General features: G+C 44.4%; 57 protein-coding genes, 1 tRNA gene and 2 pseudogenes (2 of these 60 running past the window's edge). 20 read left to right on the forward strand and 40 right to left on the reverse strand.

What is annotated here, in order from left to right; genetic code table 11:
• The 4 genes from MHH57_RS15675 to MHH57_RS15690 form a co-directional block, all read left to right on the forward strand.
• Positions 1–353: the 3' end of a nitrate/nitrite transporter gene (locus MHH57_RS15675; protein ID WP_340887096.1), read on the forward strand. The gene continues 889 nt to the left of window position 1, outside the view; the window shows 353 of its 1,242 coding nt (coding positions 890–1,242); the start codon falls outside the window, past its left edge; the stop codon is at positions 351–353.
• Positions 354–732: 379 nt separating this feature from the next.
• On the forward strand, positions 733–2,451 hold the full coding sequence (locus MHH57_RS15680; RefSeq protein ID WP_029517675.1) for an NAD-dependent malic enzyme: 1,719 nt from the start codon (positions 733–735) through the stop codon (positions 2,449–2,451).
• Positions 2,452–2,550: 99 nt separating this feature from the next.
• On the forward strand, positions 2,551–3,510 hold the full coding sequence (locus MHH57_RS15685; RefSeq protein WP_029517676.1) for an AEC family transporter: 960 nt from the start codon (positions 2,551–2,553) through the stop codon (positions 3,508–3,510).
• 328 nt (positions 3,511–3,838) lie between these two features.
• Positions 3,839–5,602 (forward strand): HAMP domain-containing methyl-accepting chemotaxis protein, encoded by a 1,764-nt coding sequence (locus MHH57_RS15690; RefSeq protein WP_341070982.1) that lies wholly within the window; start codon positions 3,839–3,841, stop codon positions 5,600–5,602.
• A 96-nt stretch (positions 5,603–5,698) separates the two neighbouring features.
• Here MHH57_RS15690 and MHH57_RS15695 read toward each other — a convergent pair whose 3' ends face one another.
• The 7 genes from MHH57_RS15695 to MHH57_RS15725 form a co-directional block, all read right to left on the reverse strand.
• Positions 5,699–6,751, reverse strand: a complete 1,053-nt coding sequence (locus MHH57_RS15695; protein WP_341070983.1) for a glycosyl hydrolase 53 family protein — start codon at positions 6,749–6,751, stop codon at positions 5,699–5,701.
• 101 nt (positions 6,752–6,852) lie between these two features.
• A complete protein-coding gene (locus MHH57_RS15700) occupies positions 6,853–8,940 on the reverse strand; it encodes a beta-galactosidase (protein WP_318627886.1) in 2,088 nt (695 codons plus the stop codon).
• Between the two features lie 26 nt (positions 8,941–8,966).
• Positions 8,967–9,845: a carbohydrate ABC transporter permease gene (locus MHH57_RS15705; protein WP_029517680.1), complete on the reverse strand. Its 879-nt coding sequence runs from the start codon at positions 9,843–9,845 to the stop codon at positions 8,967–8,969.
• 27 nt (positions 9,846–9,872) lie between these two features.
• Complete coding sequence (locus MHH57_RS15710) at positions 9,873–10,763, reverse strand: ABC transporter permease subunit (protein WP_165150309.1); 891 nt, start codon at positions 10,761–10,763, stop codon at positions 9,873–9,875.
• Between the two features lie 251 nt (positions 10,764–11,014).
• On the reverse strand, positions 11,015–12,691 hold the full coding sequence (locus tag MHH57_RS15715; protein WP_342434285.1) for a sugar ABC transporter: 1,677 nt from the start codon (positions 12,689–12,691) through the stop codon (positions 11,015–11,017).
• A 136-nt stretch (positions 12,692–12,827) separates the two neighbouring features.
• Positions 12,828–14,453: a response regulator gene (locus MHH57_RS15720; protein WP_342434286.1), complete on the reverse strand. Its 1,626-nt coding sequence runs from the start codon at positions 14,451–14,453 to the stop codon at positions 12,828–12,830.
• A complete protein-coding gene (locus MHH57_RS15725; RefSeq protein ID WP_029517684.1) occupies positions 14,428–16,248 on the reverse strand; it encodes a sensor histidine kinase in 1,821 nt (606 codons plus the stop codon). The genes MHH57_RS15720 and MHH57_RS15725 overlap by 26 nt, the downstream gene beginning before the upstream one ends.
• A gap of 114 nt (positions 16,249–16,362) precedes the next feature.
• Here MHH57_RS15725 and MHH57_RS15730 point away from each other — a divergent pair, with 114 nt between their 5' ends.
• Positions 16,363–16,515 carry a hypothetical protein gene (locus MHH57_RS15730; RefSeq protein WP_165150326.1) on the forward strand — a complete coding sequence of 51 codons (153 nt, stop codon included), beginning with the start codon at positions 16,363–16,365 and terminating at the stop codon, positions 16,513–16,515.
• Positions 16,516–16,531: 16 nt separating this feature from the next.
• Here the strand turns inward: MHH57_RS15730 and MHH57_RS15735 are convergent, their stop codons facing one another.
• Entirely contained in the window at positions 16,532–16,972 is a 441-nt protein-coding gene (locus tag MHH57_RS15735; RefSeq protein WP_209949551.1) for a NucA/NucB deoxyribonuclease domain-containing protein, read from the reverse strand.
• Positions 16,973–17,112: 140 nt separating this feature from the next.
• Between MHH57_RS15735 and MHH57_RS15740 the strand changes: the two genes are divergently transcribed.
• Both MHH57_RS15740 and MHH57_RS15745 read left to right on the forward strand, forming a co-directional pair.
• Positions 17,113–17,307, forward strand: a complete 195-nt coding sequence (locus MHH57_RS15740; protein ID WP_029517686.1) for a hypothetical protein — start codon at positions 17,113–17,115, stop codon at positions 17,305–17,307.
• A 385-nt stretch (positions 17,308–17,692) separates the two neighbouring features.
• The gene (locus MHH57_RS15745; protein WP_013310964.1) at positions 17,693–17,995 is read left to right on the forward strand and encodes a hypothetical protein; all 303 of its coding nucleotides are present in this window, start codon (positions 17,693–17,695) and stop codon (positions 17,993–17,995) included.
• A 68-nt stretch (positions 17,996–18,063) separates the two neighbouring features.
• Here MHH57_RS15745 and MHH57_RS15750 read toward each other — a convergent pair whose 3' ends face one another.
• The 5 genes from MHH57_RS15750 to MHH57_RS15770 form a co-directional block, all read right to left on the reverse strand.
• Entirely contained in the window at positions 18,064–19,950 is a 1,887-nt protein-coding gene (locus MHH57_RS15750; protein WP_341070987.1) for an Ig-like domain-containing protein, read from the reverse strand.
• 120 nt (positions 19,951–20,070) lie between these two features.
• The gene (locus MHH57_RS15755; protein ID WP_318627885.1) at positions 20,071–20,493 is read right to left on the reverse strand and encodes a hypothetical protein; all 423 of its coding nucleotides are present in this window, start codon (positions 20,491–20,493) and stop codon (positions 20,071–20,073) included.
• Positions 20,494–20,509: 16 nt separating this feature from the next.
• Entirely contained in the window at positions 20,510–21,178 is a 669-nt protein-coding gene (locus MHH57_RS15760; RefSeq protein ID WP_209949548.1) for a uracil-DNA glycosylase, read from the reverse strand.
• Positions 21,179–21,437: 259 nt separating this feature from the next.
• The gene (locus tag MHH57_RS15765) at positions 21,438–22,100 is read right to left on the reverse strand and encodes an S-layer homology domain-containing protein (RefSeq protein ID WP_341070988.1); all 663 of its coding nucleotides are present in this window, start codon (positions 22,098–22,100) and stop codon (positions 21,438–21,440) included.
• Positions 22,101–22,219: 119 nt separating this feature from the next.
• Positions 22,220–24,280, reverse strand: coding sequence for a glycosyl hydrolase 115 family protein (locus MHH57_RS15770; RefSeq protein ID WP_342434287.1), 2,061 nt, complete (start codon positions 24,278–24,280; stop codon positions 22,220–22,222).
• Positions 24,281–24,537: 257 nt separating this feature from the next.
• Between MHH57_RS15770 and MHH57_RS15775 the strand changes: the two genes are divergently transcribed.
• From MHH57_RS15775 to cysK, 3 genes are all read left to right on the forward strand, one after another.
• Positions 24,538–26,481, forward strand: a complete 1,944-nt coding sequence (locus tag MHH57_RS15775) for a serine hydrolase domain-containing protein (RefSeq protein ID WP_341070990.1) — start codon at positions 24,538–24,540, stop codon at positions 26,479–26,481.
• A gap of 181 nt (positions 26,482–26,662) precedes the next feature.
• Positions 26,663–26,836, forward strand: a complete 174-nt coding sequence (locus MHH57_RS15780) for a hypothetical protein (RefSeq protein ID WP_341070992.1) — start codon at positions 26,663–26,665, stop codon at positions 26,834–26,836.
• A gap of 406 nt (positions 26,837–27,242) precedes the next feature.
• Positions 27,243–28,181, forward strand: a complete 939-nt coding sequence (gene cysK, locus MHH57_RS15785; RefSeq protein ID WP_029517693.1) for a cysteine synthase A — start codon at positions 27,243–27,245, stop codon at positions 28,179–28,181.
• A 79-nt stretch (positions 28,182–28,260) separates the two neighbouring features.
• Here cysK and MHH57_RS15790 read toward each other — a convergent pair whose 3' ends face one another.
• The 4 genes and pseudogenes from MHH57_RS15790 to MHH57_RS15805 form a co-directional block, all read right to left on the reverse strand.
• The gene (locus tag MHH57_RS15790) at positions 28,261–28,467 is read right to left on the reverse strand and encodes a hypothetical protein (protein WP_152526724.1); all 207 of its coding nucleotides are present in this window, start codon (positions 28,465–28,467) and stop codon (positions 28,261–28,263) included.
• Positions 28,468–28,620: 153 nt separating this feature from the next.
• Positions 28,621–28,968 (reverse strand): YolD-like family protein, encoded by a 348-nt coding sequence (locus MHH57_RS15795; RefSeq protein WP_029517694.1) that lies wholly within the window; start codon positions 28,966–28,968, stop codon positions 28,621–28,623.
• Positions 28,969–29,827: 859 nt separating this feature from the next.
• Entirely contained in the window at positions 29,828–30,988 is a 1,161-nt protein-coding gene (locus MHH57_RS15800) for a serine hydrolase domain-containing protein (protein ID WP_241113306.1), read from the reverse strand.
• Positions 30,989–31,206: 218 nt separating this feature from the next.
• Positions 31,207–32,370 (reverse strand): annotated as a pseudogene (locus MHH57_RS15805) (serine hydrolase domain-containing protein); the annotation flags it as partial.
• 300 nt (positions 32,371–32,670) lie between these two features.
• Between MHH57_RS15805 and MHH57_RS15810 the strand changes: the two are divergent.
• Positions 32,671–34,464, forward strand: a complete 1,794-nt coding sequence (locus MHH57_RS15810; RefSeq protein WP_341070994.1) for a hybrid sensor histidine kinase/response regulator transcription factor — start codon at positions 32,671–32,673, stop codon at positions 34,462–34,464.
• 22 nt (positions 34,465–34,486) lie between these two features.
• Here the strand turns inward: MHH57_RS15810 and MHH57_RS15815 are convergent, their stop codons facing one another.
• A complete protein-coding gene (locus MHH57_RS15815; protein WP_341070995.1) occupies positions 34,487–34,786 on the reverse strand; it encodes a transposase in 300 nt (99 codons plus the stop codon).
• Positions 34,787–35,436: 650 nt separating this feature from the next.
• On the opposite strand from MHH57_RS15815, the gene MHH57_RS15820 reads away from it, so the two are divergent.
• Positions 35,437–35,649 (forward strand): hypothetical protein, encoded by a 213-nt coding sequence (locus tag MHH57_RS15820; RefSeq protein WP_342434288.1) that lies wholly within the window; start codon positions 35,437–35,439, stop codon positions 35,647–35,649.
• Positions 35,650–36,430: 781 nt separating this feature from the next.
• Here MHH57_RS15820 and MHH57_RS15825 read toward each other — a convergent pair.
• The 9 genes and pseudogenes from MHH57_RS15825 to MHH57_RS15865 all read right to left on the reverse strand — a co-directional run.
• A pseudogene (locus MHH57_RS15825) lies at positions 36,431–36,505 on the reverse strand (DedA family protein); the annotation flags it as partial.
• Between the two features lie 4 nt (positions 36,506–36,509).
• Positions 36,510–37,736, reverse strand: a complete 1,227-nt coding sequence (locus MHH57_RS15830; RefSeq protein ID WP_342434289.1) for an MFS transporter — start codon at positions 37,734–37,736, stop codon at positions 36,510–36,512.
• Entirely contained in the window at positions 37,733–38,866 is a 1,134-nt protein-coding gene (locus MHH57_RS15835; protein ID WP_342434290.1) for a glycosyltransferase, read from the reverse strand. The genes MHH57_RS15830 and MHH57_RS15835 overlap by 4 nt, the downstream gene beginning before the upstream one ends.
• 22 nt (positions 38,867–38,888) lie before the next feature.
• Positions 38,889–39,590 (reverse strand): polysaccharide deacetylase family protein, encoded by a 702-nt coding sequence (locus tag MHH57_RS15840; RefSeq protein ID WP_342434291.1) that lies wholly within the window; start codon positions 39,588–39,590, stop codon positions 38,889–38,891.
• Positions 39,591–39,620: 30 nt separating this feature from the next.
• Positions 39,621–40,787 (reverse strand): glycosyltransferase, encoded by a 1,167-nt coding sequence (locus MHH57_RS15845; protein WP_342434292.1) that lies wholly within the window; start codon positions 40,785–40,787, stop codon positions 39,621–39,623.
• A 24-nt stretch (positions 40,788–40,811) separates the two neighbouring features.
• Positions 40,812–41,333, reverse strand: a complete 522-nt coding sequence (locus MHH57_RS15850; protein ID WP_342434293.1) for a phosphatase PAP2 family protein — start codon at positions 41,331–41,333, stop codon at positions 40,812–40,814.
• A complete protein-coding gene (locus MHH57_RS15855; protein ID WP_342435181.1) occupies positions 41,311–41,937 on the reverse strand; it encodes a VTT domain-containing protein in 627 nt (208 codons plus the stop codon). Before MHH57_RS15855 ends, MHH57_RS15850 begins: the two co-directional genes overlap by 23 nt.
• A gap of 153 nt (positions 41,938–42,090) precedes the next feature.
• A complete protein-coding gene (locus MHH57_RS15860) occupies positions 42,091–42,720 on the reverse strand; it encodes a polysaccharide deacetylase (protein WP_342434294.1) in 630 nt (209 codons plus the stop codon).
• Positions 42,721–43,654: 934 nt separating this feature from the next.
• The gene (locus MHH57_RS15865) at positions 43,655–43,918 is read right to left on the reverse strand and encodes a hypothetical protein (RefSeq protein WP_342434295.1); all 264 of its coding nucleotides are present in this window, start codon (positions 43,916–43,918) and stop codon (positions 43,655–43,657) included.
• Between the two features lie 242 nt (positions 43,919–44,160).
• Here MHH57_RS15865 and MHH57_RS15870 point away from each other — a divergent pair, with 242 nt between their 5' ends.
• Complete coding sequence (locus tag MHH57_RS15870; protein ID WP_340955924.1) at positions 44,161–44,409, forward strand: hypothetical protein; 249 nt, start codon at positions 44,161–44,163, stop codon at positions 44,407–44,409.
• Positions 44,410–44,675: 266 nt separating this feature from the next.
• Here the strand turns inward: MHH57_RS15870 and MHH57_RS15875 are convergent.
• Positions 44,676–44,761: transfer RNA gene (locus tag MHH57_RS15875), tRNA-Leu, on the reverse strand.
• Positions 44,762–44,997: 236 nt separating this feature from the next.
• Here MHH57_RS15875 and MHH57_RS15880 point away from each other — a divergent pair.
• Both MHH57_RS15880 and MHH57_RS15885 read left to right on the forward strand, forming a co-directional pair.
• Positions 44,998–45,156, forward strand: a complete 159-nt coding sequence (locus MHH57_RS15880) for a hypothetical protein (protein ID WP_013311032.1) — start codon at positions 44,998–45,000, stop codon at positions 45,154–45,156.
• 129 nt (positions 45,157–45,285) lie between these two features.
• The gene (locus MHH57_RS15885) at positions 45,286–45,474 is read left to right on the forward strand and encodes a hypothetical protein (RefSeq protein ID WP_023989396.1); all 189 of its coding nucleotides are present in this window, start codon (positions 45,286–45,288) and stop codon (positions 45,472–45,474) included.
• A gap of 75 nt (positions 45,475–45,549) precedes the next feature.
• Here MHH57_RS15885 and MHH57_RS15890 read toward each other — a convergent pair whose 3' ends face one another.
• The 3 genes from MHH57_RS15890 to MHH57_RS15900 form a co-directional block, all read right to left on the reverse strand.
• Positions 45,550–45,702, reverse strand: a complete 153-nt coding sequence (locus MHH57_RS15890; protein ID WP_165149143.1) for a hypothetical protein — start codon at positions 45,700–45,702, stop codon at positions 45,550–45,552.
• 96 nt (positions 45,703–45,798) lie between these two features.
• Positions 45,799–46,125 carry a YnfA family protein gene (locus tag MHH57_RS15895; protein WP_029517707.1) on the reverse strand — a complete coding sequence of 109 codons (327 nt, stop codon included), beginning with the start codon at positions 46,123–46,125 and terminating at the stop codon, positions 45,799–45,801.
• A 53-nt stretch (positions 46,126–46,178) separates the two neighbouring features.
• Positions 46,179–46,361: a hypothetical protein gene (locus MHH57_RS15900; RefSeq protein ID WP_029517708.1), complete on the reverse strand. Its 183-nt coding sequence runs from the start codon at positions 46,359–46,361 to the stop codon at positions 46,179–46,181.
• A 353-nt stretch (positions 46,362–46,714) separates the two neighbouring features.
• On the opposite strand from MHH57_RS15900, the gene MHH57_RS15905 reads away from it, so the two are divergent.
• A complete protein-coding gene (locus tag MHH57_RS15905) occupies positions 46,715–46,993 on the forward strand; it encodes a hypothetical protein (RefSeq protein ID WP_029517709.1) in 279 nt (92 codons plus the stop codon).
• A 31-nt stretch (positions 46,994–47,024) separates the two neighbouring features.
• Positions 47,025–48,056 (forward strand): glycosyl hydrolase, encoded by a 1,032-nt coding sequence (locus MHH57_RS15910; RefSeq protein ID WP_029517710.1) that lies wholly within the window; start codon positions 47,025–47,027, stop codon positions 48,054–48,056.
• A gap of 72 nt (positions 48,057–48,128) precedes the next feature.
• Here the strand turns inward: MHH57_RS15910 and MHH57_RS15915 are convergent, their stop codons facing one another.
• The 6 genes from MHH57_RS15915 to MHH57_RS15940 form a co-directional block, all read right to left on the reverse strand.
• Positions 48,129–48,344 (reverse strand): hypothetical protein, encoded by a 216-nt coding sequence (locus MHH57_RS15915; protein ID WP_013311038.1) that lies wholly within the window; start codon positions 48,342–48,344, stop codon positions 48,129–48,131.
• 186 nt (positions 48,345–48,530) lie between these two features.
• Positions 48,531–49,634: a glycerol dehydrogenase gene (locus MHH57_RS15920; protein WP_029517711.1), complete on the reverse strand. Its 1,104-nt coding sequence runs from the start codon at positions 49,632–49,634 to the stop codon at positions 48,531–48,533.
• 133 nt (positions 49,635–49,767) lie between these two features.
• The gene (locus MHH57_RS15925; RefSeq protein WP_029517712.1) at positions 49,768–50,316 is read right to left on the reverse strand and encodes a GNAT family protein; all 549 of its coding nucleotides are present in this window, start codon (positions 50,314–50,316) and stop codon (positions 49,768–49,770) included.
• 201 nt (positions 50,317–50,517) lie between these two features.
• On the reverse strand, positions 50,518–51,504 hold the full coding sequence (locus tag MHH57_RS15930; protein WP_340955927.1) for a ketoacyl-ACP synthase III: 987 nt from the start codon (positions 51,502–51,504) through the stop codon (positions 50,518–50,520).
• 31 nt (positions 51,505–51,535) lie between these two features.
• The gene (locus MHH57_RS15935; RefSeq protein WP_029517714.1) at positions 51,536–51,886 is read right to left on the reverse strand and encodes a hypothetical protein; all 351 of its coding nucleotides are present in this window, start codon (positions 51,884–51,886) and stop codon (positions 51,536–51,538) included.
• Between the two features lie 183 nt (positions 51,887–52,069).
• Positions 52,070–52,723: a cell wall hydrolase gene (locus tag MHH57_RS15940; protein ID WP_340932626.1), complete on the reverse strand. Its 654-nt coding sequence runs from the start codon at positions 52,721–52,723 to the stop codon at positions 52,070–52,072.
• Positions 52,724–53,180: 457 nt separating this feature from the next.
• On the opposite strand from MHH57_RS15940, the gene MHH57_RS15945 reads away from it, so the two are divergent.
• Together MHH57_RS15945 and MHH57_RS15950 are read left to right on the forward strand one after the other, a co-directional pair.
• On the forward strand, positions 53,181–53,846 hold the full coding sequence (locus MHH57_RS15945; RefSeq protein ID WP_165149139.1) for a cupin domain-containing protein: 666 nt from the start codon (positions 53,181–53,183) through the stop codon (positions 53,844–53,846).
• A gap of 112 nt (positions 53,847–53,958) precedes the next feature.
• Complete coding sequence (locus tag MHH57_RS15950; RefSeq protein ID WP_029517718.1) at positions 53,959–54,189, forward strand: hypothetical protein; 231 nt, start codon at positions 53,959–53,961, stop codon at positions 54,187–54,189.
• A gap of 189 nt (positions 54,190–54,378) precedes the next feature.
• On the opposite strand, the gene MHH57_RS15955 is transcribed toward MHH57_RS15950, so the two are convergent.
• Complete coding sequence (locus MHH57_RS15955; protein ID WP_013371969.1) at positions 54,379–54,507, reverse strand: hypothetical protein; 129 nt, start codon at positions 54,505–54,507, stop codon at positions 54,379–54,381.
• A 168-nt stretch (positions 54,508–54,675) separates the two neighbouring features.
• Here MHH57_RS15955 and MHH57_RS15960 point away from each other — a divergent pair, with 168 nt between their 5' ends.
• Positions 54,676–54,942: a DUF2642 domain-containing protein gene (locus tag MHH57_RS15960; protein ID WP_025719729.1), complete on the forward strand. Its 267-nt coding sequence runs from the start codon at positions 54,676–54,678 to the stop codon at positions 54,940–54,942.
• 71 nt (positions 54,943–55,013) lie between these two features.
• On the opposite strand, the gene MHH57_RS15965 is transcribed toward MHH57_RS15960, so the two are convergent.
• Positions 55,014–56,558: a GH25 family lysozyme gene (locus MHH57_RS15965; RefSeq protein WP_029517719.1), complete on the reverse strand. Its 1,545-nt coding sequence runs from the start codon at positions 56,556–56,558 to the stop codon at positions 55,014–55,016.
• A 239-nt stretch (positions 56,559–56,797) separates the two neighbouring features.
• A protein-coding gene (locus MHH57_RS15970) for a putative sulfate exporter family transporter (RefSeq protein WP_069010298.1) crosses the window boundary here: on the reverse strand, positions 56,798–57,671 show its 3' portion. 152 nt of this gene lie beyond the right edge of the window; only the last 874 of its 1,026 coding nucleotides appear in the window; its start codon lies off the right edge, out of view — the gene reads right to left on this strand; its stop codon occupies positions 56,798–56,800.

Raw genomic sequence — 57,671 nt, forward strand, 5'->3', positions numbered from 1 at the left:
CGCCACTTACCGTGGTAGTTGTGCTGCTGTTCGTAGGCATGATGTGCCTTGGCGCTGGCAACGGCTCTGTATTCCAGCTCGTGCCGCAGCGCTTCGGCAACGAAATCGGGCTCATGACCGGCATCGTCGGCGCTGCTGGTGGCATAGGCGGGTACTTTCTCCCTCTTATACTGGGTCATCTGTACAAATCAACGGGTTCCTATATGCCGGGCTTCATCTGTCTGAGCCTACTTACGTTCTGTGCCTTTACCCTCGTCATCATAATGCAATTGAAATGGCGTAACAGCTGGATGCGACGCTCTGCTACAGCTACTGATGAAGCCGTCAATCGCATTGGAGAATTAAATGCCTGATATTCATTAAATATAAAGCTGCGAAGCATTGAATTGTTCCTCAAACATCCCTATAGCCCAAAAAATGGCTTAACTTCGTTTATATAAAATGAAGTTAAGCTATTTTTTATGCACACTCAATCGAATCACACCTATAAAAACTATGATAAACATCACATTAGATCAATATTTTCCGAAAATATTATGAAAATTAAATGAAATTTTCATTTAAAAAACATTGAAAATCGCTTTCATTTTCATAATTTCTCTTATGTAAACACTTATATAACCATTTTTCACACAACATACTTGTTCACTTGGTTTAAAATAAGGCGTATACTTGTTCACGAATTGTTCAAGGATGAACTAAATGTAATTTTCTAGAAAGAAGGAATTAAAAATGCGTGCTTTTCATTTTACGGAAGACGGATCTATCGAAACCAAATTAACCGGAAAAGATCTACTTGCCAACCCACTGCTGAATAAAGGAGTGGCTTTTACCTTGGAAGAACGGAAACAACTTGGACTTGACGGTCTCCTTCCTCCTACGATATTAACTATTGAGGAGCAGGTTCAACGGGTTTACGAGCAATTTCAGAGCCAACCGGATAATTTGCGTAAAAATGTTGCGTTAAATGATCTTTTTAATCGCAATACGGTCCTTTATTATCGTTTGCTCTCTGAGCACCTAAGCGAAATGCTCCCGATTGTTTATACACCAACAGTAGGCCAGGCTATACAGGAATACAGTCATGAATATCACAAGCCTGGTGGTATGTATTTATCTATTGATAATCTGGCGGGTATTGGAGAGGCTTTTAAGAATTTGAACCTGGACCCTGATGATATCGACCTGATCGTAGCCACAGATTCCGAGAGTATTTTGGGAATCGGGGACTGGGGAGTCGGAGGTATTAATATCTCTATTGGTAAGCTTGCTGTGTATACAGCTGCTGCTGGTATAGATCCTAGCCGGGTGCTGGCAGTTGTTCTTGATGCAGGTACAAACAACGAGAAGCTATTGGAAGATCCTTTATATATGGGGAATCGTCACAAACGTGTACGTGGAGAACAATATGATCAATTTATTGACACTTATGTTCAGGCTGCACTTTCCTTTTTCCCGAATGCTCTGCTGCACTGGGAAGATTTGGGCAATGTCAATGCACGGAACATTATCAATAAATACGGAAATAGTATTTTGACTTTTAATGACGACATTCAGGGTACTGGAGCGGTTACACTCGCAGGTGTGATGTCCGGTGTTCAATTGTCCGGAATCCCACTGAGCAAGCATCGGGTTCTAGTCTTTGGTCCAGGAGCTGCCGGAATCGGCAATGCAGACCAAATTAGCGCCGCCATGATGCTGGAAGGACTGTCAGAAGCAGAAGCAAGACGTAACTTCTGGGCTTATGATTACCGTGGCCTGCTTACCAACGAAACAGAAGGACTTTTTCCATTTCAGGTTCCTTATGCGCGTGATGCTGCAGAATGCCGTGACTGGGAACATGCTGAAGATGGAAAAATCCCTCTGCTTGAAGTCATTCGCCGCGTGAAACCGACGATTATGATTGGTACTTCCGGTGTTAGTGGGGCATTTAGTGAGGAAATCGTTAAAGAAATGGCCAAACATACAGAACGTCCTATAATTATGCCTATGTCCAACCCGACTCCACTTGCAGAAGCAACTCCGCAAGATTTGATCCACTGGACCGAAGGAAAAGCCCTGATTGCAACAGGAAGTCCTTTTGAGCCGGTGATCTATAACAATATTAAGTTTGAAATTGGGCAATCCAACAATGCTTTCGTGTTCCCGGGTCTTGGTCTTGGCGCAATCGTGGTAAAATCCAAAATCATAACAGATAGCATGTTTGCTGCAGCTGCCCATGCAGTAGCTCAAATGGTGGATTTGTCGCAGCCTGGTGCTTCCCTGCTGCCAAAAATCAATGAATTACGCGAAGTATCTGAAGCGGTAGCCGTGGCTGTGGCCAAGGCAGCAGTTCAGGATGGAGTAGCGCGTCATCAACCGGACGATATCGCACAAGCAGTTCGAGATGCGATGTGGGACTGTAAATATAAACCCATCAAACAATATGGTCAGGAAGCGGTCCTGGTTTAAAAAATAGCGAACAACATCAAATTTATACTTGCATACGCAAAGTGATTATTTAACTGATGTCCGCCATTTTTGGCGGACATCTTCATTGGAGGCGACATCATGGCTACAGGTCATATTTTTATTATCTTAATTCCTATTTTCTTTGTCATTTTAATTGGTTATTTCGCAGGATTGTTTAAAGCTTTTAACCCCGCTTCTTCTAAGGGATTAAATACACTCGTGACGAAGTTTGCTCTACCCGCACATTTGTTTATTGGGATTACGACGACACCAAGAGAGACGTTGATTCAAAAGTGGCCCTTTCTTGTGGCTTTGCTACTTGGTGTAATCGGCTTTTATATTGTATTGCTCATTGTTTATCGCTTAATTGCCAAAAAAGGCCTGACTGAATCCTCTATGTTCGCATTGAATTCAACACAGCCTTCTTTTGCATTCATGGGAATTCCGGTTCTGGGCAGCTTGTTCGGAAGTGCGGCAGTCGCCATCCCGATTGCAATTACCGGGATCGTCGTTAATGCCATTCTTGATCCGCTTGCAAGTATTTTGGGAACGGTCGGCCAGCGCAAAACAACAGAATCCGACGGCACTAAAGGCAACTTATTTAAAGTCACTATGAAATCAGTCCTTCATGGACTCAGCGAGCCACTTGCCTGCGTACCTTTGTTTGGTGTCATATTGACTCTATGTGGATTCCACGCTCCGAAACTTTTACAATCCATGTTTGATCAAATCGGCAATGTTACCGCCGGTACAGCCCTATTTGCCATCGGGGTAACCATTGGTATCAAGAAGATTACGTTCAGTCCAAAAGCACTTAGCATTGCTGTGCTGAAAGCCATCGTAATGCCTATTGTTATGCTCGGTATTGCTGTTCTGATAGGACTATCCCATGAAGATGTAAGCAAAGCCGTACTGCTTGTCGCTTTTCCCGGCTCGGCTGTGGCCGCTATGATTGCTACCCGTTATGAAACACTGGAAACGGAAGCTGCATCTGCATTTGTTATTAGTTCAGTCTTATCGCTCATTTCACTACCCTTGCTCATTTCACTTCTTTTATAAGGGACAGAAAAGTTAAGAACCCTCAATTCAATCCAGGTATTTATTGGTGTAAAGCATACCCGTCTGTTCTTTTTTATCTTATTTTTTAAATATTGTTCAAACAATAAAGTGATTTAGTAAGAATTGAGTTGGAAAAACAACATAAAATCCAGTTTTGCCGACAAGCGGCGGTCCCATCGTTTCATTCACTAGGGGGCCGCCGTTCTTTTTGAATAACCTTCTACTCTCCCTTTTAATAAATACCTAACATTTAGAAAGCAAATTGTCGAAATATATATGGGGTAGGTTGTATATGAAACTAAATTGCTAATTCAAAGGAGAAGAAAACGTGAAAAACTTGAAGTGGAGAACTATGTCCTTTTTTGGTAAAAATCTATTAATCTCTTTTCTTAACATCGTATTAATAGGAGCTATTCTCATCACATCCAGCTATATACTTCAAAAGAACATTCTCACCACGCAGCTGCAAGATCAAGTTAAGGTATTGACTAAAAAATGGGCAGAAGATGTTGATAAAACAAAAGTACAACAAGCATTGAATGAAAAAGATTATAACGGCTCTGCTCAACAAGATCTACGCAAATTTCTCGATTCTATTCACGCCTTTTATCCGAATGTTGCCCAAGCTTACATATTTGGTACAGAGCTAACAGAAGGTAATCAGACCTCCATTATTGGCGTTCCCACAAATTTAGTCCAAGCTTTCCAAGACTTAAAGATGAACATTGGGGACATGTACACTCTTCCTGACGAAAATGCACAAGCCGTAAATAAAATGCTTCAATCTAATGAATCAGCATTAAGCAGCTTTTACACGGACGAATATGGCACATGGACTACCATTGTTTACCCGATTACAGATGCAAGCGGGAAAGTCACAAGTGCGATTTACTTTGACGTAGATGCGAGCTCTGTACCTACCGGCCTTCATAAATTGCTTGTATACGGTGTTTCACTGCTCATTCTGTTTCTTGCCATCTTCTTAACGATTCAATATTTACTGGTAAAGCGCACCCTCTCCCCGATTCGTAGCCTGATGAAGGGCATTGAAGAAGTCAGCGAGGGTAATCTGAATGTAAAAATCAAGACAGGTGAGGACGACCTTGGCATTATCAATCAAAAATTTAATTCTATGATCAAACGCCTTAACGATACAATGGTGAAAGTACAGGATACGACACAAGAAGTTACGGGATCTGCCCAGGAATTGTTAAGTATTAGCGAGAAAAACAGTACGAATACGAACGTCATTAACAGCAATATTCAGGAAATAACCCAGGGGCTTGAAGCTCAGGATCACGCAGCACATGAAAGCTCCAGAGCTATGAATGAAATGTCGACAGTTATCCAAACGATTGCCGAAAGCTCCTCTTCCGTAGCCGATCAAGCTTATTCTATGGAAAAACGCTCCGTTGAAGGCAATCAGGTAGCCCAAAAGCTTTCCTCTCAAATGGACTCCATCTCCACTACAATGGAAAGTACAGCTGATTCCGTTAATGCGCTGCAGAACCGTTCTAACGAAATCAGCAATATCGTCAGCATCATTACAGGCATTGCCAGTCAAACGAATCTGCTTGCACTGAACGCTTCTATTGAAGCTGCCAGAGTCGGTGAAGAAGGCAAAGGTTTTGCAGTCGTAGCAGGAGAAGTGCGTAATTTGGCTGAACAGTCTCAAGAGTCTGCCAAACAAATTGCAGAGCTTATTGAAGAAATCCAAAAAGAAATTGAACAGACTGTAAAAGGCATCAGCCTTGGTACAAAAGAAGTTCAGATTGGGCTAGAAGTTACGAAGCAAACAGGCGAAATGTTCTCTGAAATTTTAGATGCGTCTAATAAAGTGTCGTCACAAATTCAAGAGGTATCCAGCGCAACGGAGCAGATTTCAGCCAGCACGCAGGAAATGTCAGCTACCTCTGACGAGCTGTCTTCCACAGTTAGCAGAACAGTCGACAGCAGCAAACAAATTCAGCATACTATTGGAGAACAGGCTGAGTCTATGGCTTCTATTGTCCAAGCTTCTGACAAGCTTACATTGATGTCTGGCGAGCTGGAAGAGCTTATTTCTTTCTTCAAGGTAAACCGAGAAGCCTAATTTTATAACTTCTAAATAGCCATAGATAACAGTAAAGAACCTCTAATCTGCATATAATGCGCATCAGAGGTTCTTTGATATACTCTTACGTACTTCTTAATTTATAAATCCTTCCAAAGCTGAAGTTGGCTTACCGTCAGCCTGCCAAGCACCTTTGTTATAACCCTGATTGTAACCTGGAGTTGCAGCAGGCTCCCAATAAAATACCCCTGTACCTTTACCGCCTCCGATGTTCCGAACCTTCGTTTTGATTGCAAATATAAATGACTTGGAAGCCGCAGGTTCATTATATTCCATCCCGATTTCACTGATGACAATACCTTTGCCGTATTTTGCAATGAGGTTATTGGCATTGGTAATCGTCTGATCCACCTTGCCCTGCCAGTCCGAAGGAGACGGATACAGAGACAGCCCGATGAGATCAAACTGAGCTCCATTATCAATCAGCCCGCCGATATTCCAGTTCAACACGGAATCATTATCTCCATTGGCTAAATGTACGATCGTTTTAGTACTACTGCTTACCGATTTTACAGCATTATTACCTGTATTGACGAGCCAGGCATAGTTTTTCATGTTCACCGAAGCTTTGCCATCTTCCCAGAGCATTCCATTGTTCGTCTCATTACCGATCTGCACCCAGTCCGGTGTTACCCCCTTGCTTTTCATCGTGTCCATAACATAGACCGTATGGGACCAGACTGCATCCATAAGTTGTGTAAATGTGAAATTGCGCCACGCATAAGGTTTGTTCTGTTGCCCTGGATCTGCCCAAGAATCACTATAATGTAGAGTCAGCATAACGCTCATACCTAACTTTTTAGCTCGTTGCGCCAGTTCTGCTGCCTTTTCGGCATTCATGTATCCGCTTGCATAATCTTTCATGTCAGGGTTTACCCACACACGGATACGCACCGAGTTGATCTGATAGTCATCTCGCAAAATTTGCAGTATATCTCGACGAACACCCTTCTTATCCTTCCAACTCATACCTTGCGCTTCCATTCCTGCTACCCAGCTTATATCTGCTCCTTTGGCGAAAGCAGGGGCGGCCGAAGCCGCACCCAACCCTACAGAACCGAACGGATACAATAAGCTGGATAACAAGATCAACATCGCAAATACCATCGTGCGGTTACCTGTTTTCATAAGTCATCTCCCATCCGAATTGTATACTTCTCATTGCCTCTGACCAATCTACCAGCTCCCACTCGGGAAAACGATAGAGATCACACTTAAAATATCATGTTCTATTTATTGCGCTCTGTCTTTAAAACCTTAACAGCGTAGGCATCCAATTGAATGCTACCATCTTCTATCACATGATTTTCAAGCATATCCGCATAAGTTCGCCCATCCAACATAATCTTTTGCGGCTCATGCGTGAAATTCAATATGAAAATATAATCATGAACTCCATCGGTACGAATCGCCGTATTCACTCCATGAGGCAACTTCACATTGAGCGCTTTACTGATTCCTGCATCATCAATTAAACTTCTGTAAAAATGACTGTGGAATAGTCCGATGTTGCGTGATGCGATGTAATAAGCCTTTCCTTGTCCCAAACGGTTCACCGTCAAAGCTGGGCGTCCTGCATAAAAGTCTGAACCGTACACAGCCAGTACCTCTGCACCCTCTGTATGAATGAGATCACACAATTCTACAGCTTCATACTCCCCTTGCAGATCCAGCTCATTGCCTTCAACCGGCAAAATGTGATTACGGTCATGATCATGCAATCCGTCAATCTCTTCCGACCAGATCCCCAGCGTCTTACGAAGCGGGCCCGGAAAGCCTCCAAGGAAGCACAAATCATGTTCATCTACGATACCAGACCAATAGGTTGCTACGAAAATACCACCGTTTTCAACAAACTTCTGTATACGCTCCCCCACACCGCTGCGGACCATATATAACATCGGAGCTACCAAAAGTTTGTATTTGGAGAAATCTGCATCCATATGAATGACATCTACAGGCACACCCTGCTCCCACAGCGCCAAATAATGCGCTTCAGCTGTCTCTTCATATTTCACACCTTTGTTCCGCGGTCCCTGTGAATCGTTGATTCCCCAACGGTTCTCCCAGTCAAAAATGACTGCGGCCTCCGCCGGTACAGATGTACCGATAACCTCCTCCAATTTTTCCAGCGTATTACCGACATGGGTCACATCCCCGAATACCCGAGTGTGCTCATGTCCGACATGATCGACAACCGCACCATGCAGCTTTTCACTCGAACCGCGGCTTTTCCGCCACTGAAAATATTGAACGGTGTCTGACCCGTGTGCCACAGCCTGTAAAGACGAGAGCAGATGCATTCCCGGCCGCTTCAGCTTGCTAACGTCTTGCCAGTTCGTCAAACTTGGTGTACTCTCCATGAGCATCCAAGGCTTACCTCCCTTGATTGAACGAATAATATCATGCATCATGGCCACTTTAGCAGCCTGACGGCTATCATCTCCCTCACGATCATGCCATGTTGGGTAACTATCCCAGGATATAACATCGAGCAGATCAGCAAACTTCCAGTAGTTCAATCCTTCAAAAAACTCCATCAAATTGGTTGTGACCGGAATTGCTGGATTTGCAGCCTTGAGCGGCACAATCTCATGCTTGATAAAATCTGCGGTCTGATCGGTCACAAACCGTCTCCAGTCCAAATTCATGGCATGAACCTGTGTTTCACCGTGAGGTGCCGGGGACTCAACTTGGCTCCAGTCCGTAATCGTATGACTCCAAAAGGTCGTCCACCATGCGTGATTTAGCTTGTCCAGCGTACCGTATTTATCCTGGACCCAAGCGCGAAATGCCTCCTGACAATAATCACAGTGGCAATCTCCACCAAATTCATTGGAAATATGCCAGCCAATCACAGCCGGATGGTTAGCATAACGCTCGGCTAGCTTCGTATTCATGATACGTACTTTTTCCCGGTAAACAGGCGATGTAGCACAGTGATTATGGCGAAACCCGTGCAGATTACGGACACGGTTAGCCTCCACACGCAGCACCTCAGGATATTTTTGTGACATCCAGGCTGGTCTTGCTCCACTAGGAGTAGCCAAAAATGCATAGATTCCGTTCTCAGCAAACGAATCCAGAATACGATCCAGCCACTCAAACGTAAATACACCTTCCTCAGGCTCCAATGATACCCATGAGAAAATGCCAACAGACATCACGTTACATTTGGCTAGTTTCATTAGACGAATATCCTCCGCTAACACCTCAGGGTAATGCTGCCATTGCTCCGGGTTATAGTCCGCTCCATGCAGCATACGTGGAATTCGCTCACTAATCGGGGGGTACTTAGTTATGTTTTGATACGTCACTGTAAATCATCTCCTTATTATTTCTATTACTCTTTGACGGAACCTAGCGTCATACCTTTAACAAAATACTTTTGTAAAAATGGATATACAATGAGAATAGGCGCTGCACCAATGAAAATTTGCGCTGCATTAACCGTCGTTTGAGAAAGTAATTCCATCTCCTTTGGACTCATGCTCATGGAACTCATGTCCTTCTGAATAATTACAGTTTGCAGGAACGTCGCGAGCGGATAGTCCTTTGCATTGCTCAAATAGAGTAGACCGTCAAACCAGGAGTTCCAATGAAATACCATACTAAACAGCGCAATCGTCGCAATGGAAGGCATGGATATCGGTAAAAAGATACTAAACAATGTCCGAAAATGTCCTGCTCCGTCGATCAATGCGGCCTCTTCCATCTCTTTGGGAATTCCTCTAAAAAAGTTCAACATAAGGATGACCAGAAATGTGTTGACCGCTCCTGGCAAAACAAGTACCCAGAAGCTATCCATGAGATGGATCTTTTGAATAACCATATAGAATGGAACCAGACCACCGTTAAAAATCATGCTGAACACGAACAACCATGAATATACGTTTCGGCTACGGAACACAGATGTTTCCTTTGAAAGTGGATAAGCAGCTAAAAAGGTAATCAGCAGTGTCAAGCCGGTTCCCAATACAGTCCGACAGACAGAAATCCAGATGGAGTGCAGAAAAATCGGGTTATTCATTGTCTTCTTATAGGCTTCTAATGAAAACTGCACTGGCCACAGTCCAACCAGATTGGCATCTGCTGCTGATTTAGCACTAAATGATACCGCCAACACATGAATCAGTGGAACGATACACATGATAGACAACATCACTAGTAAGCAAATATTAAACACATTGAAGATGCGGTATGGCGTTGTTTTATGATACATGACTCTCCCTCTTTCAGCCTCGTGGAATCAGAATATGCGGTAACCTGCCCATTTGTAAGCAAGTCGATAAGATATCAGAATGAGAATCATACTGATAACGGATTTGAACAAGCCGATAGCGGTGGCAAAGCCCATTTCCCCATTGATTAACGCTGTCCGGTAGACGAATGTATCAATAATATCGCCTTTTTGGTAAACCAGTGGATTATAAAGGTTGAAAATCTGGTCAAAACCGGCATTCAGTACATTGCCAAGTGCAAGCGTTCCAACAACGACTACCATCGGAATTAACGAAGGTACAGTGATGTGTAGCGTCTGTCTCCAGCGGCTCGCTCCATCCATTTCAGAAGCCTCATACAACGAAGGATTAATACCCGCCAGTGCAGCGAGAAATACGATGGTGTTGTAGCCGAACTCCTTCCATATATCTGAAACAATGACAGTAAATCGAAACCAGTTATTATCTCCCAGAAAAAAGATAGGCTGGATCCCCAAACTACCGAGAATACGGTTCATAAATCCATCTGTAGCCAACAGGTCAATCAGAATTCCGCCCAAGATGACCCACGACAGAAAGTGTGGTAGATAAACCAGTGTCTGAATGGATCGCTGAAGTCCGACCTTGCGAATTTCATTCAGCAGTATAGCAAAAACAAACGGAACCACCAGATTGAAAAACATCTTTAACACAGCAATAATTAGTGTATTCCAGACAACTTGAAGACTGTCCTCCCGTTGAAACAAAAAGCGGAAGTTATCCAGTCCAACCCACTCGGAACCCGTTATGCCTAGCCAAGGCTTGTAATTTTGAAAGGCCATCACGATGCCGCCCATCGGAATGTAGCTGAATACAATTAAGAAAATGATGGCTGGCAGCAGCATGATATGAAATGGCCACGTACGTTGCAGACTTCTCATTGCAGTTCCTCCTGTAACTTTCATTCATGGTATACTTCAATTATAAAAGCGTTTTCGCAGTCCCGACAGTTCAAAAAACCAACATACATGGCACAAAAGCAATCATTTTTTTAAGCTCGCCAAACGAATAAAACTTTTTTTCAAATACACCATGATAGCGCATTCATTTCCACTCGATACGGGTGAAACTGTAGTAAAAAGGCTGCCCACCTCGGGACAGCCTTCCTACTCTGTTACAACATCATTGGTTTTTACTTTTCGACGCTTTTATACCATTCGTTTACTTCATTTGTAATTTGTTCGCCACCCGCTGTTTTCCACGTCTGCACAAAGGTATCAAAAGCAGAGATCGGCTGCTTGCCATAAATAATTTCATTGAAGGTCTGACTTTCAATTTTATCCAGATAGTCCTTTTTAGCCTTCATGGTTGGCGTAGTTGGACCTGTGAACTGATCTTTCATGGAGATATCCTTCTGTTCCATAAGCACTTTGGCAGCTGCAGGAGTACCTTTCCCGTAGTTCACCATTACATCTTTCTCCAGACGGGTCTTCGGTTCTGCGCCGTTAGCCAAACTTAGCAAAGCCTTCATTTGGGCATCAGGTATACGCGCACCATCACGAACCAGCAAATAACGAATAGAGTTTACATAACCGCCTGGTATTTTATCGATAGACATTAGCTTTCCGTCCGCATCCAAATCATAATCGTAGCCCTTAAACAGCCCATTCGACAAATCGCTATCCGGTTTGGCATTAGCATAATGGTCAAACAAATAGTTTTGATAAGTGAAAAAAGCTTCAGGATGCTGCATTTGTTTGTTGATTAGTACAACACCATTGGTGTATTGCGTACCGTGACGCATGGCTTTGTTGTCAGGACCTGCTGGAATCTTAATCGGCTTCCATATGGCACCCGGCGCATTTTTGACTGTATCCTGAAGCGGCCAGCCGCTCATCCAATATGGTCCAGGAATCATACCGGCTGTTCCTGCGACTGTAGGTTCTGCCGTTTTATTTTCATCCCACAATGCTGCTTCCTGAGGAATATATCCCTTTTTGAGCCACTCGCTCAGCTTTTGCAAACCCGGCTTCATGCCAGGCTGCACGGAGCCATATTCCAAACTGCCATTTGTACCTTTGTTCCACTGCTGAGGTAGTGTGCCATATGCCCCGAAAATCCAGGACGGGTCACCCATCCAAGTGTTCATGGATGTTTTAAAACCGATACTGAGCGGAACCACTTTGTCCAGTCCGTCCGGATTTTTATTTTTAAAGGCATCCATCACTTTTTCCAGATCATCCATCGTCTCAGGAGCCTTCATACCCAGCTTATCCAACCAATCTTGTCGTACCCACAATACATAATCATGGTTATAGGCGAAATCAAGCACAGGAATACCCATTTTCTTACCATCTCGGCTATACTGATTCCATACATTCGTATCCTGATTCATCGCCTGCTTCCATGAATCCGAAGCGTACTTGTCAAACAACGGACCAGCCTCTGCAAACATACCGGAATCGATCATGTCCTGTGCCAGTTGCTCATTTTCCGTCCCCAGTACAACGACGTCCGGCATCTCCTGACCGGAGGACATAGCCAAACGCAGCTTCGTAGCAAATGCACCATTCGTATCCGTGACGGACCAGAGTGATTTGATATTAATACCGAATTTCTCTTTAGCCCATTTGGTCGCAATGTTATTTTCGATAGATTCACCATTTTTAAATTTTAAGGCGGGATCTACACCCCATACCGTGGAAATTGTGACTTCTGGATTGTATTTTTCTTTGTATACGTTTTCAGTTTTAGCTGTGCCGTCCGCATTCCCATCATTTTCCGCACCTGAGCAGCCCACAAGGCCAACTCCTAATACCATAGTTGCGGCGAGCAACGACAACAGCTTTTTCTTCGAATGAACTCGCATATTGTTCCCCCTCTAGAAATCATTTTCTACTCTTTTATTATAGAAGGGCTTTTCTTCACAGCCTATGTCACAAAATAAATATTTCTGCACCTTTCCCAACTGATCTTTACTGATTTCGTCTTTACTGGTCCCATCTCTACTGATCTCGAAATTCGTGCGGAGTCATTCCGTAATGCTTTTTGAACATTTTACTGAAATATTGGGGATTCTGGTAGCCTAGTTCCGTCGTAATTTCGTATATTTTTTTGTTGGAATATTTGAGCAAATAAAGAGCCCGCTCCATTCTCATTCGGATAATATAGTCACCCAGACCTTCTCCGGTTTCAGCTTTATAAATTTTAGACAGATAGACTGGATGAAGATAAACCTGATCAGCAATCGTCTTAACAGACAGCTCCTGGCCTTTATCCTGGGAGATGAGCTCCTGAACCTGCTTGACCACATAACTTTTAGCGCTTTGTTCGCTTGCGGACCATTCAGATTTAAGTTTGTTCATCATGGAAAATATCCACTCTTTGAGGTGGGGGAACGAATGAACCATTTTCTGCGCATGTAACGGATCGAAGCCTACTTGATCCATCTGTGTAATGAAACGTCCTTGTTTGTGCGCTGTATACATAAAGGCGCTCGTCACCGAAATAAACAGCTCATATAAATGCTCGCGTGTATATCCCACCTCTTCCATTTTTCCAAATACACGGCTCACTTTCGCTTCAGCCTCGTCCCATTGCCTGGATTCGAGCAGATGAGTAAGCGTAGGGTGCATATAAAGCCCCTCTAGTGACTTAACTGAACTGTGTGGCTGTTCTGTCTGTTCTTCTATGAATAGCAGTGTATCCGTCTCCTCTTGATGGTTCCAGTATAAGGATCTAATCGCTGTCTGATATAGCTTAGGCAGCTCCTCTGGAAACTTAAACCAGCCGGTTAATGCGACGTAAATTTCCCCTTTCAAATAATTGCTCACATTTTTTCGAAAGGTCTCAATCGCCGCACTCAAACAACGATTCTGCTCATCCACACTCCGTTCAGGAAATGCATTCCAATTTCCTTCTATTAATACAATTAAGCAGTCATGCGGCGCTTTGCAATGCCAAACTTGAAAATCAGGTGCGAACACTTCTTCGGCAATATTTCCAATCGCATACTCAATTAAGGAGACTGAATGATAGTCCATATCAGAAAAATGCTTTCCTAGCTGAATAAGCAGCATACTGGCAGGATGTCCCGTGCGTAGCTTGATTTCGTACTCGGACATTTTGCTCTCTATTTTTGGTACTGGTAAATCACGCCCGAGTAGCAAATCATGCATCAAATGGGTCCGCAGTACACCAAAATCGTTTCTGCGGCTATATTGTAATTGATGAACCTTGTCAAATGCTTCCCATTCTTCCTTTAGCGAATCCATGGCGGCTGACACACATTTGATAAACTCTTCATCATCCACCGGCTTTAAAATGTAATCAAAAGCCTTAAGCTGAAGCGCTTTTTTAGCATATTCAAAATCGGCATAGCCTGTCAGTAACAAACTTCGGATATGCGGCCATCGCCCGTTTACTTCAACAATCAACTCCAGTCCCGTCATACCAGGCATACGAATATCTGTTACCAGAATATCAATATCGTACGCTTCCAGCACATCCACTGCTGCTAATGCGGAAACCGCTTGATGAACCCTCTCGATGCCTAGCGTCTCCCACGGAATGGTAGCTGCCAGACTTTCTGTTACATAACTCTCATCATCTACTAGTAATATCTGAACCATCTGGTCCCTCCGTTTTAACTATATTCGAATCTGGCGAAGGCTCAATTAAACCATTCGCATGCTCTCCTTCTGTTGAGATCGACCATTTTAATACTGCACGCAATCCTCCCAATGGAGACAAAGAGAACTCCAGTCCGGCATCTTCCCCAAAATGTAATCGCATGCGGTGATGCACATTCCACAAACCGTATCCATGATCCTCTTCCACAGGCTTGTCAAGCGTTGATGTCAGGGCAGCTATAGCCTCTCTACTCAAACCGAGTCCGTTATCATCCACAATCAGGTACATATACGAGCCAACACGCTCAGTCAAAATATGAATTAGACCCTCCTCCGCTTGAGGCTCTATTCCGTGCAGCACCGCATTTTCCACCAGTGGCTGCACTATAAGCGGCGGAATCGGCAGACTGCTGGCCTGCGAAGAAACATGAACTAAGAACGTTAGCCTTGGCATACGCATCTGCTGTATCCTCAGATAATATTGAACAAACTCGACTTCCTCTGATAATGGAACTAAATCCCGCTCCTGTCTTGTTGTATATCGATAATACCTGGATAAATTATGAGCCATGGCCACGACCGCCTCATGATTGCGCAGCTTCGCCATACTTGTGATAAACGAAAAACAATTATAAAAAAAATGTGGATTGATTTGTGACTGGAGCTGCTTTAGTCGCGCTTCCTTGACATGTAGCTGCTCAACATACACCTTCTCAAACAGCTCCTGAATCTGTTCGACCATCTGATTGAATTGACTAGACAGGAAAGCAAACTCGTGACTCCCCCTTAGACTTAATCGAACAGCATAGTCTCCGTCCTTTAGTCTCCGAAATGCCCGCACAAGCTGAAGAATCGGCACTTGTACCTGTGAATGAAGCAAGTAAGCGCCAATCAGGCCTACCAGCAGCGAGCCAACAACCGTTATATAAAACAGTCGATTCGATGAGTAAATCGGAGACATCATATCAGACAAAGGCATGTAATCAATCAAATACCAACCCGTCGTTTGCGAAAGAACGGCATGAACCAGGTAGCTTTCTTCTCCAATTTTCACAGTCAGATTGTCAACTTCATGGAGTCCCATTTTTTCCAATTTTGAAATCAGCTGTCCAGACAGCTCTTCATTGGCAGTACGATTATAGATCGCTCCTACGCCTTTTTTATAATAAAAAGGCTCCTTGCGTCCATCACCTTTGAAGCGGTCAAGCATATCCTGAATATTACTGCTGTCAAATTCAACCTTAATAATCGTGTTAGCAGTTTCTGGATTACCAAGTGAAGAAAACGGGGATAATGTATACAATGAAAATATAAATTGGTCTTTCCCGTATGATCTTTTTTTGGATACCTGCCAGCCGTCTTTTATCAGCTGATTTAGTTTTTTCTGGTCATATAAACCTGCTCCATTTTCCGATACAACCCGTCCAAGCGAAGGAGAATAGATACTCAGTCCGGTTCTCCAATTAGAAGAGCTTTCCTGAAGCCCAAGCTTGGTTTGAATCCGTTTGACAAGGTTAATTCCATCCAGATTGAGAACTTTGTCCTTCAAAAAAATCGCTTGAAAACTGGCTACATCAGGATCATGAATCAGCAGATGCGGCCAGGAGGAAATCATTTCAATATTCGTATTCACCTGGTTTTGAAAAAAAGTCAGCTGATTATAATTAGATTGATTCAGCTCCTCACGTAGTACACCTGTCGTTGTCTGATTAGAATAGACATACAGGATCAGCAGAGGTATAAGCAATACGATAACGATGGAGACGATTTTAGTATAAAAATTAAATTTAAACATGAGTTCTACACATCCTCTGCACAAGAAACAGGCATACTTAATTGGTATGCCTGAGCCCTGACCTTTGTTGCCGTCAGTACATACACTACATTATCAATGGTTGGCGGTGATAATATGTTTGATGCTAAGCAAATGGAATGGTTTAACCAACTATCCGCTGAAGACTTGGCCATTTTAGGTGCCGGCTTCAATACACTAGGTGATTTTTTTGATTTTCTGGCGTTGGTTAAGGCCAAACAGGAAACAGCGAAAGGAAATAAAAAGTAAATATACTAAACGGCAACTATTTCACAACAAATTTCACACGAGTTCCATCCTCATACTCATCCAATTGATGACTAACCCATGATCCTGCCCCACGATTATCCTTAGGGGCTATGTATTTGACATTTGCACCTTTGCCACCTTCTGAACACATAGCCATCGGCCATTCATCACGATCGTATCCCTTACGAGTGGGGACACCTGTAAGCGAATGCTTGCGATTTTGCTCGGCTCCTTCACGGTCAATTGTGCATACTGGTGATTTTCCCGCCTGAATGGCTTCCTTAATATGCTGCGCCGTTTCAGGGTAACGACCTGACGGGAATTGCAGCGTTACCTGAGCCGCCGAGGAAGGCGGGTTCTCTCCTGTTATTTTCGTAAGAAGATTGCCTCCTTCAAACCAGTACGCGCCCGCAGCTAGCAGAACTAAAGCTATAAAACTTAGCAACTTTTTCTTCAATTTCTCTCTTCCCTTCAAGCTATTCCAATAGATGCCTTCAACTAAGGTGATCCCCGGATTTTATTTTTTGTAACCCCTTACTAACTATAAAAAAAGGTTGAATATTGGACGACAAATAGTATAGAGAGGAGGTTGCACGAATGAACGATGAGATCAAACTGGCCGTGAGCCAAATGCAAGCCGTTGTAGTCCGGTTACTGAATGGAAGTACCGTAATTGGCTGGCCTAAGCTCCTATCTGACCAAGAAACTCAGCAATTCAAGCTCTATGATGACGAACACGTATATACGATTTCTGTTAATGACGTGGATACAGTCGCAAGAGTTATTGTATAAGATACAGGAAGCGACTTAATGAGACATCCAGCGGACAAGCCCAAACAAGGCACACCACAGAAGAAGACTAATCAGAATCCCCCAAAATAAACCTTTAAAAAGCTTCATACCATACTGACAACCTTTCCGACTGGGCTTTTCCCCATTATAACATGTCAGAAAGACAGCTGTCGCAGCTTGCTCTTGCATCATCTTCGTATCATATATTTTAAATTTTAAAATCACAATACAAAGGAAAATAATGAAATTTCCGAAAATTATGCCTGATCACCATTGAAAATGCAATCATGACATAATAAAAGTCACATTTTAATCAAAATTTAATGAAAGTTTTCCGAAAATGATGTATAATTATTGACATAACAAAACGTACGAGGTGATCATCATGGCATTATTAAACAGAGTTCATGAATTAAAATTGCAACTGCCTAACGAGCATCATAGCATTTCCCAATACGTGGAGCATGCATTGCATTCGATTGACAGTTTTGTGGAGCAACATCGTCAATTTATAGCCGCTCAGGCTCTATATGGTGAAAAGATCAATGGTACGGAAGAAAGACTGTTCCGAGACACAATTTCTGAGATTAAAGCCCAACTGGTAGCTACTTTGGAAAAGACAGTTGAAGACTTCGCACACAAAGGCGATAAACATTGGAAAAATCATTATCAGGACGGCGTAGAATAAGCTGAAAATAACCCCCGGTCTTTGGACCGGGGGTTATTTTTTATAAGTGGATGTGGCAATGTACGTAGCTATTTTAACACTTTGGCAGATGTCGTTACCTTCTTACCGCCATAGACTACTTTAATACTGGAGCTTCCGCTTTCCAAGGCCTTCACCTGACCAGCTGTAACCTGTACGATCGACGGTTTGGAGGATGTCCATACCGCTGAGCTTGTCACATTGGTAGTAGCACCTGAATCATAAACTGCATTCACACTAAGCACTTGAGAGGAGCCTTTAGGCAGCTTCAGGTTTTTATTGCTCAATACCAGTTTGAGCAGCTTAGGTGTGACCTTGATCTCGATGTTAAACGACTTATCCTGATATGTGCCCGTAATCGTTGCGTTTCCAATTCCAACGGCTTTAATGGAAGAGCCTTTTACGATCGCTACGGAAGCATTCGATGTTGTCCATTTCACTTTACTGCTCAGGGTAACTTTTTTACCATCCGTATATATGCCGATGACTTTGATGGACTTACTTCCTTTCAAATTCATTTCGGCATTCGAAAAGCTTGGTGTCAATGTAGAAATGGCTCCTTCCACAATGACAGGTACTTTCACATATTTATTCATATACATAGCCTTAATTCCAGAGTTACCGCCATTCACCGCTTTTACTTTACCATTTGCTACTGTAACTGCGGCTGTTGTACCTACCCAGCTTACCTGATTGGTAATATCCAGGATTCCACCACCAGCCATGTGGGCTTTTACTGTCGGAATACTTGCTTCTTGGCCTGCAACCAGTACATATTTTTTCTCAGAAGCCGTCAGCTTGAGCACTTTATATTGCACAGTCACTGGAATATCCAGTTTGAGCGCACCTACCGTTGCTGTCAATGTTGCACTGCCTGGGTTCACTGCAACCAGCTTACCATTTGCTATTTTAACTGCACTTTCACTGCTTAAGCTCCATTTTACATCGGATTGAACTGCTTTTTTTGTTCCATTGACCAAATAAGCAGATATACTCGGAAGAGAAGTTTTGCCTCCTGTTTCGAGAGTCAGACTGGCTTTGCTTGAAACCAGTTTTTCAACCGTCGGAAGTACATTAATCTTTAGAGTCTTGCTCAAACCGTGATAGGACGCTGTAATCGTCGAATTGCCTGCATCCATCGGTGTGATTTTACCTTGCTCGACTGTGGCAACCAGCGGATTGGAGGAAGTCCATTCTGCCGTGTTGGTCACATCTGTTTTGCTGCCAGTCAGGTTGACATCAGTTGCACTAACCTGAATTGGGGAGCTACCCAGAAAGACCGATTTGGACCCAGTTGCACTCAATACTAACGCCTGAGAAGAAGAACGCACATACACAATCGTTTGTGCTTTAAGTTCATCTTTGCTTGCTTTAATGTAAGTCACGCCTTTGGCAAGTGGACGAACAAGACCATCTTCAACGGTAGCAACAGCCGCATTCGAAGAAGTCCATTCGACACCGGATACATTTTCCGTCCCACCTCCAGTAAGTACACCTTGAGCAGTCAATTGCTTCGATTCCCCGCCAATCGTCAAATTAATGGGACTAGACGGATTTAATTGCAGCTTGCTGTAAGGCGATTTTACTGTAATCGTTGTACTTACCGTTTGCTGCTCATATGTAGCAACAATCTTAATCTGCCCTTTTGACACAGGAGTAATGAGTCCCTTATCTACCTTTAAAATGCTTGAATCCCCAGAGATCCATTCTGCCTTTTGTGTAACATCTTCCTTGCCCTTTTCTGTCAATGACCACACTTTTAATTGAGCGGGGCTTCCACCCAGATTCAATGTAGTCGGATTTTGACTATCCCACTCTACCGTGGAGGTCTTGCTCTCCTCAGCCCGGATCAAACCTGCTGGCCATGCTGCAAATACAAACATCAGCAACGCAAGTAAGAAGGTACTCCGTTTGCTCATACGTTTCATACGTTCCATTCGTTTCGCTCCCTTTGTTTCATTCTATAAAACAGGGTATTATTAACAATCCCATTATCTTTTATCGGTAAGCAGTTAACTAAATTGAACCCTTCATCAAAAAAAGGTGAATTATTACAGTTAAAGTTCTCCACGCAGTGACCTTACCACAAACAAATGCTCTTCCTTAGATAAGGTTTGTCCATCTTCAAGAATTACATCGTGTGCCGAGTGACTAACCAGCTTTACATTATAAGCAATCAGCTGATCCTCTCTCCAAATCGTCACCGCCGACTGAAAATGAATGGCATTATCAAACTGTAACGGAACGCTCATTACATAACCAGTAGCGTTCAGCTTCGCCGGATGGCGGCTTCTACGCTCACGCCCCGGAGGAAACATGGTAATATGCGTAATATTTTCAAAAGGAATAGCCAGCATTTTCGGGCCTAAAATAACACACTTTCGTATTTCATCCCATTTTTCAAGCGTGCCGCGCACCTTCTGGGTATGATCATTGTTGCCGTGATATAAAATGACCTGACGTCCCTTCCATTGACGCATGTCCTCACCTCCAGTGCTAGCGGCTATGAATATCCCACCGAATCGGTTCCATTCCATGCTCCTGCAAAAATGCATTGGTACGCGAAAAAGGTTTGCTGCCAAAAAAACCTCTGTGAGCCGCCAATGGACTCGGATGAACGGATTTCAGCACCAAATGCTTGCTGGTATTCACGAAGCTTGCTTTTTTCTGAGCATGGCTCCCCCACAAAATAAACACTGCTGGCTGCTCGCGCTCATTAATCGCTTCAATGACAGCATCCGTGAAACGTTCCCAACCTATTCCCTGGTGAGATTGCGGTTGTCCTTCACGAACGGTTAACACGTTGTTCAGCAGCAGCACACCTTGCTCAGCCCAAGGAACGAGGTATCCCTGATTCGGAATGGGAGTACCGATATCATCGCGAAGCTCCTTGTATATATTTAATAGAGACGGTGGCGTTCGCACACCAGGTCTAACAGAAAAGCTTAAACCGTGAGCTTGTCCTTCTCCATGATATGGATCCTGCCCCAATATAACCGCTTTGGTCAGATGAAATGGCGTTAATTTGAGTGCGGAAAACAAGTCTTCTTTTGGAGGATATACCTTATGTAACTTGTACTCTCGGGCTAACGTATACCTTAAATCATTAAAGTATGGCTTTTCGACCTCTTCTCGTAGTACATCATCCCAGTCATTCCCAAACATACTCCTGTCTCCTCTCAATATGTAAATCTGTGAAAACGGTAAGCTTTTTGATCCAAAAAAATAAGCTGAACTCCTCATCCGGAGCCAGCTTATTTATTCGTTACCTGTGTTATATGCCGAAGGACCAGGAAAATATCCTTACGGTAATCAGCTACCGCAGGTCTAAATTCGATTTCCTTATTATAACATTAACGATAATGATGTCAAGTAACTGAAAGCTTAATTCCCTCAGAAGAAAAGCTCTTTATTGCTGTATTTATTACGATTTTGTATGAGTATTCAGGTATTCCAATGCATTATATAACATAACAGCAGCTTCGGCACGTGTAATCTCGCTTTTTGGATAAAACTTTTCATTTGCATCCAAGGTATTGACCTTGTAGACTAGCGAGCGTTGAATGCTACCTTGGTAAGAAGGCTCCAGTTCGCTGTCATCCGCAATATTCGCAGGTGCGATTTTAATCATCGGAAGAGCGCCTGCTTTTTCCATGCCCTGAATCAGCATATGGGTGAACTGTTCCTTAGTCAGAGCTTTGGCAGGATCAATATCCTTTGGAATAACCACACCATTATAGTGCGCGTTGATAAAAGCTTCGGCGTACCATGCATTATCCTTCACATGGGTAAACAGTCTACTGACCTGTGGCTCCTTGTTCAAATCAATGGTGGACAAACTGAGCTGGAGTCCGCCGGAGATCAACTGAATGCCTTGAGCAGCGGTCACTTTAGATGACGGGAGAAACTGCGTATCAGAGATACCTTTGAGCAGACCCTGATCTTTAAGGGATATAATTTTTTCTTTACCACTTACGTTATCCAAATCTTTGAATTGACGGTCTGCCGCAGACATTTGACCTCCAACGGAGAAGGACAAAATGGCTACAGTTGTAATGGCTGCAAATGCACTTTTTCTCATACTCATGTTAAGTTCCACCTTGTAGTTGAATTGGGCCGCTTGGCCATTAACAACTTCATTGACGTAGTATAAGATGGAAAGGTTGCAGGCGACGCTGTTAACTCTTATGCTACATGTCTTCCTTTTTAATATAATACCTTCTCCAGACAGCGTGCCAACTCATCATCGGAAAGGGGCTTGCGATGCGTATTCTCTAGATAGATATATTTCTCTGTTTCTGGCATTAAATATTGTTTGGACCACAGGAACATATCCGGACTGTCTCCCTGAAGACGAAGAAATCTCCGCACAGTGTCCGCATGTGAAATAGTATTATCCAGATTGGTTAACCAATCTGCCCGGTAGAAATGCTCCCATCTTCCAGTTCCTGCGAGCGATAAAGCTTCTTTACCCATCCGGTAGCTCCAAACGGCATGAGAAGCTTGTATAAATGCTCGTGGATAATCTTTTTCAAGGAACAGCCCATAAGCGCTACATAAGCTTGCCAGTCCACGTGAACCACTTAGATGCAGTTCAATCTGCACAAGCAGTTGATTATACAGCCTACGACATTCATCTTCAGACAACTGCTTCATGATTCGTAGACACCGCTCTCGCAGTTCAACCCAGTCGGGAATTGCCGACTCGGCTTTTTCCTTGAACCAGCGAACCTGTTCAGGAAAAGGCCTTTCTCCAGTAGCCCAGTACAGCCGTTCATCACTGCTTTCTTTGCCTTGTAGCCAATACCCCATAATCTGCCGAGTCGGATGGTGATAGAATTCCTCCCCTGCCCGATCATCCTTATGCGGGCCATAAACGATAGTACAACGGGAATAATCCCGGTATAATTGGGAAATCTCTTGAAGCTGACTACTGTACAAGCGCCCAATAAAATCAGTAAGTTGGTCTGCGGCATCTACGTTACCATTCGTCCATAAATTTGCTACTAAATCCAGCGTATATACATGCGGCAAAATATTACCTGAATTGACCAGCAGGTACTCGTCCGCCCCTGTAGTAAACGCTGCTGTTAATTCGTCTACAATCAAGCTGGCTGAGGAGGGAAATTGGGTAAGATGGTTCGACGCTTGCAAGTCGTGGAAGGTCACATGGTAATACACTCCATTCTTGCCCCCATCCTGCGTCTCAGGCAATGCTGGTACACGATAATTAAGATTCCCATGACGCCGGGATACCATTTTACCGTAACCATTATCCGCCCATATTTTGATCACCTCTTCGGGTACTTCAATATGCCCCTGCTTGTATAACTCGGCAATCTCACCATACATCGCCATACAGCACACGGGCTGCTCCACAAATTCACAGATCATATTGTACTGCTTGCGAACCACATACGAGATTAATTGTCCGCGTTTGTCCGGCGTATTAAAGGAAGGATCATCTTCCCAAAAAGGCTTGTCACCCTGCCCGCGAAAAGACAACACCCAAACAATTTTCTCTCCCTTTTGCCGTTCAATCGCTTCCTGCCACAGCTGTTCAAACAACTCGGGATGCTCTCTGTAGCTAGCTTGTTTACCCGGAAACGCGCGCAAAAACATCTCCGCCCCCAACGGCTCAGCATGATGATGTGTGATCCATAAGCCCATGTCTGCTGCAAGCTTATGATGGATACCTGTGCGTGGTAAATCGGTTCCGGGAATCACCATATTTCCACCGCACCGCAGTAACGCTTCGAAAACGGGCTGCCACACCTGCTCCGTCGGTGGATAATCTTCCTTCCAGCCAATCAAGCATACCTCATCATTGACAAACCATCCTCGATATCGAACCTTGGACGGTATACTGTCAACATTCTCACTCGGTAAAACTATGGTATCCCGCTTAGGTGGGAGAAGCTCCGCCCAGAACCAGAACGGCTCCACACCCAAAGCGAAACGGCTGTAATGAAGCAGTCCATAAATAATTCCTAATTCATCACGGCCAATAATATGGAGTACCGTTCCCTTGCGACCAGCAACAAAACGTAGACAATAGCTCTCTGGCCAGTGCGGACAGCTATCTCCTTCCTGCGCATAACGGATAATGATCGAGGGCTCTATTTCTGTTTGCAATGGCTCGAGGCCAAACACTTGCTTATGATCTCGCGCAATCATGTTCCAAGCGTGGGCAATGGGCACACTTTCATTGGTTTGAAGATTGTATCCGCTTTCAGATGAAATAGTTAGAGGTTCACAGGCTTTCATTTGTTGTCATCTCCTATTTTTTTCAACTATGAGGATTCTTCTTGTCTTTATTTTATAGGTTGTCAACATACATATAAAGCTGTACCAACGTAAATATAGCTTTTTTTCGGTAAATCATTTGAGAGTTGAAGCTTCATTTGAGAAAGAAAAAAGTAAGGAACAGGAGAGAAATAAGAAAGACTTGACTGCTACACTAAAAATGTTCCAAAAAACAGACTGCCCTTAAAGATTCAAGCGCAGCAAAAAGGAGACATGATATGAAATTGAAAAAACGATTTGCCTCTTTGTTCCTGTTGGCATTGATGGCATTTATCCCGGTCCAGGCATATGCTTCTGAGTCCGTTCCAACTACTCCCTCTGGAATTCCGATTTCCGAAATCGAAAACAGAACAGATCAAATTATGAAAAAATATATAGGAACAGCGATTCCTGGTGCTGCGGTTTCCATAGTAAAGGACGGGAAAATTGTTCTTTCAAAAGGTTACGGATACGCAAACATCGAGAAACAAACACCCATGAGTACGGAAACAACCTATATGGAGGCCGGTTCCGTATCGAAATTGTTCACCTGGACGGCAGTAATGCAACTGGTTGAGCAAGGAAAGCTGGATTTGAATACGGACATCCGCACATACTTGCCTGACGGCTTTCTTAAGCCTTCTTTTGATAAGCCTATTACCCTGAAATCACTGATAAGCCACACGGCAGGTTTTGAGGAGCGCCTGGAAAAACTTTTGGTTCATGATCCTGCTGATCTTAGGCCTCTCAAGGAGCATGTCGCACCCGGAAACCAGCCTCAACAGATTTATGAGCCTGGAACAGTGATTGCTTATTCCAACTATGGGACCAACCTGGCCGGTTATATTATAGAACGTGTATCCGGAATGCCTTTTGAAACCTATATTCAGAAACATATATTTGAGCCTCTAGACATGAAACATTCTTACTTTACACAACGGTATGATCTTATTCCAGAGGTTATCGAACATAAAGCAACAGGCTACTCCAAGAAGGATGGAAACTGGGTGGCAAAGCCGAATGTTTTCTTTAATGATGTGCCGGCTGGTGCGTTAAACATTACTTCGGAGGACATGGCTCATTTTATGCTTGCTCATCTGAACATGGACCATTCCTTAAAATATTCGCTGTTCAACAAGAATGAAACCTTGCGAGAAATGCATGAGGCTTCGTATACCCACTATCCCGAGCTTCCGGGGAATGCCCATGGCTTTTGGGAACGGTTCGCGGGAGATTATCGTGTTATCGAGCACGGTGGAAATACAGATTCATTCTCCTCTCTGGTCTCTATCGTGCCGGATCAAAACTTTGGGATCAGTATTCTGACTAATGTGGAAAATGAAATGTCCGGGGCAAGAAGCGAACTCATTGACCTGTTTGTCGGGGGTTCCCACGCTACTCCGCAAGCGGACAACACGTTGAAGCATAGCGCGGATGTGGAGGGAAAATACCGTTCTGCTCGCGCAGTATCATCTGGTATATTGAAGCTTATACCCGTATTATCCAATGCGGAAGAAGTGGTCACAGCCAACGGCAATGGCGGAATCACTCTGAGTATTCCATCCATGAATATTCATGTTGATTATGTAGAAACCAAACCCTATTTTTTTGAACGCGTGACTCCCGGGAGCACTCCTTATGATCACGCGGGCCTAAACATCAGCCGTCTTTTTTTCATAACCAATGCCGATGGTAAAGTGACGCAGTTGTCATATGGAGTGATCGATGACCAATTGCCGATATCCTTCCTGCAAACATCCATCTTCAGTTATATTCTGGTCGGGGGATGCGGTATTTGGTTTGCGCTTGGGTCTATTTTCGGTATTATTGGATGGCTGCGGAAGCTCAAGGACGCAAGAAAGCAGAAGAGTGCTTCGCGGCTTCCCTTGCCTGACAGTGTAACCGTAATCCCCTTGCTGGGTCTGCTTGTGATCGTCAATCTCATTGCTTCAAGCATCCAATTGATAGGCGACCCCTATCAGCCTATGTCCAATTTCAATTTCAATATTATCCTTTTCTGGGTACTTGGGCTCGCCTTTGTACCGGCTGCCTATCTTGCTGTAAGAAAATGTAACGTTTCGGAGGCTACTTTGTTAAGAAAGGTATACACCGCGGCGCTGATTCTTTCGTTTTTAGCTATTTCGTTTTTCTTGTATTCCTATAATTTCTATTTTTTCGCATAGATCTACTTAATTTTATCCTTTTTATAGCATAGATAGCCTCCACGATATATTTCGAGTCGAAACATAGAAAAGGCCGTCAATAGACGGTCTTTTTTGTATTCTCTTCTCTATGAACACTCTTATTCATATTTCATAAACTACTAGTGTAGCAAATATGTCTACAGAAAGAGGGTTAATTCAAATGAAACCAAAGAAAAGTGGAAAAGGCGCAGCCCCTGTCATATCCTCCCGCACTTTCTCAATCTCAGGAAATTCGGGAACTGTTTCCAGAGATTTAGTGTTCCGTGTTACAGCAGAGGATACCTTTGCCACAATTCTTTTAGATGATGTATCGATATCCTTATTAAGAACATAAATTACTTCGTATTGTAGGCATTTAGTCGTAAGCTCTCGCAAGAGCAACTTGATGGCGCGAATTGATACACCGTAAGCTTGCCAAAATAAAAACGCCTCCCCGTATGTTAACAGTGAGGCAGAAGGATTAATTCCTTACTGCTCTTTTTGCCTTCTACTAAATACAAATTCGTTATCCGCCGACCACTAGGTTAGCGGGTAAAAGGATACACTGTATACATTCTTAATGACTCTCAGGTTCTGAATAAGCTTGGACTACTTTTTTATGAGTAGTACCTTAGGTTTAAACTGTTTCGTCCGTTCCCGCTCCTCACTATGAATTAACAGAACATGGTTATGAAGAAAAATTCGTGATAATATCTATGTCATAGTAAGTAGATATGAATTAATCGTTTGGAGGGATAATTTTGACTAAAATTCACCAAAAGTTGACTGAATTAATTGGAAATACTCCTTTGCTAGCACTGTTGAACTACAGCCAAATCCAAAATATTGAGGCAAACGTGGTAGCAAAGTTGGAATATTTCAATCCGGCTGGTAGCGTTAAGGACCGCATTGGATATGCTATGATTAAAGACGCTGAGGAGAAAGGCTTAATCAATAAAGACTCCGTTATTATCGAACCAACAAGTGGCAATACTGGAATCGGACTTGCATTTGCAGCTGCGGCTCTTGGATATAAACTTATAATTACACTTCCTGAAACGTTTAGTATCGAACGTCGCAAGCTTTTGACTGCGTTCGGTGCTGAGCTTGTGTTAACACCGGGATCCGAGGGGATGAAAGGCGCTATCAAGCGTGCTGAACTATTGGCTGCCGAAACACCAAACTCTTTCATACCACAGCAGTTTAGCAATCCTGCCAATCCAGAAATCCACCGCAAAACTACAGCTGTAGAAATCTGGCATGATACGGATGGCGGTGTAGATATTTTTATTGCGGGCGTAGGTACAGGTGGGACTATTTCGGGCGTTGGCCAGGGATTGAAGGAACGAAAACCTTCTGTAAAAGTGATAGCCGTCGAACCGTTCGATTCACCAGTGCTGTCTGGCGGTACTCCAGGTTCACATCAACTACAAGGACTCGGTGCTGGTTTCATTCCAAATAACTTTAATGAAGAATATGTGGATGAGGTTTTCAAAGTTAAAAACGAAGATGCATTTGAAACTGCACGCCTGCTTGCCAAAACAGAAGGGCTGCTTGTTGGTATTTCTTCTGGGGCTGCGGTTTATGCAGCAACACAAATTGCAAAGCTTCCAGAAAACAAAGGCAAGACGATCGTGGTCATATTACCTGATACAGGTGAGCGTTATTTGTCCACTCCGCTTTTCTCAGACGTAGAATAATAACAAAAGAGGCAGGAATCCAGCTGCCTCTTTTGTTAATTTTCCAAGTACACAAGCAAGAGCGCATAGAATTGTTTCATTAACCTGAATTGATTTCTTTCTTCGCTAGCGGTCCATTTTTTTGCACAACAAATGGACCGTTAGCGAAGAAAAAGTTACCTTTGCCCAGCCCGATGTTGTTGTAGCTCATCAGGCTTTTTCTGTAAAAGTGAGCTTCTCCGTAGTAGTTTTGTACCACTCTGTAAGCCTCTTTCTTTAACTTGATGCGGGTGTAACGCATCATCATCAGGAAGTCTTCGATTGCGATATGAGGATTGATCTGCTCAGCTAAAACACTAGCATCAAATGCTCCTAGAAAGACTTCGGCTGAATTGTCGTAGATAAGGCAGCTGAGACATTTCTTGTTTGTTGAATAACATCAGTAGAATATTTACTACCCTTAGATTTTTGCTAGATACTTGCTGAAAATGATATCCTCCAACTTGATCCAACTAAAATCATCCTCGCCACGAAACAGTTTCACTTCCCTGCGAGTAGTATTTATAGACGTGATTACACCTGTGAGTTCTTCGTCATCGAATGGGCTAAAAACCACTAGTGTTATAGGTTGACGTGTGTTGTAGGACTCTATAAGCGCTTGCTCGATCAACTGGACTTCCTGATCGTCAAGTTCCGGCTTGCCTCTCCGCTGACGGTCTTTCATGAGTTTTAAGTATGCTTCCTTGTGTTCTGGTATGATAATCCTGCTGCTTTCCCATAAGCCGTTACCTTCTAATTTTTTCGACATGTATGTAGCCTCCTGATGTATTATGTAGAAATTATATTCCGAACATACGTTCTAGACAAGGCTTTTTGCATACCGAATCCAAAACTTTTGTCCTAGAAAAATATTCCTAGGTCTGATAGACTAGACGAAAATACAAAATCAGGGGGATAAAATGAAAATTTTGGAGCATTAAAATTGGCTAACCACCGCATATTCACCTGGTTAGATCAAGTTTTGAATAATGATTAAGTTTCTTTCCCTCAAATTCATCTCCTATATTGTTCCATACGATTGTATCGACATTATTCCATGCATCTTTCGAATTGTCATACCGCTAGTCTCCATAAAATAAGTTTTAGACGGACTTTGAAATTGGAACAGTGACAACCAGTACGAGAAAATAATGTCCTAGACTGTCGCTGTTCCATTGAACTAACGTATCCCGTTAGCGGAATAACATATACGAAATTCTGATATTTTTGTACATTAGTCTTAATGTTTGATTTTCCTTGAAGTCTTTAAATAGAAATTGTAGTCTGGTGCAATGTGTAGGTTAGTAATATTACGTTGTCTATACCTACTATGTATTTCTAAAAATCTCATATATCTTCTTATTCTCTATATCGAATTTGCGTCTAACCTATTTTACCGATTTCGGCGGTAAACCATCTGTTGGCGGGAGTGATAAAGAAGTCGATAGTAGAGCTTGACCGACCGAATATAAAATACGCCGTCGTTATGCCCCTCGTGCATCTTGTCTATTTTGATGTCGTTTTATTCTGAATGCGGACATATGTGTCTCGATTGCATGAAACGACGGTTAATCACAGCAGAAACCGACATCCGCCCTCAAATAAAGGACGCGATGTCGGCTTTAAACTTAACGGCCAAACTCCTTATTGATTATTTTATTGTGAGCCGGCTCCACTTCCGGAGCTACCGAGTTGATGCACGTTACCAAAATATGCTGCCCGCCTAGAGATCCGAAGGCTCTCGATTCAAATCCGAAAGTACCGCCGGCATGCCCCCAGTATGATTGCCCGTCAGCTGTTTTTATTTCATAAATCCCTAGTCCGACTTTACCTATAGGTGAATCTACTGTCGTGAGCATCTGGTTCATTATCTCTTGATTTAGAAGCTTTCCGCCCAACAGCGAACTGAAGAAGGTGGTCAAATCTTTAGTTGTTGAGACTATATCTCCAGCTGCATTTGCCCATGATTGATTCATTTCTGTTAAATCATACAAATGACCCGATCTATCCATATTATATCCTGTGGCATGCTTACCTGGAATATCGTGACTATTTTCCATTACAAATGTCCCTGTCATACCGAGCGGTTCGATCAACCGTTTCCTGATCTGCTCCGCATACGTCTCTCCTGTTACCTTCTGAATAATTTGAGCGGCTAGTATAGTATTCATGTTCGAATAATTCCAGCCCTTCCCTGGCGCATATACAGGCGGCTTTGCTAGTCCCATGCTGATAAGCTCGTCGGACGAATAGTAACGGAATGGATTTTGAGGCAAGGTAATATCTCGAAAATCAAGATCAGTATAGCTCGCAAGCCCGCTTGTATGGTTCAATAACTGACGAATCGTAATTTTGTTGCCGTCATACCCATTACCCTTTATGACCCCTGGCAGCCATTTTTCGACCGAATCATCCAGGTTCAATTTTTTCTCCTGAGCCAACTGCAATACAACGGTAGCAGTGAATGTCTTCGTGATGCTTCCAATACGGAATGAAAAATCCGGCTCCACCGGGCGTGGTACTTCGAAACTGGCTGTACCCGTAGCGTAGGACCAGCGTTCCCCATCCTGTAGCCCGCCTGCTACGACACTTGGGACTCTTTTGTTGGTAACTACCTGATCCATGACGCGTTTGACTTCTTCCCGATGCTTACTTTTCTTTTCTTTCTCTTGATAGGTTGCCGTCTGACCCGCTGCGTGGACAGTTCCATAAGCAGGGAATATCAGTGTACCCGCCAATATAGCTGTTAAAGTAAGTGCAACTCCTTTTTGAATGGTGAATGATTTCATAACGCATCGCTCCTATTATTTTAGAATGTTGTGCTGCTTTACCCCCTCACCTTACCCCCGATATTGTTAAATCGAACAGTGATAAAACCGCCAAGCTTTTGATGACATCGTACTTGGACCTGTCACATATACCGCATGACAAACTGTCAATTGTCTTATATGACGTGCTTGCTAAGCTACGTTCTAACCGCTGTTACCCCACCCTCTTTCGCTTGACGGACGCGTTTGACTTCTTCCCGATGCTTGCTTTTCTTTTCTTTCTCGTTGAGTTCTTTTTTGGTTTCTTTTGCGAATTCCGACGCTAAAATATTGTCGATATGTTTAACCGCATCTCCCAGTACATTGATATTTATCGAGATGACATGTTGACCGTCCTCCGTTCCGCCTGCGAAGTTGGTGAATCCAGGAATACCTCCTGCATGTCCCCATACGATGGTGCCGTCCGGTAGCTTTGTTTGGTGTATGCCAAGTCCATACTTTCCAAATGGGGAGTCGGCTGTGCTGGTCACCATCTCTTTCTGCATCTCCGGTATCAACAGCTTTCCACCCAATAAGGCGCGAAAAAACGTCGTCATGTCTTCCCCTGTCGAGATCATGTCTCCGGCGGCGTTAGCAAACGATGGGTTAAGCACAGTAATATCTACTAATTTACTTCCAATGTCCAAGTAGCCGCGGGCATTTTTTTTCGGAATATCCGTCGAGCTGCCGGGGAGGAACGTTTCTTTAAGTTGAAGCGGTTCAATAATTCGTTTCTTAATCTGCTCCGCATATGTTTCCCCGGTGACTTTCTTGATAATGAGGCCAATAATCGCGTAATTCGTGTTCGAGTATACCCACCCTGTTACCGGCTTTAACTCCAAGCCACGGGCGATTAACTGCTCAGCTGTATAATTTTCGCCAGGATTTGTGAGTAATTTAGTCCTGAATTCTGGAGTCAAGTAGTCTGGAAGTCCGCTTGTATGATTTAGCAATTGACGAATCTTAATTTTATTGCCGTCGTGCCCATTGCCCTGTATGAGCCCCGGCAGCCATTTCTCCACCGTATCATCAAGGGACAGCTTCTTCTCGCCAGCAAGCTGCAAGGCAACCGTAGCGACAAACGTCTTCGTTGTACTTCCGATCCGGAAAGAGAAGTCGGCGTGCATCTTATGGTTTCTTTCGATATTCCCTTCACCGGAAGCATATGACCAACTCGCATCTCCTTTCTTCACGGTAACGACAACGCCTGGAATATTGTCGGTATTGGCAGCTTTATCGATTGCTTGATAGGTTGCCGTCTGACCCGCTGCGTGGACAGTTCCATAAGCAGGGAATATCAGTGTACCCGCCAATATAGCTGTTAAAGTAAGTGCAACTCCTTTTCGAATGGTGAATGATTTCATAACGCATCGCTCCTATTATTTTAGAATGTTGTGCTGCTTTACCCCCTCACCTTACCTCCGATATTGTTAAATCGAACAGTGATAAAACCGCCAAGCTTTTGATGACATCGTACTTGGACCTGTCACATATACCGCATGACAAACTGTCAACTGTCTTATATGACGTGCTTGCTAAGCTACGTTCTAACCGCTGTTACCCCACCCTCTTTCGCTTGACGGATCGGGAAGTTATATTGCATGATAGGTCTGAATCATTCGGAATTTGATTTGCAAAAAAATATAAGAAGGTGTGCGTAATTCGTGTTCTCGATAATGAAAAAAAGGGTCTGGTATGATTGGATACTTGTGGCCATACGAACGCTTTGGCTGGTCATTATCGCAAGCGCTGGTTTTGTCGATCCGTCATTGACCGTTGTATCGCTTTGGGTTGTACTTTCTCTCGCTTTCGTCGTTTATCTCGTTCCATTAATCATCCTCTATAGGAAAGAAGACTGGTATCTCACAATCGAAGTCACGGTAACGGGCTTTTTTTATCTATATTTAGCCTACGCAGCCCCGGGATTGCTTTGGTCTTTTGTTTTACTCGTGATAACTATCGGCTTGACGAGCAGTCGAAGAACCTATGTGTGGACAGGTATCCTTAGCGGAATCGTATTCCCGGTATTGAACGGTTGGATTGCTGATCGTCTCCCGTATGAGTTTATCGTTAGCTGCAGCCTTGGTTTTGCCATCGGCTTCGCGTTTAATATTTTAATTCAGTCCCACAAGCAAGCCCGAATTATTCAAGAGCAAAAGCTGTTGCTGGAGCAGCATATTAAGCGGATTGAGGAACTTACGCTGATGGAGGAGCGCAGCCGGCTGTCACATGAGCTGAATGACACGATTGGCCATACGCTTACCTCGCTCATCGTCGGCATCCAATCACTGCGATCGTCCGTACCAGATGCGCAAATAGAGAGGATCGATTCGCTTGTCGGAATCGCCCAACACAGTCTGGTTGATATCCGAAAGCATCTGCATCAGCTCTCTCATACTCCGTTGAACCATTCGTTAAGTGAATCGCTGCGGCAATTAACTGAAGATTTTATGAAGTCAACAGGTATAACGGTCAAATTCCGTGTGATCGGCAGTGAGACTCTCGTTATGCAAAAAATAAACATTTGTTTATATCGTTGCCTTCAAGAGTCTCTAACCAACATGGTTCGGTACGGTAAGGCGAGCGTGATATCCGTTCAGTTACATTTCAATAGTCAGCAGCTTCGATTACAGATCGAAGATAACGGCATCGGAATGGAAGAAATCCAATTTGGATTTGGGCTCAATGGAATGAAGGAACGACTTGAACTATTTCACGGCACGGTGTCCGTGCATTCCGAGTCAGGACAAGGAACTTTCGTCATATGTAATATTCCGTTGCAGACAGAGCCTGTACATGATGCGATCCGCCTGCTGATCGTTGATGACCAGGTGATCATTACCGACAGCTTGAAGCAAATTTTGGATCAGCATGCTGATTTTAACGTCGTTGGTACAGCCAGGGACGGGCGCGAAGCATTAGAACATTGTGATCGCTCCCAACCAGATATCGTGCTAATGGATATTCGTATGCAGGGAATGGGCGGGATTGAAGCTTTAGTTGAGATGAAGCAACGATGGCCTGATATGAAGGTTGTATTCATGACAACGTTTAAGGATTCCTTGCAGGCAGCAACTGCATTGGAGCGCGGGGCAGAAGGCTACATGCTGAAGTCGATTCATCCGCGGGAGATGAAGGAAGCCTTGAAACTTATTTATAATGGAGGAACCTGGATCGACCAATCGGTCGCTACGCAAGTTTTCGAAGAGATGAAGCGTCAACGTGAGCAGTTGGAGAAAATCGGTTCAAGTCAGGGAAACTACCCGTACGGGCTTACGAAACGCGAGATGGAGATTCTGGAGCATCTGTCGAGCGGTCTGCGCTACAAATCGATTGCCGCCAAGCTATTTTTATCGGAGGGAACGATCCGCAATTACTGCTCGATTCTCTACTCGAAACTCGGCGTCAACAACCGTGAAGAAGCATTAGAAATGGCGCGAACGAAGAATATCGTGTAGCTGGAGAATTTCCCGATGGTACTCACGATATAGGGGTCACGTGCTGTTCTTTCAAAAAATGGGCCAGGTTCAACCAGTAGTGGTCGGTCGGTTCCATGCCAACGATGACGTCCTGGAACCCTTGCTCCGTCGCAATCTTTCTGAACCAGCTAACGAACAATTCAAAGCCTTCACGGTCGTTCTCAGACGTAATGGCCTTCTCGAACTCGACTCCGCGGTAGTCTTGTGCCCGGGCGACATGTTTGAATTTAGCGATGTCTACACCGATAATTAAGGTAGAAGAAGTGATTTGATTAATACGTCCATTTTGAGTAGAATTCATCTTGTAGTCTCCTTGGGTTGTTTTTGGATCCGGTCGCTGGCCAGCATCGTGGACCCATTTACATCATACCAAGGAGTCTTTTTCATTCTCAAACCCCTTATTTCAACATAATAGGAATGCTGCCCGTTCGTATTATGTGATCAACCAGTTCTTTGTGATTGGTTCTTTTTTTATTTTAGTTTAAGGATTGTAGGTGAGCTTAAAAGGCAATGATGCCGAATATATTAATGCCTTCAACTGTTATTAAACTTCAGTTTCTGCTTCTTGTGCTTTCTGACTCCCTTGCTCTTCGACTTCTCTGACTCGTCGGTAAAAAGTCGTCCTCTTCATATCGATCTGTCGCATAGCCTCGGTTGCAGTTATCAGTCCGTCCTTCCGCTTCTGTTACTACGGATAATGTCAGACCCGCCGCAGATGTCTCTCCAGAGCAGGAAACTGTAGAGTACCCGCTCAGATCTGCAGAAGAGTGTTGGGAAAATTACTTGAACAGCCTTGGCACCGAAGTTGCAACGGCCTTCTGATGCCATCATCGAGGTCGCTAAGCGGATAGCTTCCAGGAGGAGAAACAATATCTTAACCACATTAGACTAAATACAGGTCATGTTCGCCGGACCTGTCTGGGCGAGGTGAATCAGAAACTTTATGCGATCTTGAAACGAGTTTGGAAAGACTCCTTAGACCCTGAAGGGGTGAAGCTGGAGGGATATCGATTCATAACACCCGGCCGATTTGCAGCGTCCCAATACGATCCACAGCCGGAAAACCTTCAGTCACTGGGAGCCGGATACGGTCGTTTCCGAGGAAAGAGTAAGCTTGCGTCGACACATCGTGGAGGCAAAAACACGTTTTTACCAAGTGATTAAATGACGATCGCACGGCATTATCGATGAAAATGCGACCGTGGGCGAGGGAAAGAATTCGCCTGTCACAGAGAGTTGGAACGACTGTACGGCGTGGGTGTCTATTTCGCCGATCCGTACTCATCCTGGCAACGAGAATGCCAAGTCTTGAGCGTGAATTCATCTCAAAGGGTCATAACTTCGCTCAGGTGAAAGATGTTGATCTGGAACAGGCTCTCGCCCTGATTAACAACCGACCCCGAAAAACTTAAGATGGAAGTCCTCTCACGAATCGTTTCAGGAGGAACTGTACTTGTCTTGACAATCCGTCTATTAAAAAAGGTGAAAGAAAACCATCATTTCACTGGTTTTCTTTCACCTTTTACGATTTAAAGCTTTTTCAGTAGCTTATATAATGACTCTAATTATTCAAACCGTAAATTTCCATCAGTTATTAGAAATCCAAATGTTTTATTTAAGGCTTGTAACTCACTCTCATGAACTTTCGTTATTTTGATTATCTTATTGTTATCGTCTCTAATCACTTTGAAATCGGATTTACCTTTAGCATCATAGTAAAAATTATTTGATCTACCTTCATTATTTCCTCATCAACAAACAATCTGACTTGCTGCTCATGGAAGAGAAATTTGTCCTTTTTCTTATCATAAGTTAGACCATAGGCAATGTATTCCTTTAAAGAATCGTAATTAAAATCGACACCTTCACCAGCCTCTTGTGCTGAGATAGATGAACTGAGGCTTGTATCGTGATGATTTTCGATGGCTTGGATTTCAGGTGTACTCGGTGGAATGGGGAGCTCGATGAAGTCCAGCGGCAAGCCGATGAGCAAGACCAGGTATCCATATTCGTGAAACAATTATTCAACTAACTCGATCAGGTCCATGAGCATTCTCCCTCTTGTGCTGCAAAGTCCCGCCAGCCGAGGCCAGCTTGTTTTGCGGCAAAATCAAATAAAAAAGTGCAAGAACCGCCAGTAAAGCAGCGCTGATGCTAATGGCAGCGGCATTCGTATACTGGCTGGCTATCCATCCCCCGATGACCGGGCCAATCATAATACCGAGCCCTTCAATCCCGGAGAGTACTCCCCACCCGGTCCCCTTCTGATCCTCCGGAACAAGGTACGACAGCACCGCATTCCAGGCCGGAAGCACGGCTGAGTAAGAGAATCCCAGCATAAAGGCAAACAGCATCGTTAATGCAGGCGGCGGCATGGATACGACTAACAGAGCCAATACGGCCGTAAGCGATACGAAACCGGTGACCAGCATTTGCTTGTGCCCCCATCGATCGGCCAGCTTTCCCATCGGGACAAGAAACAGCATCGCGCCAGCCCCGCCTAATATGAGCATTAGCGAATATTGCGGCTGGCTCAGACCGAGATGGTCAGCGGCAAAACCGGGCAGTATCGGCAGCAGCAGTCCCGCAGCGGTCATCTGCAGGACCATGCCTGGCAGCAGCCATTTCAGCTGAACGAGCCTTCTTCGCAGTCCTGCCGCTTGTTCGGAAAAGCTGACGTTCTGGAGATGCAAGGGGGTTGTTCTGTTAATCCCGAACGATGCGATGCAGCCGACGGCGAGCAGCGCAACCATCAGCCGGAAGGCAGGTTCGAAGCCATAATCGAAGGTGAGATTGATTGTGACCGGCCCCAGACCGATGCAGGCCAGCCACACGGTGTATATCGCCCCCATCTGGGCTGCCCGCTCCGTCAGCCGGACTTTCTCCAGACAAATGAGCCATATAGGCGACGCCCCCATCCCAAGCATCACGGAACCGGCAACCAGCCCCCAGGCATACGGACTAAAGAACACGGCGGCTAGTCCGGACAGCATCAGGACGAAAGTGGCGGGCAGCAGCCAGCGCAGCGAAAACCTGTCCAGCAAATATCCAGCCACACATTTAATCAGCGTATCGGCTGTATAATGAAGCGAGACGGCAAGACCGACCAAAGCAACGGTTTGCCCCGACTCGTTGACGGCAAAGTTCGGCAGGAACGAGAACAAGAAAGCGCTTCGGACAAACTCTGTGCAAAAAAGCACCGTGAACAGCGTCAGAGTAGAAAGCTTGAACGCGCTCCTCCCGCTCATCATATTCCACTCCTTCTTAAGGGACTTGCCTCCGGAAACAAATGCCGGACAATATGGTCCGCAGCCGCTTTCTGCCTTGCTGCGAGCAACCCGTTCATCATCGACTGCTTGATCTGCTCAGAGGAGATCATCGCTTGTATCTGCAACACCAGATCATGAATCGTAAAGGCCACGACTGCCGCTCCTTTGCGCTGCAAATACAGGGCATTTTCCTTCTCCTGCCCCAGAAACGGATTTAGGATGAAAATTGGAACCCCGGCCTGAATCGTCTCAGATAGTGTAACGCCTCCCGCTTTCGTGACTACGCAGCAGGCACTGCTCATCAGAACATGCAATTGATCGGTGAAGCCGAATACATCCACTCTTGCATCATCCTCCCAGCTCTCCGCAAGCCTCCGTCTCCATCCTTCCTGCCGGCCGCAAATCACTTGAATTCGGACGCCTGACAAGAGTAGCAGCTTCCCGATGAGCCTCGATAGCGAATGCAATGTGCCACAGACGTTAGCCATAAGCAGAATCACATACTCATCTGCTTCTTTAATGGAGTCGGAACCGATCATTGCCGCATCATGAAATGACTCCCTGACCGGAATTCCGGTCACGGTAATACGACTCTCGGGGACGCCCTGCCTGACCATGGTCTCTTTCACGTCGCTGGCAGGGACAAAATAATGATCCGGCTTGGCGAACAGCCATCTTCGGTGAACGTCAAAGTCCGTTATGACAACAGCAGTCCGGGGACGGATCGCAGATAATGCCTCACTGCTTGGCAAGCTGCCGAACGGGAATGTATAAATGATGACTTCCGGCTGGTACTGAAGGATGATTTTCTTGAGCCTGTCGCCGCCAAGACTGTTCATCCAGGCTGCGATCTTTCCCTTCATGGGAAGCTGGTTGGTCAGATGGTAGGTCCATCCGTAATAGGGAATGCCCAGGCTGGCTGCATACAGGCTTTGCCGGTACAGATAGCGGATTATTTTGTTCAGCACAGGATAAGCTTCCCGGAACAAGTCGACAACCGCCACCTGGCTATAACCATTGCGGATCAAGCTTTGCTGCAACACCTTGGACACCTGATGATGACCTTCTCCGTAATCAGCCGTTAAAATTAAAATTTGCGGTTCCTGTCCCACTATTGTCACCTCATTTCCTTTGTCAAGCCATTTCATCCAGACGAACGAATTGCAAGTTGCGTCCCTGTAATTGATGCAGTACTTCCTCCAGAGCCCGAAGCATAAAATATGGCGCGTGACGGTCCGCTCCCGGCGAATCTCCGCTGTCATGCAGCAAAATAACAGATCCGTCCGTAATTCCGTTCAACAGCGTTGCCTTCAGCTTTTTGCGGCAGCTTCTGCTGCGCCAGTCCCCCGCCTTCAAGGACCAGAGTACGATGCGGTACGATTTGGGATGAAAGAAATCGAAAGCGTTCATGAGCCCCCAAGGCGGGCGATAGTGATCCGGCCTTTTTCCAATTATGGATTCAATAATATCTGCGGTCCGTTTCATATGATCACGCCGCACCGTCCAGGGAAGCATCAGCCAATTGGAGATGTGATTGTAATTGTGGATTCCAATCTGATGACCTTCACGATCCATTCTTCTGATCAGATCCGGGTGCAGTTCCGCCTGTGAGCCAAGCACGAAGAATGTGGCCTTCACTTGATAATCCTGCAATAAATCCAATAATTCCGGTGTATACCTCGGATGCGGCCCGTCGTCGAACGTGAACGCTACCTGGTTCTTGGTGGTTCCCTTACGAAAGGCTCCAAAACTGATTATTCTTGGAAGAAAACTTGGAATTAACATATACAGACTGATGAAGCCTATGAGCCCAATCAACAAATATTTAACAAGCAACGTCTTTATCCCCCTTAGTGAAAATTAAGCTTAAGCATACTGCTGCAAGGAGCAAACCCATCTTTCTTCCTGTGTATCGTTCTGCATGCTCAGAATTTGCATGACCGCATGTCTGGCGGAATCCTGCTGTCTGCACAGCCCTGCTTTCTCCCTCATTTCTTCCAATAGGGAAGGCTGTTGAACCAGCCGCTGAAGCTGATCCTGCAAATTGTCAATCTGACATAGATAAGCTACTCCCGTTTGAATCAAATAATCGGCATTATCCTTTTCCTGCCCCAGCCGTGGCTCTAGCAGCAGCATGGGAAGCTGAAGCGCCAGCGCTTCGGAGGTCGTCAGTCCGCCCGGCTTGGTAATCAATACGTCTGCGGACGCCATCCATTCATGGATTCCCTCCAGGAAGCCTGTCAGTATGACGTTATCCCTGTCTCCCAATGCTTCACGCAGACGGTACAGCAGCTTCACATTGCGTCCGCACACAATGACAAATTGCACGTTAGGGGGAAAAGAGTCAGATTGCATTTGCTCGATGAAGGATTTATCGATAATCCCGCAGCCGCCGCCCATCACCAGCACGACAAAGGCGTCAAGAGCCAAGGCTAGCTTCTCGCGCAGCCGGTCTTTATTGTCATGCTGACTGTAGGATGGGCGAACAGGGATGCCCGTTACAGCGATTTTGTGGTCAGCAACGCCTTTTCTCTGCAGAGCTGCACGCACGCCTTCGGAGCCAACCAGATACAGATCCGTAGACGGATGTATCCAATAGCTGTGATCGGAATGGTCGGTAATGACCGTTGCCGCAGGCAGATCCGTCATCCCTTTTTCCTTAAGCAAGGAAATGGCGGCTGATGCCAGCGGGAACGTGCTGACAATCAACGTCGGCTGTTCCTCATTCAGAAGTTTGAGCAGCCGCTGCAGGCTGGTCGTGAGAAAATGCTTCAGGAAGAAAGTAAGTGTACTGTCCGTCCGAGTCTTCTGATACATATATCCGTATGAGGAAGGAAAATACTTCACCCATTGCAGGAAGCAATACCGTTCAACCACATGCATGCGGGGATGGATCCATTGCATGAAGTCGACCACCTCTACTCCCTGTTTGTACAGCACCGATGCCTCCAAAATCGCCTTGGCCGCCTGCATATGTCCATCCCCGAGCGCGCCGGACAGAATCAGCAGCTTTTCCCGTTTCATGCTATTCATCAACAATCGCCTCCCTCGTGAAATTTAACTATGCATGAACAAAACAACCAGCACCGCCGTTAGGAATCCGACCATCCCACCAGCCACACAATCGATCGGATAGTGATAGCCCCAATAAACCCGGGATATGGCCACCAACAAGGCCAGACCAATCAAGACAAGCATAATTGCCGGCGATGAGGCCAACATAAAAGGTGTAACCAGGGCGAAAATAGCGGTAGTATGGCCGGATGGGAAGGAATAATCCTTCAACGGGAATTTGCCTACCTTCACCTGCTCCAGCTTGCGGAAAGGCCGGTCTCTGCGCACCTTTCTCTTGATCAGGACAGCAATGATATGGCTAGCGGCCAGTGCGATCAAGCTTTGCAGCCCGATTCTGCTGAACTCCCCCTCGGCGAACCATGCCAAGGACACTGCGCAAATGATGGTAAACAAAGCTCCGCCCAAATGGGTAATCCATCCGAACAATCGGTCCATTGCCCGACTGCTCAGCCGCTGGTTGCACCAGAAGAACATCATTTGATCAATTCGTCTTATCCATTGCATCCTGTTTTCCGCCTCCATTCCCTGTTTTTTCGATCGGTTGATGTTCATCCCTTATCTTCCTCCGCTCGCACAGCTTCCGTATCAAGAACCATATTGCCGCAATCGCAACACCAACGCCCACCAGCGTAATCGTGAGAACTTGGTTCACCATATTCTCTGCCGCGCGTCCATATATATAGAAGAGAAAACCGACTACATAAAACTTCACCGCCCGGCCAATGGCCGCATAGCTGAGCAGCTTCCATAACGGATAATTCATGTATCCGGATAAAATCGTAAATATTTTAAACGGGATCGGAGTGAACGATCCGATCAGGATTGCGGCCTCGCCGCGGCGGGCAAATAAGTCGCTTGCCGAATCCAGCCATTTTTTCTTCATTACACCGCCCATAACATGCTTTCCCGACACCTTGCCGATCCCATAACCGATCGGTGTTCCAAGCAGACTTCCTGCAAAGCCAACCGTAGCGAGCCATAAAGCCGACTCCGGTTGCACCGCACTTAAAGAAAGCTGCAGGAAGAACGCCGGGATGGGGAAAATAATCGCATCGAGCATAGCATGAATGAAAAGTCCCGTCGCTCCGAAGTTCTGTAAAAATTCCATAATTTTATCCATGAATGCCTATCCCGCCTTTGTTACAGAGCATGATGAAAAATAGGTTGCCTCCGGGCGGTATGGGTTTCCACTCGCTGTGTTCCAACTCCATACCGCCCTCCAGGAACTTACTCACCACGCTCTTAGTTTCTTTTGTTTTAATTAATTGGAGCTTGATTTGGGTAGACATAACTCCTTTGAAACGGAGTGTCTCTTCACCGTCATAAATCGGTTCCTCAGCGAGCTGCGGGAGTGAATCAGCATCATCGGTATCAATTTTTCGGTCTTGCGGCCAATCCGCTTCTTGCCTTCAGGGTGCATGACGGATAACAATAATCGTAGATAAGCCGTTGTAATGCGTTGGAACAGATCGGACTTCATCGGTTGTTGTTCGAAACCAAGACCATGTATCAAACCACGATGAAGCAGCGTAATGCCGACTAACGCCTTCACCTCTCTGAACTCCGGCTGACTTGCGAATGCCTCGCTGATCTGCTGCATGGATTTCCGTGTAAGCCGGGCCGTCATGAGCGCCGCGCGGTCTGAGTCTTCGGATTTGATCAGCGTCAGAATCGTTTCATTATTGAGATGGAGTTCCCCGACCAGATCGCCTTTATCGATGATGGTGGAGTCCGCACAGACGATACTCTCCCCTCGGTGTTTCTTAATCATGACTTTGCAAATTCCAAAGTGCGATGTATGCGAGCCGCGAAAGCGTGAAATCCAATCGAACCCTCTTTCCCACACCATCCAGGCCGCCTGCATTGAAGATTTGCGTAAACGAACCAACATTGATCCAACCATCCCTCATTCTTATTTTAATCGACGAATTTTATTGAAATTGTCAAACTGAAATAATATTTCTATGTGAATTCCTCATTTCTGTTAACTTTATGATAGAGGATTTAACCAAAAGAGCATACGGGCTGAGGTACTGGTTGGTGGCCCGTCTTGAGACGGGGCCTTCACTCAATTTAATGCACATCGCTGATCGCTCAAGTTTAATTTGATATATAAGTGCGACCAAAAATAATTTCGTTACATGCTAGTTAAGATTCATTTGCACTCCTAACAATCAAATCAGGTAATGCCGATAGGATGGCTTCTCCTTCTGAAAAGTCCGGATGATCCGAATCACATCGGTACGATGCTGATCGGAAACCTTCAATTAAAGCAGTGTGCAGCGCGTGCCGAAGGGGCGATTTCTCTTCTTAATTTTCTCAGATTATCCATGGTTCCTCCTAAGGTAACCGCTCCCTCATTTTTTTGATTGGATTACAAGTCAAATAACTTTGATTCGTCTCCTGCCTCAAGAGCGTATTTAGACCGTCCGTCTCCTGGTAAACAACCAACCACCTGTCAGAAATATACAGCTAAATAAGAACGTGAGTCCAAATCCCTGAAGTAGCGAATCGTTAAAGAGCAGCGTTAGGAATCCGTCTCCAATATAGCTATTATAGTAAGTGCAACTCCTTTTCGAATGGTGAATGATTTCATAACGCAATCGCTCCTATTATTTCTGAATGTTGTTCTGCTTTACTCCCTCACCTTACCTCCGATATTGTTAAATCGAACAGTGATAAAACCGCCAAGCTTTTGATGACATCGTACTTGGACCTGTCACATATACCGCATGACAAACTGTCAACTGTCTTATATGACGTGCTTGCTAAGCTACGTTCTAACCGCTGTTACCCCACCCTCTTTCGCTTGACGGATCGGGAAGTTATACTGCATGATAGGTCTGAATCATTCGGAAATTGAGATGAAGGAAGCCTTGAAACTTATTTATAATGGAGGAACCTGGATCGACCAATCGGTCGCTACGCGAGTTTTCGAAGAGATGAAGCGTCAACGTGAGCAGCTCTTCTTGGGAAATTTTTACTTGGCTATCGCGGAAATCAATGAACATCTCTTCTTCGAGCACGATAAACACCTGGTTGGTATCTTGATGAGGAGACCAATGTATTGATCTTAGATAATTTCTCATTCAGACTATTACTTTATTTTTCAGTCTAGAACTTTAGACACCTACAATAAAGACCGCAAAGGCTTAAGCCCTTACGGTCTAATTTACTTCTGGCATCCTGAGTCCATTTTCACTTTTCTTGTTTCGTTTCGTCCCCGTCCATAGTCGTTGGTGACAAAATCCAGTATTCGGTTGACAGCACCAAAAATGGCCAGGCGGACATTACAGTTACCAAGAATGAAGCATCTAACGATTATGTAGATATGCCACAATGGTACATGGAGGAACTGGCCGTCCATGTTAAAAGCATGCGGAAATTAAGGTTTGAGACAAAGGCAAATGGGACATGGAAAGGCGGGGATCGTAACTTTGTTTTTCATTCAGGTACAGGGAAACCCTATTACCATACAACGCCGTCCCAGCAGTGGAAAAACTGGTGTGAGCGGCACAGCTTCCGTAATGTATCACTTCATGATCTCCGCCATACAAATGCAACGTATTTGCTTGGCTAGGGAGCATCTATCAAGGAGATTCAACATCGATACGACATTCCACATCTCAGGTGTCTTCAGATACCTATGCTCACATCACCAAGAAGCTTAGTCGTAAAACAACAGCACACCTCGATGTCTTCGATCCAAAAGTTCGTCCCCAATCCGTCCCCAGGAGCGAAAAAGGCGCTCACTCCCTGTGATCCTGTGATATGGAAACGAGGATTTCAATCACTAAAAAATAAAAAACCCCTTGATAATCAAGGGATCCAAAAGAAAAACGATAGTGCCGAGGACCGGGATCGAACCGGTACGGTAGTCACCTACCGCAGGATTTTAAGTCCTGTGCGTCTGCCAATTCCGCCACCCCGGCATAATCTTAGGAACGCTACTCTTTACACTTACTTGTCTTACAAGTATCTGAGAAACACAGAAGTGTTCTCGCTATGTAAATGTCGTTCAACCGGGCACCAACATATAATACGATAATTTCATCGGATTGTAAAGTGTTTTTTAAAAAAAATAATAAAATTTTCTTTTTGTATAACTTATGCACATTTGAATTACACTAATAAACGTCTTTCCAAACTACCAGAAGGGGTGTTACGAATGCGTGAAGGTATGATTCCAGCTGTTCTTGGAACGGTAGTATCGGCTTCAGGCGCTGTGTTGCTGAGCAGTAAGTACAAACTTGCAGCTACAGGCATTCTCGGTTTCGGACTGGCTCATGTTGTTCTGGGAGCGATTGATCTGATTGAGCATCGCTAGTTGTTTGGGAAGTGCCGGGCGGGATTTACTCCCCCCGGTTTTATTTTTATCAACGTTTAGTCTGGAGTACAAACGTTTATGTAAAGTATAGAAGCTGAATGTACCTAATAAAAGGAGCTGTGATGTGCTATGAGAGATAATAACTCTGAAAAGAATCGTACTGACGATCAAATTGAACATAAACAATCCCTGGACAAGCGCGAGCCAGGATTTAATCGCATTCCTGACACTGATGCAGATACACCTGCTGCTACTGATATGATCGATGAAGCCATAGGTCGCGGGATAGACAAGTTACGTAACGATTTCACAAAATAAAGCATGGGTAATAGGACATAGGTTTAAAGTAGCCCTTAATGCATTTGTTTTGATATGTACAGCGATTTCGTAAAATCACTTAAAGATCAGCATGATCCAGCCAATGATCGAGATCCACAGCACGATGCTGATTAAGAGTCCACACATGATACCAAAAGAGAAATTACCTTCATTCTTTGGCATGGTACTGCCAAATTTCAATCTAAGCTTCATTTGATTCCAGTTCATAGAACCCCCTCCTTAAGTTCTATTTCGGAATATGAAGCTTGTTTTTGTAGACCTATAGTCATGTTTTTAAAAATAAAAAAAGGGTTTTTCGTCCTATCATCCTGATCGCGGAAACAGGATTACAGCTATACCGACCAAACAAATCAATCCACCAATGAAATCGTACAAGTCGGGTGTCTTTTTATCAATCCACCAGCCCCATGCAATGGAAAGAACAATAAAGACACCACCATATGCTGCATATACACGCCCAAAGGAGGAAAATACCTGAAAGGTAGCAATAATTCCATACACAGCTAAAATTAATCCGCCGCAAAGTCCGACATACCATGTCTTCCCTTCCCGCAGCCACTGCCAAATCAAATATCCTCCTCCAATTTCAGCGATGCCAGCCAATATAAAAAGTAAAGCTGCCTTTAGCACCATTTCACATCCCTAATTCTTTAAATTTTTTTTGATTTTTTTGGGATATCTCATTAGAGCACTCGACCTAAAATGATAATCAATGCAATCACACCAACCAGAATCAGCAGGTTGCTGACCTGACGCCATAAGCTAGGCACTCCCTCGGAGTGAAGCTTCCGCTGATTGGCATCAAAGTTCGCTTTTGCTCCTTCAGCATCTGCTGATCTAGAGAAGGGTCTGTTTTCTTCATTCATAAGAGTACCTCCTTTTCAATCCACTTTAATCATACCAAACTTTTCCGTCGATTTCGCGTTGCTTTTATGTATATACTTACCACATATTTCTGATTGCATCTTCATATATGTGAAGTGTACCCCCTTATGTCAATATTTCGCTGAATATAAAGTCTGATGTCGAATCAAGGTAGAGTGGGTATTTAGACGTCTTTCATTGCAGGACGGTAGTTATGGTATAATTTAGTCAACTTGTTCAAGATCGTAACCAGTGCTCAATTGTTTACTCAACTTGCAATTAAATTCACATCCAAGAATCCACATTCCGTTTACAACCTGCATATTCTGTTTGTAAACCCAGGAGGAGGATACCGATGTCCCCAATCTTTTTAGCAAGTTTAATGATAATGGGTATATTTTTATTTCAGGCAGCCATCGTTTTCGGCATCATACATTGGATTTCGAAACGCACTCAACGTCCAGCACAAACCAAAATGTATCTCACAATGAGTTTGCTCGTTGTAATTTTAGGCTTCCTTGTATGGGACAACTGGATACACTCACAGGAATTCAATGGATGGGCCATGATTAGTCTGCTGGTGATTATTATTAGTGCCTATATACAGCTTAGAAAGCAAAAAGAAAAATACTAATCCCATTACCATGCATCAAAGGAGGAGCGCCATGAAATCTCACTCAACACGCTTTTGGTTACAGAGGGTGCTACTGCTAATGCTTGTTTTACTCTTCAGCGGCTCTCAGCAATCGTTCATTGTTGCCGATGCCGCCCCGCCAATTAATGTTCAGGCCTCTGCCAAAGCCAAGCAATTACTTGCCTACCTATCTAATGTACCGGATGGTATGCTAATTTCCGGGCAGCATGATTACTTAGAGGCACCGGATGAACAAAATAACAAGCTACAACAAATCAGCGGACAATACGCAGGGCTTCACGGCTATGAGTTTGGAGGATTAGCCAATCAGTCTCTTACGGCCCTACGAGAGCAACGTCAGCATGTTGTGAATAGTGCTATCCAATGGAGTCGGGGCGGCGGAATCGTAGCTGTTACCTTCCATCAGGCGCTACCGGGCAAACCCAAAACGTGGAAAAACGTACAAGCAAAAATTACTCAAGCTGAATTTAATCGTTACATCACGCCAGGTACCCCGCAATATAAACAACTGATCGCCGATCTGGATGAGGTGGCTCTGTCCCTTAAGACCTTACGAGACGCGGATGTACCTGTTTTATGGAGGCCCTATCATGAAATGAACGGCAACTGGTTTTGGTGGGGAGACAAGCAAAATTACGCCAAGTTGTGGAATTTAATGTATGATCGATTTACTCATGTCCATCATCTGGATAACCTGTTGTGGGTGTGGAGTCCCAATGCCCCAAACGCATATAGCACTCCTTATGATCTTTCCTTCCCAGGTATTAACCGGGTAGATATTCTTGCAGCTGATATCTATAACAATGATTACAAATCCTCTTACTACACCGAATTACTAAAGCTTGCGCAGGGCAAGCCTATGGGAATCGGAGAAAGTAATATTCTGCCGAGTGCGAAGGTGCTGCAGAACCAGCCAGCCTGGGCCTATGCCATGACATGGGGTAAGGAACTGTCGGCAACCAATTCACAAGCAGCAATCAGACATTTTATGAACCAAAATAATATCATTACACGAGACCTTCTTCATGAATCTCTGGACTGAAAGAAAAAAGCTTTCACTTCGCTCTAGAAGCAAAGTGAAAGCTTTTTTATACCAAAATCCAAATAAAGTTCTCTAACTATTCCTGATAACCTCTTCTAGATCAATATCGGCATATGCCTCTTCTCCAAGATGTACGGATACAATGGTGTAGATCCGCTTGGACAGTCTAGACATCAGCCGATCACCCGGTGCTACAGAGTATTCTTCCCGATAATCTCCAATTTTGTGAAAACCGCTGGACATATGGATGTACAAGTTGCCCCTACGTGTTTTACCATGCACCAACATCAAATCTCCTCCTGCTGTGTAACCAACCTAATTTCCCTGTTACATGTATATCGGTCAGAACAAGATAGGATATAAGTCCCTGGTATCCTTCTTTCGTTTCACATGTAGTGCACGTACACGAAACGGGTCTGCCAGTGATGTGACAGACCCGTTTTTGCAAACCCATTTTCGTGATTTAGGAAGAAACTATTCTTGATAGGATTCTGCTATTGCATTCGCTGCAATGATTGCATTGTACACGTCAGCAGGACTAACCGGGAACGGCATGTTGACCATTGTATCATTCGATGCACAAGCAGCTTCAGCCACTTGGCGCCATTCAGCCTCAACAAATTCCTCTACACCCAAGTCACGAAGTGTCAATGGAAGGCCTACATCCTTAACCAGTTTAATCACGGTTTCCAGTTCTTCTTTCGGTGCATTTTCCAGCACTAGCTGGGTTAACAAACCGAATGTGACTTTCTCACCATGCTGTGCTTTATGAAGCGAAGGAACAGCCGTCATACCATTATGAATGGCGTGTGCTGCTGCCAATCCACCTGATTCTGCACCAACACCGCTCAGATAAATGGTAGCTTCAATCGTATCCTCCACCGCACGAGTATATACTTTACGATCCACAGCACGTTTGGCCTTCACAGCATTTTCCAGCAACGTATCATAACAAAGACGAGCAAGTCCCAGCCCTGTAGTGGAAGGCTTGTTCAGAACCAGGTTATCCCCGTTGGCCTGATAGCAAGCACGAGCTTCAAAATAAGTGGCCAGTGCATCACCGATTCCAGCTGCAAAGAAACGTGCAGGCGCTGCTGCCAGAATGCCTGTATCCGCCAGTACAACGTCTGGATTAGTAGGCAGGAACAGATATTCATCGAAAGAGCCATCTTTTTTGTATATAACCGCAAGCGCGGTACAAGGAGCATCTGTAGAAGCAATCGTTGGGAAAATAACAACAGGCAGCTTTTCATAATAAGCCGTTGCCTTAGCGGTATCCAATGTTTTTCCCCCGCCAATGCCTATGATAATGTTCGAACCATGTTTACGCACCAATTCGCGGTTACGATCAATCTCTTCTTTTGTACATTCATATTGGAATTTCTCGAAGACCACTTGGTTACCAGCTGCTTCAATTGAAGCGCCTGCCTCCTTTTGGGCCCTTTCAAGTATGAACTCATCGCAGATAACAAAGGCTTTATCGCCATAATCCTTAATATAGTCATTTAACGACGAGAGCAGATTTTGTCCAGAAATAAATTTCTTGGGTGAAGTGATGGATCTTACAACGTTTGCCATGTAAATTCCTCCTCAGCTTTGACTCATACTCAAATTAATAACCATTTGGGCATGTGACCCCTTAACTATAAACCTCTTTTTACATTATTAAAAGGCTTATTATGGAATATTTTATGAACAAATTGTGTATCTATTATACTTGAACAGTCGAGCTCCATTCAGAATACAGGATACCCATCATGATACGATCATAACTGTTGCCATCACGAAGAACAGCGGAACGAACTCTACCCTCAAGCTGGAACCCCGCCTTCTCATAAGTTCGGATCGCTTGTGTATTGTACTCAATCACATCCAAGCCGACCCGATTTAAATTGAGCTCATAAAACGCATAACGAAGAATGAGACCTACAGCTTCTGCCCCAAAGCCCTTGCCACGGTACTCCGTATTACCTATACCTATTGCCAGTTGTCCGCTGCGATTATTCCACTCAATCCCGTGGATAGCAACAAATCCGATCAAGACATCATCTGCCAATGTTCTTAATCGAAAATAGACCTCGTTAGATCTGGGAGATCCTTCTGACTCCATCTGTTTCAACGTGTAAGGAAGCGCTAAATCCGTATCTACATTTCGCAGATACTTCGCATCCTCACCCCATTTGAACATCACTTCGGCATCTTCTTCCCTGACTGCGGCCAGCTTTATTCGTTCTCCATAAAATAAATTTTCGATCTTAATGACCCTTCAGCTCCTATTATGAAATGTGTGCTATGTTTTCTGTCACAATTGTCATGCTATCCGATGTCCGCAATATAAGCTCTCCCTTATGAATTCAATGTTTAAATTTTACAAAATAATCAAACATAACACAACCAAATCATTACAATTGTCATTGTGTGATACACAAAAAGACCTTGCAGCTGCAAGGTCTTCGCATAACTAATATTTAAACAACATAGCAACCAGCTGATACCCAGCTCCAATCGTCCAGAACAGCACATAATCACCGCGCCGGATACGACCCGATTCAATACCTTCATGTAGAGCAATGAACGGGCTACTGGTTCCTGTGTAACCATATCGATCACCCACATAAATCATTTGGGTATCCTCTAGCTCCAAGTGATCCTGAATCTTTAATACATTTGCTAACGAGAACTGAGACAGACAATAAGCCCGTACATCCTGAGGCGACAGCCCATTCTTTTTTAAAATGCGTTCAAGCAGATCAAATGTAGGAGGCAAGGCCATATTAGCATCGAACGGAAGCCACTGAATATATTTTCCGGGAGCATTCCTTTGGAGTGTTGCCGCTAATCCCTGAGCCGGGTACAAAATTTTATCTATATTGACTGGGTCCGTAAAATACATAGAATCTATAAATCCGGTGTCTTCTTCTGTACGCTCCAAAATAACCGCACATGCAGCATCTCCATAGTTCGCATAAGTAATCTCATCCTCCGGACCGGAAATGAGTGAATTATAATCCGACCCGATAATAAGCGCTGTCCGCACGTCAGGATTAGATAACATCGACCGACTGGCTTGATCGACAGCGACTGTCATCCCTGCACAATTCGCGTTGGAATCCATCACGGCCACATCATGTCTGGCCCCAATCGCATGGTGAACAAACAAGGCATTCATCGGAAACAGTGACTCAGGAACTTGAGTGGAGAACACGATCATATCCACGTCACGGCCTGTCATACCAGCCTGTTCCAGAGCTTTTTGTGCAGCCGCAATTCCCATGGTTAAACCGTTTTCGTTCGGGTCATCAATGATATAACGCTGTCTTCTGCCCATATGCTCCATGAAACGTCGAATATCCTTGCCCCGCTCGTCAAAATGGCGAACATAGTATTCGTTATCCAACGAATGGGACGGATGGTACACACCCAGTGCTTTTATTTTGATATGGCTCATCAGGCTTCCCCCTTACACATACGTCAGCGCATTATTGTACAACAATATCTACGTTGTTTAATCCTGCTTCGCGTGCTACTCGACCAAGCTGCATTTTAATAATGGTTTGTTGAAGGCTGATACCAAAGATTACTTTGGCAAATCCGGTTTCTTTATAACGTACAAATGAGCCCTTCAATTTTTCCACTTCTCCCGGACCCAAAAGTGCCATCTGGGTACAATCTACCTTGAGTGTAAAGCTGGACGCCTGAATGGATGAGGTTTTGGCTACATAATCTTTTACAAAGCTATCATACTCCTCCTGGCTAAACACTCCATTCACCGCCATATGTACCGTTTTCATGGCTTGATCTACTTCGATAGTGTAAGGATGTTGACTCATTTTAGAAAGACTCCTTTAATTTCATTTTTTTGTCTATTAAGAGTATCGGAATAATAGGTAGAATTTTTAATATTAAATCAGATAAATCACCACTAAAATATTACAAATTTGCGAATATAAAAAACCGTCACTGCTCCTAAAGAAGCAACTGACGGCTAGAAATTTGCGTATTCTCATGTGAAATTAATTCGTAAACGTATGGCGACCGAGTGAGATGACAGCCGGGCGACTTTTACTCCATTTGGCTGTGGCAATGGCCGGGTTGTAATAAAACAAGGACCCATTGGTCGGATCAGCACCATTAAGTGCCTGTCTGGCTGCGCGGTACGCAGTCTTGTTGGGTTTCAGGCGGTATTGTCCATCCTGTACAGCGGTGAATTGGCCAGGCTGCAAAATAACGTCCGGGATCGAGCTTGGAAACTCGCCGGACTGAACACGGTTTAATACGACAGCGCCGACAGCCACTTGACCTTCAAACGATTCTCCGCGCGCCTCAGAATAAATGATACGAGCCAGTTGATCCAGCGCGGTTACGCGCACCTTACCGAAGGATTTCAGCTTGGCTTGTGTAGCCGCTCCGGCTACTCCATCAGGTGTCAGACCGTTATCCCGTTGAAAACGAGTCACCGCTTTACTGGTCAGAGAACCATAGTACCCAGTAAACCCGGCTTTGAAATAACCGAGCGAATGAAGCTGCTGTTGAAGCTCCAGCACCCGTTCGCTTTGAACCCCTTTCTTCAAAGCTGACGATTGTGCTTGTGCTTGTCCTGGTGCGGCTGAAAATACAGTACCTAACATACATGCGCAGGACAGGATTAAAATAGATAATTTTTTCATATTCCAGACAACCTCCTCTTTCATGTTCTGTCCGGTGCAACCATTCCGGCCTGTACAACTCAGGGACGTTTATCCGATGATGTTTCTTATGACATAACTTATGCCTAGCTGCAGAAATGACGCGTGGCTACATACGGAATGGGACAATCATGCTTTCACACGTCCGTTGCAGTATACCACAAGCCGCATTTACGTATCATCCGGCTCTGGTCCTAAGACTACCCAAGCAAATAAAACGCCATCCCTAAAGGAATGACGTGTATTAAAAGCAATGGAGCATGTTCTGGATACACTTGAATACGTGACTTTTTTCGCTATTTTTCGCTTTAACTTACCCGGGACCGAAGCCTGATTTCTATGAATTCAAATCACATTTCCGCGCACACATATATGGGCGTATGCATAGAGTAGCGTACGATCCTCAAATTTCGAATAACAGAAAGGCTGGAAACGACGCGTGAATTCATATATGGATTACACCTCTCCTACTGTACAATTCACCTATGATTTAAGAGACAATGTTTTGTTTCAGAAGGATGCTCAAAATTCGATCAACGAGCTGTCGATCCAGCAGCTGAATACATTGGCAAATGTATCGCTGCTGGATATTCGCCTCAGCACTGCTAATGTTGTGGAGCCTCACTATCATCAAAATGCCACAGAACTGGTCTACTGCATCTCTGGAGCCGTAACCGTGTCACTGATTAACCCCTTTACCCGCGAGTTACGGCATTTTCCGATCACACCTGGCCAAGTGGCTAACGTCCCTCAAGGATGGTGGCATTATCTGGTCGCCACGATGGATAACACTCATTTGTTGACGATTTTTGATGCCCCGACCCCTGAATTTATACTGGGATCTGACATTTTGCGCCTAACGCCAAATAACATTATGGCTCATACTTACTGCCTGGATGAGAATAAGGTTCAGGAAGCGCTCGTCCCTATTAAAAAGCCTGTCATCATCGGTCCTCCCAATGACTGCAAGCAGCAGCCCCCCCGAAAACCTGGGATACATGTGAGGCTTGCTGATACTTCACCACACTATCAAGCCGTCCCCCAAAGAGATTACGCCTATACTAACGGATATCCTGGCTTCTCTTTTAATCCCTATCAAGAATAGGCTAACTCTAGTCAGGTCCTAAGTTCGAGGGAATACCTTTTCCCTGTATGTTCGCCGTTACCATAAGACCGTCCCTCTCATAAAATGCCAATGTATAAGAGGGGGTGATGGAATGGACGCTTACTACAACTGTTTGAACTGCATGAATAAAAAGGTACGTATTCTCACCATGGACGGAAAACAGTACGAAGGAACCATTATGGATGTGGATCGTAATAATGTGTACTTAAAAACAGAACGGAACGGACGTGTACAAACGTCTGCCTTTTACCCTGGCTACGGGTATGGGAATCAAATCTTAACATTGAGCCTGTTCACCCTGCTGGCGATTGCGTTAATTTAATCCCTGACCCATTGTCCGTTCCTGTCTATAGATGCCAATGTACCTCAAATGACAGCTGTCTCGCCCGGCACCATTTGTGTAGGGCTTGTACGCTGTTATTTGAGGTGTTTTATCATTTATTCCATCCTCTAAAACACTTAACCCCCCATCAGTTATATACCGATGGGGGGTTAAGCTACTCATTTTAAATTAAACCCATAAAGACTTCGTAATGATAACGAGCAGAATGAACAGTACCAGAATAGCTCCTGTCGATGTCCAAACTCCTGGGTAGCCTCCTACTGAACCGCCGCCACAACCTCTTTCACATTCACTCATGGTCATTGCCTCCTTCAATTCAAGGTACAACATAGCTTATGTATTGAGCTTTCCTATGGACCGGGCTTTTTGGCAATGTTATGAATGTTTTCGCTGATGGGCATTAGCCTACACCTTTCCTAGGCAGGAGCATAGGATAACACAACTAATCTTGAAGGAGTGAAGTAATTGAATTCAAATCAAATGCTCAATTACAACGTTAATCAACCTTTTCCTCACCATCCTACCTCTCATCACGTCGTGGTGCACCCTGTAGATCCATACGTCGTAGAAACATTAAAATCGGTGATCGGCAAGTACGTTGTACTTGAGACCACTCGTGGCAGAATTGATGGATGCGTAGTTGATTGTAAGCCCGACCATGTCATTTTAGATGTATATGGGAAAAAATTCTTTGTTCGAATCAGCGAAATCGTATGGATCATGCCCAACTAAACAAAACAGACATTAAAAATCCTCGCAGATCCTATTCCGGATTCGCGAGGATTGATCATGATATGATTATGCTAATCGAGCTCTCCTCCAAGTGAAGCCCGGAGTTCATCTATCGTTCCGTTGTATTCATCCAAATCCACTTGGCCTCGAATACCCGGAACACTGCCTGTGCTACTGTACTGCCAAGCCCACCAGTTATTCCAAGCTGGAACCGCGGTCGGCTTTTGCGTAGTGCTGTATCGGGCTACCCACAGTTTATACATAGAAAATGTAGGATCAAACTTGGAAGCAAAGACATTACCCGTGTATACGATCGGCTGACGTCCGGTAAGCCTCTCCATTTCATCCAAAAAGGCATGAGCCACTTCATTAATTTGTGCAGGAGTAAGACCTTTGGGGTTATTTTCATAGTCCATCACAGGGGGCAGATCCAGCCTGCCTCCTGCTGAATCTAGAGCCCTAGCAAAGTTAGCAGCTTCCTGACGAGCTCCATCCGCGGTAGTTGCGTTCAAAAAGTGGTAAGCGCCAACCAAGATGTTAGCCTCTCTGGCACCCTGTACATTTATCAAAAATTGATTATCTTGATATTTTGTGCCCTCTGTAGCTTTAATAAAAGCAAATGTTTTACCTGCCGCTGCCACTTGCTGCCAATCAATATTGCCATTATAGTGTGAGACGTCAATCCCTTGCGCGTGTCCATCGGAAGAAATCACAGGTGCAACAGGTATGGTAGGTAAAACGTTCTCGGTAGTTGATGGCTCCTCCGTTTCCTGATCCAATGCTATAACAACCTTACCATCATCTGCATTGAGTATATGAAAAGGTGTGCTGTTATTAAGATCAACCACAATACGTACCGATGCGGGAGTTGTACTAAACATGGAATATCTTACTTGGGAAACATCTGGATCTTCTGTGACTGGAAAACTTCCTTGTCCACTATTGTCAAATGATTGCGATGCTAGAAATTCCTCAGCAAACTTTGTATCCGGTATGTCTACAACAATACGGTCTGCATGAGTCAACGTAGTTACTTTGGGGGTTACTTTTCCATTAACAGCTATAGTCAATTGGTGATTAGCGAAGCTAATTTGGTTTATAGCCGTGCGCGCACTCTCTTTAGGATTACTTACAGCTGGAGTAGCAGAATGATCATGAGTGGACTCGCTATTCCCGCTTGAAGCAGGTGGAGTCGTCAGGAACACGGTTTTAAGCTCGTTGTTCCAGACCACATCAACCCCTGTCTGTTCGGATACAAAGCGAAGCGGAACATAAGTCGTCCCCTCTCTAAGCAAAGGCGCTACAGCCAATCCCATTTGATGATCATTAACAGAGGCCATGGGATTGTTGACCTGAAGACTGAGGTTAAGATTTTGCTTATGTATAGTTATGGTCCCTGTCTTGGACTCCCAATTCACGCTATAACCCAATTCCTCTACAATGAGACGGAGTGGAACCAGTATATTCCCCTTTACTTCTTGAATCTGAACACCTTTGCCAACACTTATATCTTTACCGTCTAACTGAAGATGTGAACTCGAAGAGGCAGCGTGACTCTCTCTTGGAAATGCTAGTAGAAACAGAAACAAAAAAGCAAATAAACAAATTTTCTTCATTATGTACCCTACCATTCTCTATATTTTCGCTTATGAAATTCTTGCACTCTATGATTCTCAGGACCTCCATTTTGATAGACGCGAATCATATGTAAAAAGTTACGATTGATTCAGTACATATTTCAGTTTTATCATACAAAAGTACTAAAAAACTCTACCAGCTATATAGCAAGCAGAGCTTTTTCCAGTTTTATTAATCTGGTTTACTAGCAATCTTATCACAAACGAATACTTCATGTTCATACTGTTAAAAATGTTAAACCTATAAGAATAATCGAGGTAACAGACAGTACCAGTAAGGGAAGCATTGCTTTCTCTCGCAAAGCCTTAAAGCTCACATTCAGCCCCATACCTACCATAGCCATCGTTAACATAAAGGTGGTAACTTGAGAAATTCCGTTTGTCAGACTAGATGGAACTACAATATATTTTCCAAAAACATAGCTGCCCACAACACTTGTAGCCATAAAGCCGATGAGGAACCAGGGAAACTCCACTTTAGCATCTGTACGAATTTTTCCGGTTCGTTTCATCCAAACCATTAAAACAAAGCTGAGCGGTATGAGCAAGAAAACACGCCCCAGTTTGGCTAATAAGCCCATTGCAAGAGCATCCTGTCCGGCAGGCGCTGCAGCTAAGGCCACATGTGCAATTTCATGTAAACTGACGCCCGACCAGATCCCATATTGCATATCCGTCAAAGGAAGCCAGGGTCGAAGCACGGTAAACAAAATGGCAAATATCGTACCAACCAAGGCAATGAGTCCTACTCCTATGGCTGTATCCTCATCTTTGGATTTTAACAAGGGAGAAACCGCTGCAATCGCTGCTGCACCGCAAACTCCTGTTCCAATACCAAGAAGAAGCGAAAGCGAAGCATCTGCCTTGAAACGTTTTGCCAGCCAAACCGTAAAAAAGATGGAAAATACAACGGTGCCCACATCACGCAAAAGTAAACCCAGTCCATGATGAATGACAACATCCATATTCAGCTTCAGCCCAAATAACACAATCGCTCCGCGTAGTATTTTCTTTGCTGAAAACTCAACCCCTGAGCGCACAGCTTCAGGGTATCCCCACAACTGTCGGTACAGAATAGCGAGAAACATGGCA

Source organism: Paenibacillus sp. FSL H7-0442 (assembly GCF_038593105.1).
In the GTDB taxonomy this organism is placed as follows: domain Bacteria; phylum Bacillota; class Bacilli; order Paenibacillales; family Paenibacillaceae; genus Paenibacillus; species Paenibacillus polymyxa_D.

Excerpts from the sequence above, each read along its gene's own strand:
- MHH57_RS15870 (WP_340955924.1), top strand. The coding sequence starts at position 44,161 with ATGCCACAATGGTACATGGAGGAACTGGCCGTCCATGTTAAAAGCATG.
- MHH57_RS15750 (WP_341070987.1), bottom strand. The coding sequence starts at position 19,950 with ATGGAACGTATGAAACGTATGAGCAAACGGAGTACCTTCTTACTTGCG.
- MHH57_RS15705 (WP_029517680.1), bottom strand. The coding sequence starts at position 9,845 with ATGTATCATAAAACAACGCCATACCGCATCTTCAATGTGTTTAATATT.
- MHH57_RS15745 (WP_013310964.1), top strand. The coding sequence starts at position 17,693 with ATGGCATTATTAAACAGAGTTCATGAATTAAAATTGCAACTGCCTAAC.
- MHH57_RS15830 (WP_342434289.1), bottom strand. The coding sequence starts at position 37,736 with ATGATGAGCGGGAGGAGCGCGTTCAAGCTTTCTACTCTGACGCTGTTC.
- MHH57_RS15740 (WP_029517686.1), top strand. The coding sequence starts at position 17,113 with ATGAACGATGAGATCAAACTGGCCGTGAGCCAAATGCAAGCCGTTGTA.
- MHH57_RS15795 (WP_029517694.1), bottom strand. The coding sequence starts at position 28,968 with ATGTCGAAAAAATTAGAAGGTAACGGCTTATGGGAAAGCAGCAGGATT.
- MHH57_RS15775 (WP_341070990.1), top strand. The coding sequence starts at position 24,538 with ATGAAATTGAAAAAACGATTTGCCTCTTTGTTCCTGTTGGCATTGATG.
- MHH57_RS15755 (WP_318627885.1), bottom strand. The coding sequence starts at position 20,493 with ATGCGTCAATGGAAGGGACGTCAGGTCATTTTATATCACGGCAACAAT.
- MHH57_RS15715 (WP_342434285.1), bottom strand. The coding sequence starts at position 12,691 with ATGCGAGTTCATTCGAAGAAAAAGCTGTTGTCGTTGCTCGCCGCAACT.
- MHH57_RS15950 (WP_029517718.1), top strand. The coding sequence starts at position 53,959 with ATGGACGCTTACTACAACTGTTTGAACTGCATGAATAAAAAGGTACGT.
- MHH57_RS15900 (WP_029517708.1), bottom strand. The coding sequence starts at position 46,361 with ATGAATGAAGAAAACAGACCCTTCTCTAGATCAGCAGATGCTGAAGGA.
- MHH57_RS15800 (WP_241113306.1), bottom strand. The coding sequence starts at position 30,988 with ATGAAATCATTCACCATTCAAAAAGGAGTTGCACTTACTTTAACAGCT.
- MHH57_RS15935 (WP_029517714.1), bottom strand. The coding sequence starts at position 51,886 with ATGAGTCAACATCCTTACACTATCGAAGTAGATCAAGCCATGAAAACG.
- MHH57_RS15965 (WP_029517719.1), bottom strand. The coding sequence starts at position 56,558 with ATGAAGAAAATTTGTTTATTTGCTTTTTTGTTTCTGTTTCTACTAGCA.
- MHH57_RS15905 (WP_029517709.1), top strand. The coding sequence starts at position 46,715 with ATGTCCCCAATCTTTTTAGCAAGTTTAATGATAATGGGTATATTTTTA.
- MHH57_RS15845 (WP_342434292.1), bottom strand. The coding sequence starts at position 40,787 with ATGAATAGCATGAAACGGGAAAAGCTGCTGATTCTGTCCGGCGCGCTC.
- MHH57_RS15860 (WP_342434294.1), bottom strand. The coding sequence starts at position 42,720 with ATGTTGGTTCGTTTACGCAAATCTTCAATGCAGGCGGCCTGGATGGTG.
- MHH57_RS15790 (WP_152526724.1), bottom strand. The coding sequence starts at position 28,467 with ATGATGATGCGTTACACCCGCATCAAGTTAAAGAAAGAGGCTTACAGA.
- MHH57_RS15920 (WP_029517711.1), bottom strand. The coding sequence starts at position 49,634 with ATGGCAAACGTTGTAAGATCCATCACTTCACCCAAGAAATTTATTTCT.
- MHH57_RS15695 (WP_341070983.1), bottom strand. The coding sequence starts at position 6,751 with ATGAAAACAGGTAACCGCACGATGGTATTTGCGATGTTGATCTTGTTA.
- MHH57_RS15955 (WP_013371969.1), bottom strand. The coding sequence starts at position 54,507 with ATGAGTGAATGTGAAAGAGGTTGTGGCGGCGGTTCAGTAGGAGGCTAC.
- MHH57_RS15815 (WP_341070995.1), bottom strand. The coding sequence starts at position 34,786 with ATGAATTCTACTCAAAATGGACGTATTAATCAAATCACTTCTTCTACC.
- MHH57_RS15725 (WP_029517684.1), bottom strand. The coding sequence starts at position 16,248 with ATGTTTAAATTTAATTTTTATACTAAAATCGTCTCCATCGTTATCGTA.
- MHH57_RS15720 (WP_342434286.1), bottom strand. The coding sequence starts at position 14,453 with ATGGTTCAGATATTACTAGTAGATGATGAGAGTTATGTAACAGAAAGT.
- MHH57_RS15760 (WP_209949548.1), bottom strand. The coding sequence starts at position 21,178 with ATGTTTGGGAATGACTGGGATGATGTACTACGAGAAGAGGTCGAAAAG.
- MHH57_RS15855 (WP_342435181.1), bottom strand. The coding sequence starts at position 41,937 with ATGGAATTTTTACAGAACTTCGGAGCGACGGGACTTTTCATTCATGCT.
- MHH57_RS15685 (WP_029517676.1), top strand. The coding sequence starts at position 2,551 with ATGGCTACAGGTCATATTTTTATTATCTTAATTCCTATTTTCTTTGTC.
- MHH57_RS15765 (WP_341070988.1), bottom strand. The coding sequence starts at position 22,100 with ATGAGTATGAGAAAAAGTGCATTTGCAGCCATTACAACTGTAGCCATT.
- MHH57_RS15770 (WP_342434287.1), bottom strand. The coding sequence starts at position 24,280 with ATGAAAGCCTGTGAACCTCTAACTATTTCATCTGAAAGCGGATACAAT.
- MHH57_RS15865 (WP_342434295.1), bottom strand. The coding sequence starts at position 43,918 with ATGAGAAATTATCTAAGATCAATACATTGGTCTCCTCATCAAGATACC.
- MHH57_RS15780 (WP_341070992.1), top strand. The coding sequence starts at position 26,663 with ATGAAACCAAAGAAAAGTGGAAAAGGCGCAGCCCCTGTCATATCCTCC.
- MHH57_RS15710 (WP_165150309.1), bottom strand. The coding sequence starts at position 10,763 with ATGAGAAGTCTGCAACGTACGTGGCCATTTCATATCATGCTGCTGCCA.
- MHH57_RS15885 (WP_023989396.1), top strand. The coding sequence starts at position 45,286 with ATGAGAGATAATAACTCTGAAAAGAATCGTACTGACGATCAAATTGAA.
- MHH57_RS15890 (WP_165149143.1), bottom strand. The coding sequence starts at position 45,702 with ATGAACTGGAATCAAATGAAGCTTAGATTGAAATTTGGCAGTACCATG.
- MHH57_RS15915 (WP_013311038.1), bottom strand. The coding sequence starts at position 48,344 with ATGTTGGTGCATGGTAAAACACGTAGGGGCAACTTGTACATCCATATG.
- MHH57_RS15940 (WP_340932626.1), bottom strand. The coding sequence starts at position 52,723 with ATGAAAAAATTATCTATTTTAATCCTGTCCTGCGCATGTATGTTAGGT.
- MHH57_RS15850 (WP_342434293.1), bottom strand. The coding sequence starts at position 41,333 with ATGCAATGGATAAGACGAATTGATCAAATGATGTTCTTCTGGTGCAAC.
- MHH57_RS15730 (WP_165150326.1), top strand. The coding sequence starts at position 16,363 with ATGTTTGATGCTAAGCAAATGGAATGGTTTAACCAACTATCCGCTGAA.
- MHH57_RS15680 (WP_029517675.1), top strand. The coding sequence starts at position 733 with ATGCGTGCTTTTCATTTTACGGAAGACGGATCTATCGAAACCAAATTA.
- MHH57_RS15930 (WP_340955927.1), bottom strand. The coding sequence starts at position 51,504 with ATGAGCCATATCAAAATAAAAGCACTGGGTGTGTACCATCCGTCCCAT.
- MHH57_RS15910 (WP_029517710.1), top strand. The coding sequence starts at position 47,025 with ATGAAATCTCACTCAACACGCTTTTGGTTACAGAGGGTGCTACTGCTA.
- MHH57_RS15880 (WP_013311032.1), top strand. The coding sequence starts at position 44,998 with ATGCGTGAAGGTATGATTCCAGCTGTTCTTGGAACGGTAGTATCGGCT.